Here is a 57,531-nt window from a genome sequence, read left to right as displayed (position 1 = left end):
CGGTGGCCATGTAGCCAAGGCTGCCGACCAGGTCGACGTTGGGATAGAAGCCTGCATGAGCCACATCGATACCCCGTGCCTGGGCTGCTACCTGCCAGCGGCTTGCAACCACATCCGGGCGTTGGCCGAGCAATTGCGCCGGCAGGCTGGAGGGCAATTTCAACGGCGCGGCGAGGGCCAGGGTCGGGCGCTGCAATTGCGCGCCCTCCCCCGGGCCTTTGCCGGCCAACGCCGCCAGTTGGTTACGGCTCAGGGCGATTTCCTCGTCCAGGGCATCCAGTTGGCGATGGGTTTCCGGCAGCGGCGTTTCAGCCTGGCTGACGTCAAAGTGAGTGCCGATCCCGGCGGCCAGGCGTTTATTGGCCAGGTCCAGGATCTGCTGTTGCTGGGCCAGAGTGGCGGCCGCGATGTCACGGTTGGCGTACTGCAACGACAGCTGGATATAGGCGCGCACCACGTTGTTTTGCAGTTCGAGTTGGGCCAGGCGCGCTTCGGCGGCGCTCATGTGCGCCAGGTCGACCGCACGTTCGGTCGTGTTGCTTTCCCGGCCCCACAGGTCGAGGGCGTAGCTCAGTCCCAGGGAAGAATTGTTGTCCCAGGTGTTGGCGCCGCTCAATTCGCCAGGACCGTAGAACTGATCCTTCGGCCAGTTGTGGCGCTTGAGGGTGGTGTCGCTGTTGATCTGCAGCGACTCGGCCGACTCGGCCACCCCGGCCAGCGCTCGGGCTTGCCGTACACGGGCGGCGGCCACGGCCAGGCTGGGGCTGTTGCGGGTGGCGAGTTCGACCCAACGGTTGAGCTGCGGGTCGCCGTAGGCCTGCCACCATTGGGCGGTGGGCCAGTGGGCGTCGCGGTCGGCGCTCTGGATCGCGGCGTCGGTGGCCAGGCTATTGGCGTTGATCGCCTGGCCCTGCGGGGCGATTCCTCCGGTTCCGATGCAACCGCTGATGACTGACGTTAAGGCCCAAACACTGAGAGTCTTCAGCTCTCTGCTGATGCGACGCGGCACGGCAAGCGAATTCCTGAGAGGGTGTTGCGGGAGAGGTGGCGCAATTCTAGGCGGCGCCAGGGAGGACGATAAGCTGGCATTCCTGTGAATCTTTGTTACCGTTCAGGCGATAATCCGTTGGTAGGGATCACTGAAAGCGTAACTTTCTGTCACAATTTGCTATCTCCCTTGAGAACACTCCATGGACACTTTGCAAAACATGCGCGCCTTCAGTTGCGTGGCCGAAGCCGGCAGCTTCACCGCCGCCGCCGTGCAACTGGACACCACCACGGCCAACGTCTCGCGCGCGGTCTCCAACCTTGAGGCCCACCTGCAAACCCGCTTGCTCAACCGCACCACCCGGCGCATCGCGCTGACCGAAGCCGGCAAACGCTATTTGCTGCGCTGCGAGCAGATCCTCGCCTATGTCGAGGAGGCCGAGGCCGAAGCCAGTGACGCCCATGCGCGCCCGGCCGGGCAGTTGAAAGTGCACACCATGACCGGCATCGGCCAGCATTTCGTTATTGACGCCATTGCCCGCTATCGCCGCACCCATCCCGACGTGACCTTCGACCTGACCCTGGCCAACCGCGTGCCGGATTTGCTCGACGAGGGCTACGACGTGTCCATCGTGCTGGCCAGCGAACTGCCGGACTCAGGTTTCGTTTCCCAGCGCCTGGGCATCACCTACAGCATCGCCTGCGCCTCGCCGGACTACGTCAAGGCCAAGGGCTGCGCACAGCGGCCCCAGGACTTGCTCAACCATGCGTGCCTGCGCCTGGTCAGCCCGGTGGTCCAGCTGGACAAATGGACCTTCAACGGCCCTGAAGGCCAGGAAAGCGTGGCGATCAACAGCTCGCCCTTCCTGGTTAACTCGGCCGATGCGATGAAAACCGCGATCACCAGCGGCATGGGCGTCGGCCTGCTGCCGGTGTACGCCGCCATCGAAGGGCTGCGCAACGGCACACTGGTGCGGGTGATGCCGACCTACCGTTCCCAGGAGCTGAACCTGTACGCCATCTACCCCTCGCGCCAATACCTGGATGCAAAGATCAAAACCTGGGTGGAATACCTGCGCGGTTCGTTGCCGGAAATTCTGGCGGCGCACCAGGCGGAGTTGGTGGCGTATGAGTTGAGCGGTGGTGTGCGGATGGCGAACTGATTTTGAAATGCTGCTTCCCACCCCCTAAAAATTTATTGTGGGAGCTGGCTTGCCTGCGATGACGGTGGATCAGCCAACACAATAGTGGCTGACACACCGTCATCGCAGGCAAGCCAGCTCCCACATGTTGAGTGGAGTTCTGCCATGAAAAAGACTGTCCTGGCCTTCAGCCGTATCACCCCGCCGATGATCGAACGCCTGCAACAGGATTTCGAGGTGATCGCGCCCAACCCCAAGCTGGGTGACATCAATGCACAGTTCAACGAAGCCCTGCCCCACGTCCATGGTTTGATCGGTGTGGGTCGCAAGCTGGGCCGCGAGCAGCTTGAAAGCGCGAGCAAGCTGGAAGTGGTGTCCAGTGTGTCGGTGGGCTACGACAACTACGACGTGCCGTACTTCAATGAGCGCGGGATCCTGCTCACCAACACCCCCGATGTGCTCACCGAGAGCACTGCCGACCTGGCCTTTGCGTTGCTGATGAGCAGCGCCCGCCGCGTGGCCGAATTGGATGCCTGGACCAAGGCCGGCCAATGGAAAGCCAGCGTGGGCGCGCCTTTGTTTGGTTGCGATGTGCACGGCAAGACCCTGGGCATCGTCGGTATGGGCAATATCGGCGCGGCCGTGGCCCGGCGTGGGCGCCTGGGCTTCAATATGCCGATCCTTTACAGCGGCAATAGCCGCAAGACCGCGCTGGAGCAGGAACTGGGCGCGCAGTTTCGCAGCCTGGAGCAGTTGCTGGCCGAGGCGGATTTCGTCTGCCTGGTGGTGCCGTTGAGCGACAAGACCCATCACCTGATCAGCACCCGGGAGCTGGGGTTGATGAAGTCCAGCGCGATCCTGATCAATATCTCCCGTGGGCCAGTGGTGGATGAGCCTGCGCTGGTCGAAGCCCTGCAAACCCAGCGTATTCGTGGTGCCGGGCTGGATGTGTACGAAAAGGAACCGCTGGCTGAATCGCCGTTGTTCCAACTGAGCAATGCGGTGACCCTGCCGCATATTGGTTCGGCGACCGGTGAAACCCGCGAAGCCATGGCCAACCGCGCCGTGGACAACCTGCGCAGCGCCCTGCTGGGCCAACGCCCGCAGGATCTGGTGAACCCACAGGCCTGGAAGGGCTGACACCCCACCCCACTGTAGGAGCGAGCTTGCTCGCGAAAAACGTCAACGATAACGCGCAAAATCTGTTTTAACGCGGCGCTTTGAAGTTCTTCGCGAGCAAGCTCGCTCCTACAGTTTTCGAGGACAAGGTCGATAACGGTGTATAGATCGTCATCCCTGATCCACAGAAGGTTTTTATGTCCACCACCAAAGCCCGCGCAGACTCACTCTCGCTTCTGCTCTTTACCTTGCGCAGCGGCAAGCTGATGGCCATCAACCTGTTGAAAGTCAGCGAGATCATCCCCTGCCCGCCGTTGACCAAGCTGCCGGAGTCCCACCCGCACGTCAAAGGCATCGCCACCTTGCGCGGCGCTTCGTTGTCGGTGATCGACTTGAGCCGCGCCCTGGGTGAAATGCCCTTGCAAGACCCGGATGGCGGCTGCCTGATCGTCACCGATGTCAGCCGTTCCAAACAGGGCCTGCACGTGCAGGCGGTGAGCAAGATCGTGCATTGCCTGACCACCGATATCCGCCCGCCTCCCTACGGCTCCGGCGGCAATCGGGCGTTTATCACCGGGGTGACCCAGGTGGAAGGTGGGCTGGTGCAGGTGCTGGATATCGAGAAAGTCATCCATGGCATCGCCCCGGCACCGATTGAAGCGGCGCCGACCGACCTGACCATGGAAGAAGCCGAAGTGCTGGGCAACGCCCGCATCCTGGTGGTGGACGACAGCCAGGTGGCTTTGCAGCAATCGGTCCACACCCTGCGCAACCTCGGCCTGACCTGCCACACCGCCCGCAGCGCCAAGGAAGCCATCGACGTGTTGCTGGAGCTTCAAGGCACGGTTGAACAGATCAACGTGGTGGTGTCGGACATCGAGATGTCTGAGATGGACGGCTACGCCCTCACCCGCACCCTGCGCGAAACCCCGGATTTCAAGGACCTCTACGTGCTGTTGCACACCTCCCTGGACAGCGCGATGAACAGCGAAAAAGCACGCCTGGCCGGTGCCGACTCAGTACTTACCAAATTCTCATCCCCAGAATTGACCAAATGCCTGGTCGTCGCCGCACAAACCGTGGCGCAAAAGGGCCTGTAAGCCTTGGGCGAGTATTACCAGCTGCTGCGTCGCGACCTCACCGGCAGCCTTCCCGCCCCGCAGTGGCCAGCGGATACCCGGCTGGATCATTATCGCGATGAACTGGCCCCGGCGATCCATGCCGTGCTGCGCATGACCCAGGACCAGGGCGGCGGCCGTGTCGGCCACCTGGATGAGTGGCGCCAGCAGTTCGTCACCGATGCCGAGTACGACCCGACGCTGTGCCTGGTGGCCAGTAACCACGACGGTGTTCTCGCAGTGGCCCAATGCTGGACCAGCGCCTTTATCAAGAACCTGGCCGTACACCCCTTTGCCCAAGGCCAAGGGCTGGGCCGCGCCTTGCTGCTGCACAGCTTCCAGGTATTCAAGCAGCGCGGTGAACCCTATGTGGACCTCAAGGTGCTGGAGAGCAACCTGCGCGCCCGGCAACTGTATGAAAGTGCGGGCATGCGATTTGTGCTGCGCGACATCGTATCCAAGGGCTGATCCTCACTGGCGCATAACTTGCTTCCAGAGCCCCTGAGCGGTAGATAGAGGTAAAAACCCGTCACCCCTCAAGCGTGCCCTCTGACCTTGCCTGGTGACAGATCCGCCATGAACACACACTTTTCCTGCGTCGGTTGCGGTAAATGCTGCAGCGACCATCATGTGCCCCTGACCCTCGAAGAAGCCCGCAGCTGGGCGGCGGACGGCGGTAACGTCATCGTTCTGGTGGAAGGCTTTCTGGGTAACGGCCTGGGCCTGCCCCTGCAACAACGGGAACATGCCGAGCGCCGTTCAGTGATCGTGCCCAGCGGCAATACCGAGGCGTTTGTGGCAATTACCTTTGCCGCCTACAACGCCGGACGCTGCCGGAATCTTGACGAAGACAACCGCTGCCGCATCTACGAACGGCGCCCGCTGGTGTGCCGCATCTACCCGATGGAGATCAACCCGCATATCCCACTGAACCCAAGCGCCAAGGACTGCCCGCCGGAATCCTGGGAGCAAGGCCCTGCGCTGATCGTCGGTGGTGAGTTGATGGATGCGCAACTGGCCGAACTGATTCGCCGTTCACGCCAGGCCGACCGTGATGACGTGCAGACCAAGGAAGCGGTGTGCGCGTTGCTTGGCATTCGCACGACCGCACTCAAGGGCGACGGGTTTACCGCGTACTTGCCGGACATGCAGGCGTTTGCCCAGGCCATTGAACAGGCGGTTGAACAGCCGGCAATGGCCAATGAATGGGTGTTTCATGTGTCGGGGATGGACATCGCTGAACAGGTGCTGGATGCCGGGGCGCGCATTGCCACCGAGGTGCCGGCCAATTATGCGTTTATCTCGTTGAGGGCGGCTTAGGCTACTACGGCCTTATTTTGGCGTAGGTATCTACTCAACTTCAGCGCGACGCTGGACCTGTGGCGAGGGAGCTTGCTCCCGCGACGGCCTACCATTCGACGAAAATTTCCCTGACGCCCCTCGATCCAACTGTGGGGTGTCAGCTAGATAGTCGCAGGCTGTCAGGCCGTCATCGCAGGCAAGCCAGCTCCCACATTTGGAGCTCGGAGTGTCAGGTAGATAGGCGCCTCTCGGGAACACAGTTGCACTCACACATTAGCGCTCATGGATGGGCAGGCAACACATCGAGGCGATAGGGCTGGAGGATGCGTTGGTATTCGCCATTGTGCATCAGTTGCTCAAACGCGTGATTAAGCTCATTACGCAACGCGGTATCGGTTTTTCGCACCGCAATCGCCACGCTATTACCCAGCAGGCCAGACGACACAGGCGGCCCCATGAAATTGAAGTCCAAGCCCTGGGGCGTGTCTAGCAGGGCCTCTCGGATCTCCACGGCGCCTTGAAGGGTCGCGTCAATATCGCCCGAAACCAGGCTCTGCACCAGTTGGTCGTTGAGCCAGAAACTCCTGATGATTACCCCTGCCGGCGCCCACTGCGACAGGGCAAAGGCTTCCCGATTACTGCGCACCAGCACCCCGACACGCTTGCCCCTGAGCGACCGTCGATTAGGGCGCAGGCCCGAGGTTTTACGCGCCACCAGCCGAGTGGTGATCGGGTAGAGATCACGGGTGAAACTCACCCGTCGCCGTCGACTGCAGGTGGGCGCCATGCCCATGATCGCGTCGAACTGCCTGGCCTCAAGAGCGGGGAAATTTTCCATGACGATCTGGTCAACCCAGGTACAGCGCACGTTGAGCTGCTCGCACAGGGCATTGCCCAGTTCGATGTTCAGCCCCACCAATTGCCCTTGGGAATTGCGGCTTTGAAAAGGTGGAAAATGTGCAGCGACGGCGAAACGGATTTCACGCCGAGGTTGAACGTCGGCGGCAACGACACTTGTCGAGAGCAAGAGGGCAAGCACCGCACAAAGGTGTATCAGGGCCACGGGAATGTCCTTTTCCGGAAAGCTGACTCACCACGCCCCGATGAGCGTCATCGGGACGAAGCAAACGCTGTGCAAGCTTTCAAGAATCGGTCGCGGACCTACAAGCAGAAATGTCCACGGGCGATGTAGGCAACTGCCTATAACGCACGCAACGCTTTAATCTTAGCGTTTACCCATGGAGCGGCGAGTGCCCGGAGGCGCCATGCCTGGCGTCTTGGTATGGCCGTTCTTGGCGCCGCCTTTGTACCAGGGCTGGCTGGCATTCTTGGCGCCAGCCAGCTCACCCGGTTTGAAGGGGAACTTGAACGCCGGGATCTCGGCTTTTTCAACGCCGTCGGCGGTGGCCGAATCGACGAGGTCCGCCGCGTCGACAGGGGGTTGGGTTGGGGAAGTCATAGGGGCTCCGGCGCAGCGATAGGCGTAAAAGCGCCAGTATACGGGGGCAAAGCGGCAAGCGGTAAGCTTCAAGCCACAAGTAAAAAGCGCTAGCTGTCGCGGCTGTCAGTTTGGCGTCACCGTGCTGACCGCATTACCGGGCTATAAAGCAGCTACCCAACCTTCAACTGGCAGCTTGCAGCTTAAAACGTGCAACTGCGCCCCGGCGCCTCCCATGCAGACAAAACGAAACACGGCCCTGATGGTGGGCATCCTCTTGGTATTGGCGGTGGCCGCCTGGGCAGTAACACGGCCTGCCAAGCCCCGCCTGGCAGCGGCCACGGCGATCCCGGTACGGGTAGTGAGCGTCGCGCAACAGGACGTTCCCAGGTTTGTCAGCGGCATAGGCTCAGTGCTGTCGTTGCACAGCGTGGTGATTCGCCCGCAGATCGACGGCATCCTCACCCAGTTGCTGGTCAAGGAAGGCCAATCGGTGAAAGCTGGCGATCTGTTGGCTACCATCGACGACCGCTCGATCCGCGCCAGCCTCGACCAGGCCAAGGCGCAATTGGGCGAAAGCCAGGCACAGTTGCAAGTGGCATTGGTCAATCTCAAGCGTTACAAGGCGCTAAGCATCGACGACGGTGTGTCGAAACAGACCTATGACCAGCAACAGGCACTGGTCAACCAGCTCAAGGCCACGGTGCAGGGCAATCAGGCGGCCATTGATGCGGCTCAAGTACAACTTTCCTATACCCAGATTCGCTCCCCGGTCAGTGGCCGCGTGGGCATCCGCAACGTGGACGAAGGCAACTTCCTGCGCATGAGCGACACCCAGGGGCTGTTTACCGTCACCCAACTCGACCCGATTGCCGTTGAGTTCTCGCTGCCACAGCAGATGCTGCCAACCTTGCAGGGCCTGATCGCCGCCCCCACCCGGGCCACCGTCGACGCCTACCTGGGCGCCGACACCGATGGCCAGACCGGCGACCTGCTCGGCGAAGGCCACCTGAGCCTGATCGACAACCAGATCAGTTCCACCACCGGCACCCTGCGGGCCAAGGCCGAGTTCAGCAACCCGGCGCATAAGCTATGGCCGGGACAACTGGTGACCATCAAAATCCAGACGGCCCTCGACAAGAACGCCCTGGTGGTACCGCCGACCGTGGTGCAGCGTGGGCTGGACTCACATTTCGTGTACCGCGTAAACGCTGACAAAGTCGAGGTGGTACCGGTGCAAGTCGCCTACCAGAACAGCGACATCAATATCATCAAAGGCGTGCGGGCCGGCGATGTGCTGGTCAGCGATGGGCAATCTCGACTCAAGGCCGGTGCGCAGGTGGAGGTGCTCAAGGAGCCGCCGCAAGTGATCCACACCGCCGACGCCCAGGTGCAGCCATGAGCGCAAACCGGTCGCCCTCAGCCTGGTGCGTTGATCACCCGGTCGCCACCCTGCTGTTGACCTTCGCGTTGGTGTTGCTGGGGATTATTGCCTTCCCGAACCTGGCCGTCGCGCCACTGCCGGAAGCGGAATTCCCGACCATCCAGGTTACCGCGCAACTTCCTGGCGCCAGCCCGGACACTATGGCCTCATCGGTGGCCACGCCTCTTGAGGTGCAGTTCAGTGCCATCCCCGGCATGACCCAGATGACCTCCAGTAGCGCCTTGGGCTCCAGCCTCTTGACCCTGCAGTTCACCCTGGAAAAAAGCATCGACACCGCCGCCCAGGAAGTCCAGGCCGCGATCAACACCGCGTCCGGCAAGCTGCCCAGCGACATGCCGAGCTTGCCTACCTGGAGGAAGGTCAACCCGGCAGACAGCCCGGTGTTGATCCTCAGCGTCAGCTCCAGCAGCATGCCCAGCACCGAGCTGAGCGACTACGTGGAAACCCTGCTGGCGCGCCAGATCAGCCAGATCGACGGCGTCGGCCAGATCAACATCACCGGCCAGCAACGCTTGGCGATTCGCGTGCAGGCCTCCCCTGACAAGCTCGCGGCCATTGGCCTGACGCTCGCCGATATACGCCTGGTCATCCAGCAGTCGAGCCTCAACTTGGCCAAGGGCGCGATCTATGGCGACAACAGCGTGTCCACCCTGTCGACCAACGACCAGCTGTTTCACCCTGAGGAATACGGCCAACTGATCGTTTCCTACAAGAACGGTGCGCCGGTTCAACTGCGTGATATCGCCAACGTCGTCAACGGCTCGGAAAACGCCTACGTACAAGCCTGGTCCGGCGATACGCCTGGGGTGAACCTGGTGATTTCGCGCCAGCCCGGCGCCAACATCGTCGACACCGTCGACCGCATTCAAGCCGAGCTGCCGCGCCTGCAAGGCATGTTGCCGGCCTCGGTGCAGGTCAGCGTGTTGACCGATCGCACCAAGACTATCCGCGCCTCACTGCACGAAGTGGAAATGACCCTGCTGATCGCCATCCTGCTGGTGGTGGCGGTGATGGCGTTGTTCCTGCGTCAACTGTCGGCGACGCTGATTGTGTCTGCGGTGCTGGGTGTCTCGCTGGTGGCCAGTTTCGCCCTGATGTATGTGATGGGGTTCAGCCTGAACAACCTGACCCTGGTGGCCATCGTGATCGCCGTGGGCTTTGTGGTGGACGATGCGATTGTGGTGGTGGAGAACATCCATCGGCACCTGGAGGCAGGCCTGGGCAAGCGCGAAGCAGCGATCAAGGGCTCGGGTGAAATTGGCTTTACCGTGGTATCCATCAGCTTCTCGCTGGTGGCGGCGTTTATTCCGCTGCTGTTCATGGGCGGGGTGGTCGGTCGGTTGTTCAAGGAGTTTGCGTTGACGGCCACCGCGACCATTCTGATTTCAGTGGTGGTTTCGCTGACATTGGCACCGACGCTGGCCGCCTTGTTCATGCGTGCCCCTACCCACCCTGCCCACGCCAAACCCAGCTTCAGCGAACGCCTGCTGGCCGGCTATGCGCGCAACCTGCGCCGTGCCCTGGCGCACCAACGCAGCATGGCCGCGATCTTCGTGGTAACCCTGGCCCTGGCGGTGGTCGGCTATGTGTTCATTCCCAAGGGATTCTTCCCGGTGCAGGACACCGGTTTCGTGCTCGGCACCAGCGAAGCGGCGGCCGATGTGTCGTACAAGGACATGGTCGCCAAGCACAAGGCCCTGGCCGAGATCGTCAAGGCCGACCCGGCGGTGCAGGCGTTTTCCCATTCGGTGGGCGTTACCGGCAGCAACCAGACCATCGCCAACGGCCGCTTCTGGATCGCCTTGAAAGACCGCAGTGAGCGCAATGTGTCCGCCAGCCAGTTCATCGACCGCATCCGCCCGCAACTGGCGAAGGTGCCGGGCATCGTGCTGTACCTGCGCGCCGGTCAGGACATCAACCTGAGCTCCGGCCCCAGCCGCGCCCAGTACCAATATGTGCTCAAGAGCAACGACGGCCCGACGCTGAACACCTGGACCCAACGCCTCACCGAAAAACTGCGCGCCAACCCGGCGTTTCGCGACCTGTCCAACGACCTGCAACTGGGCGGCAGCATCACCCATATCAGCATCGACCGCCAGGCCGCCGCGCGCTTCGGGCTGACCGCCACCGATGTCGACCAGGCGTTGTACGACGCCTTCGGCCAGCGCCAGATCAACGAGTTCCAGACCGAGATCAACCAGTACCAAGTGATACTTGAACTGGACAGCCAACAGCGCGGCAAGGCCGAAAGCCTCGACTATTTTTACCTGCGCTCGCCACTGACCAATGAAATGGTGCCGCTGTCGGCCTTGGCCAAAGTCGACCCGCCCACAGTCGGGCCGTTGTCCATCAGCCATGACGGCATGTTCCCCGCCGCCAACCTGTCATTCAACCTCGCGCCCGGCGTGGCCCTGGGCGACGCAGTGATCATGCTCGACCAGGCCAAGAACGAAATCGGGATGCCGAGCACAATCATCGGCAACTTCCAGGGTGCGGCCCAGGCGTTCCAGAGCTCGCTGGCCAACCAACCCTGGCTGATCCTCGCGGCGCTGGTAGCGGTCTACATTATCCTGGGTGTGCTGTATGAGAGTTTTGTGCACCCGCTGACGATCATTTCCACCCTGCCCTCGGCGGGCCTCGGTGCGCTGGTCATGTTGTGGCTGCTGGGCCAGGACTTTTCGATCATGGCCTTGATCGGCCTGGTGCTGCTGATCGGCATCGTGAAGAAAAACGGTATCTTGATGATCGACTTCGCCCTGGAGGCGCAGCGGGTACGCGGGCTGCCGCCCGAAGATGCGATTTATGAAGCCTGCGTCACGCGGTTCCGGCCGATCATCATGACCACCCTTGCTGCGTTGCTCGGCGCGGTGCCGTTGATGCTCGGCGCAGGCCCTGGGGCGGAACTGCGCCAGCCGCTGGGCATCGCGGTGGTCGGTGGCTTGCTGGTGAGCCAGGCGCTGACGCTGTTCACCACGCCGGTCATATACTTGTACCTTGAACGTTTTTTCCACAGGCCCAAACCAGCGCTGACGCTGGCGACCACACACTGAGGCGGTCATGCGCGTCCTGATTATTGAAGATGAAGAAAAAACCGCGGACTACCTGCACCGCGGCCTGACCGAGCAAGGCTACACCGTCGATGTGGCCCGGGAAGGTATCGAGGGCCTGCACCTGGCGCTGGAAAACGATTACGCCGTGATCGTGCTCGACGTGATGCTGCCCGGCCTGGATGGCTTCGGTGTGTTGCGTGCCTTACGCGCCCGCAAGCAGACGCCGGTGATCATGCTCACCGCTCGCGAGCGCGTTGAAGACCGCATCCGCGGCCTGCGCGAAGGCGCCGACGATTATCTGGGCAAGCCGTTTTCGTTCCTGGAACTGGTGGCCCGCCTGCAAGCCCTGACCCGCCGCAGCGGCGGCCATGAACCGGTGCAGGTCACCGTCGCCGACCTGTGGATCGACCTGATCAGTCGCAAGGCCAGCCGTAACGGCCTGCGCCTGGACCTGACCGCCAAGGAGTTCTCGCTGCTCAGCGTATTGGCGCGGCGCCAGGGCGAGATCCTGTCCAAGACTGCGATTGCCGAGATGGTCTGGGACATCAATTTCGACAGCGATGCCAACGTGGTGGAAGTGGCGATCAAGCGCCTGCGCGCCAAGCTCGACGGGCCGTTCGAACACAAGCTGCTGCACACCATTCGTGGCATGGGCTATGTGCTGGAGAACCGCATGCAGGAAAACCACAGTGGTCGCTAATTCCATCGCCCTGCGCCTGAGTGGCATGTTCACCCTGGTGGCGCTGCTGATCTTTCTGTTGATCGGCGGCGCGCTGTACCAGCAGGTCGACCGTGGCCTGGGGTTGTTGCCAGGTGCCGAGCTGGATGCGCGCTACAGCGTGCTGGAGTCGTCGATCAATCGCTTCGGCACGCCGGAGCATTGGGCCAAGATCAGGTCCAAGCTCAAGCTGTTGGGGGAAGAAGACAAGCGCATCCGTTTCTGGGTGGTCAGCAGCGACCCGAGCTACGAATACGGTGAGCCGGATGCGCAGATTCGTGCCTTTGCCGAGGGCGCCACGGGTAAGCGCGACCTGCGCCTGCCGGGTCACGATTATCCCTTCAAGGTGCTGGTCAGCCAGTTTGCAGCCAAGGACCAGCGCCCGGCGCTGCGCTTCATGATTGCCATCGACACGGAGAACTTCCGCGCCACCCAGCATCACTTGCTGGTGGCATTGGTCAGCCTGGCGCTGGTCGGTGTGGTACTGGCGGCACTGTTGGGGTTCTGGGTCGCGCGTATCGGCCTCAAGCCCCTGGGCAAACTCTCGGATGAGGCGCAAAAGCTTGCACCGCCGAAACTCTCCGGGCGCCTGCACCTGTCGCCGCTGCCGCCGGAATTGAGCCAGTTCGTCAATTCGTTCAACGCCACCCTCGACCGTGTCGAGCAGGCGTATTCGCGCCTGGAATCGTTCAACGCCGACGTCGCCCATGAACTGCGTTCGCCGCTCACCAACCTGATCGGCCAGACCCAGGTGGCCCTCACTCGCGGTCGGTCGGCGGAGCAGTATTTCGAGGTGCTGCAATCGAACCTGGAAGAACTGGAACGGCTGCGCTCGATCATCAATGACATGCTGTTCCTCGCCAGCGCCGACCAGGGCAGCAAGGCCACCAAGCTGATCGAAAGCGCCCTGGCCGATGAAGTGGCCACCACCCTCGACTACCTGGACTTCATCCTCGAAGACGCCCAGGTCGAAGTGCGCGTGCACGGCGATGCCGTGGTGCAGATCGAAAAGGCCCACCTGCGTCGCGCACTGATCAACCTGCTGAGCAATGCCGTGCAACACACGGCGCCGGGGCACGTCATCGACGTGCACATTGAAGTGCAGGCACACCAGGTGACGATTGGCGTGACCAACCCCGGCGAGGTCATTGCCAGCGAACACTTGCCACGCCTGTTCGAACGCTTCTATCGGGTGGATGCATCGCGCAGCAACAGCGGGGCCAATCATGGGCTGGGGCTGGCCATCGTCAAGGCGATTGCGTTGATGCATGGGGGGGATGTGTTTGTGCGTAGTGAAGGCGGTGGCAATACGTTTGGTATCACCCTGCCGATCTAAACAACTCGGTCAAAATGTGGGAGCTGGCTTGCCTGCGATAGCATCACCACGGTAGGCCTGGCATACCGAGGTGTCTGCATCGCAGGCAAGCCAGCTCCCACAGAAGATCCCATGGCCCTCACTGTTGCGGTTTGGGCAATAGTTATTATCTTGTTACACTCTGTATCGCACCGCTCGCCTGCGTTACTTTGACGCATCGATGAGCGCGACGGCAAAGGCAGCTGACCACTCACCCGAATTTCCCTCGACTTATTTCCAGGGCTCTACACTGGGAATCTGTCTTAAAGCCGCTGACTTCAGCGGCTTTTTTTTGCCGTGAAAAAAGGCCGGGCACACCCCCACGACACTGGCCGTTCATGATTGACCAAAGGAGCTCCACCGGTGAAGAACTCGCTGACGTTCACCCCGTTATTCCTCGCAATCGCAGCAACGATCATCCCCCTTGCCCACGCGGCAGACGCCCCGCCCGTCGAAGGTTTCGTCGAGGGTTCACACCTCACGATCAACACCCGCAACTACTACATGAACCGCGACCGGCGCGATATTCATACCGATGACAGCAAGGAATGGGGCCAGGGCTTTATCGGCACCTTCGAATCCGGCTACACCCAGGGCACCGTCGGCTTCGGCCTGGACGTCAATGCCATGCTCGGCCTCAAGCTCGACGGCGGTGGTGGTACGGATGGTTCCAGCATCCTTCCGTATGGCAGCGGCAACGGCAAAGCGCCGGGTTCGTTCTCGACGGCTGGCGGCACCTTGAAGCTGCGCGCCTTCGACACCGAACTGAAAGCCGGCGACCTGTTCCTCAACAACCCGGTGATCGCCGGCGGCATGACGCGCATGTTGCCGCAGACTTTCCGTGGCGTGAGCCTGACCAACCACAGCTTTGACGGCTGGATGATCGAAGGTGGCCAGGCCAGTTTTACCAAGCTCTACAACCAGAGCGGCCATCGGCGCATCGGCACCAGCTACGGCACACTGCCCGCCAACACCGACAGCCAGCATCTGGACTGGGCTGGCGTGTCGTTCAGCGGGATCGAGGGGCTGACCAGCAACCTGTACGCCTCCGAACTCAAGGACGTCTGGCACCAGTATTACTACGACGTGGAATACACCTATGCCCTGAACAACCTGGTCAGCCTGACGCCCGGCCTGCACTACTACCATACCCAGGACACCGGCCAATCGCTGCTGGGGGATATCGACAACAACACCTACAGCCTGCATTTCACCGTGGGCGTGGGCAACCACAGCGTCACGGCGACTTATCAGCGGGTCAATGGCAACACGCCGTTCGACTACATCACCCAGGGCGACAGCGTGTACCTGGACAACTCCCAGCAGTACTCGGATTTCAACGGGCCCAACGAGCGCTCCTGGAAGCTCAAGTACGCCTACGACTTCGCCGGCCTCGGCGTGCCCGGCCTGACGTCCGCCGTGTCCTACATCAGCGGCAAGACCGACCTGACCAAGGTCGACCCCAACAGTCGTGGCTACAGCAACTGGTACAGCGCCGATGGCAAGGACGCCAAGCACTGGGAGCGCGATATCGACCTGAAATATGTGGTGCAGGGCGGCAAGGCCAAGGACTTGGCCGTGCGCCTGCAATGGGCGACCAATCGCGGCAGCAATGGCTACTCTGCAGTGGACCGCGATGTGGATGAATACCGTGTGATCGTGGATTACCCGATCAACGTGTTCTGAGTACAGGTAGGAGCGAGCTTGCTCGCGAAAAACGTTAACGATAACGCGTGCTTCCTGAATAAACGCGGCGTCTGTGAGTTTTCGCGAGCAAGCTCGCTCCTACAGCCATATTTAAGAGTTGCTACTACGCTAAGGGCATTCTCAACGCAGAAGTGTGCCCGATGAGTTCAAGCCTTACCCGCCCCAACCGCCGCCCGGAGCGCCTGCTGATCCTGGGCAGTACGCTCACGGTGTTGCTGATCGTGGGGGTCGTCACTGCGCTGCTGATTCGTGAACATGCCAATACCCTGCAGACGGCCAAGCGCACCGCCAATACCATCACTCAATTGATCGACGCGGACGTGCTGCGCAATGTCGAACTTTACGACATGGCCCTCAAAGGCTTGATCAGCGCCACCGAGCGCACCGACCTGCAAGACGTTTCAGAGAGCATCAGGCACTTGGTGCTGTTTGATCGTTCCGCAGCGGCGCCCTACAAGGGCGATATCCTGCTGTTGGACCCGGCCGGCGAGGTGATTGCCGATTCGTCCCTGCTCACGCCAAAGCTGGGTAACTTTGCCGATCGGGACTATTTTCAGGCGCACCGCACCAACCCCGACCTGGGCTTGTATATCAGCCGCCCGTTCATGGCGCGCTGCCAGTGTGCCGACCCCTGGCGCATCGCGTTCAGCCGTCGCGTTTCGTCACCGGATGGGCGTTTCCTGGGAGTGGCGGTCGCGTCCATGCGCCTGTCGTACTTTCATCAGTTGTTCAGCAGCTTGAACATCGGCAGCAACAGCACCATCAACCTGCTCAACCACCAAGGCATCCTGCTGGCGCAAGAGCCTCTGCTGGAAGCAGATATCGTCGACAAGGACCTGAGCCAGCGCCCGAATGTGGCGCGCATGCTGCGCGAACGGGACGGCAGCTTCCAAAGTATCTCCAGTGTCGATCGCCAGGCACGGCTCTACAGTTTTTCGAATGTGGGCAACTTGCCGCTGATCGTGGCGGTGGCCTTGTCCAGCGATGAAATGTTCGCACCCTGGCGGCGTGCGGCGTGGCTGGTCAGCATCGCGACCGGAGTGTTGTGCGTGGGCCTGTTGTGGCTGACTTGGGCACTGTGCATGGAGTTGCGCCGCCGCCATCGGGCTGAACAGGTGCTGTCAGAACTGGCAGCCACCGACGCCCTTACCGGCCTGGCCAACCGTCGCACGCTGGACGAACGCTTGCGGCTGGAATGGGACCGGGCACAACGCTCCACCGAGTCGTTGAGCGTACTGATGATCGATGTGGACCACTTCAAGGCCTTCAACGACCGCCATGGTCACCAGGGCGGCGATGAGGCGTTGCGTGCAGTCGCGCATGTGATCGCCAGCCATATCCGCCGCCCTGCCGACCTGGCGGCGCGTTATGGCGGTGAAGAGTTCGCGGTGGTGCTGCCCAATACCGACGCCAAGGGCGCGTGGGTAATCGCCGAGCATATCCGCAAGGGGGTCCAGCACTTGCCGAGAGTGGCCGGGGATGAGCAACCGATCACTGTGAGCATCGGACTGAGTACCTGGCAGAAGCACAGCCGTATCTCCCTTGAAGACCTGCTGCTCAAGGCTGACCAGGCGTTGTATCAGGCCAAGCACAGCGGCCGTAACCGGATAGTGGATGTTTCAAAAACCTCAAACTGATGAGGTCAGGTGTGGGAGCTGGCTTGCCTGCGATGGCGGTGGGTCAGCTACCTATAAGCTAACTGGCAGGCCGCTATCGCAGGCAAGCCAGCTCCCACATTTGGATATTCGTCGGGCATAAAAAAAGGCCACCCGAAGGCAGCCTTTCAAAACTAAAGAAAGAGAGTTGTTACTTACACCGCCGCAACGGGACGCATGTAAGAGATCGGTGCGGTGCTGGCATCTTCGAAGGTCACGACTTCCCAAGCGTCTGTCTGCTCAATCAACTTGCGCAGCAGCTGGTTGTTAAGGGCGTGGCCCGACTTGAAGCCTTTGAACTCGCCTATCAGGCTATTGCCCAGCAGGTAGAGGTCACCGATTGCATCGAGGATCTTGTGCTTCACGAATTCGTCTTCATAGCGAAGGCCGTCTTCGTTCAGTACACCATCCGCGTCGACCACAATGGCGTTTTCCACGCTGCCGCCGAGTGCGAGGTTGTGCTTGCGCAGGTACTCGATGTCACTCATGAAACCAAAGGTGCGGGCGCGGCTGACTTCTTTTACGAACGAAGTGCTGGAAAAATCCACGCTTGCACTTTGGGTGCGGTCACGGAATACCGGGTGATCGAAATCGATCTCAAAGCTCACTTTAAAGCCTTCGAACGGGACGAAGGTGGCGCGCTTGTCGCCGTCTTCTACTGTCACTTCCCGCAGAATGCGAATGAACTTCTTGGCTGCGTCCTGTTCTTCCAGGCCGGCAGATTGAATCAAGAATACGAAGGGGCCAGCGCTGCCATCCATGATCGGGACTTCGGACGCGGAGAGCTCGACGTAGGCGTTATCGATGCCCAGGCCAGCCATGGCCGAGAGCAAGTGCTCCACCGTGTCCACTTTGACGTCACCGTTGACCAATGTGGTCGACATAGTGGTTTCGCCAACGTTTTCCGCGCGAGCAGGAATCTGCACCACAGGGTCCAGGTCGGCACGCACAAACACGATGCCGGTGTCGACAGGTGCAGGCTTGAGGGTCAGGTATACCTTCTCCCCGGAGTGCAGACCTACACCTGTGGCACGAATAATATTCTTCAGGGTGCGTTGTTTAATCATGGCTTGGACCGCTTCAGCGCAAATTGCGAACTGGTATCAACAAAGGCTGGCGATAATAGCAGACCAGACCTTTGCTGAACACCAATCACCTTCATAGCCCTGATACATTCCATTAATCGGCCTGACGACGCAGGAATGCCGGGATGTCCAGATAGTCCAGGTCATCTTGCGGATTCGGGCTACGGGACGCCGCAGCACCGGCCTGAGCCTGGTTGCGCATCACGGTCGGACGGTCCAGGTCACGGTAGTTGACCGACGGCAGTTCCTGGCGAGCAGGGGCTGGAGCGGCAGCTGCCTGGCTGGCCTGGCTGGTGTGCAGGGTGTTGTCGATGACCTTCACAGGCTTCTCGATTTTTGCACCCAGGCCGGTAGCAACCACGGTTACATGCAGCTCATCGCGCATGTCCGGATCAATAACGGTACCGACTTTGACCATGGCGTGCTCGGACGCGAAGGCTTCGATGATGCTACCCACGTCGGAGTACTCACCCAGGGACAGGTCAGGACCGGCGGTGATGTTCACCAGGATGCCGCGTGCACCTTGCAGGTTCACGTCTTCGAGCAACGGGTTGCGGATGGCCGCTTCGGTGGCTTCGCGTGCACGGTTCGGACCGCTGGCGCAGCCAGTGCCCATCATCGCCATGCCCATTTCGCTCATGACAGTACGTACGTCGGCAAAGTCGACGTTGATCATGCCTGGGCGCTTGATGATGTCGGAGATACCGCGAACGGCACCGGCCAGTACATCGTCAGCCTTGGCGAAGGCGGACAGCAGGCTGGCATCCTTGCCCAGGATGGTCAGCAATTTCTCGTTGGGGATGGTGATCAACGAGTCGACGCTTTCAGACAGCAGACGGATACCTTCGTCGGCGATCTGCATGCGCTTGCGGCCTTCGAACGGGAACGGACGCGTCACGACAGCAACGGTCAGAATGCCCATTTCCTTGGCCACTTCGGCAATGATCGGGGCCGCACCGGTACCGGTACCGCCGCCCATGCCAGTGGTGATGAACACCATGTTGGTGCCTTGCAGCACTTCGGCAATACGCTCGCGGTCTTCCAGGGCGGCTTGACGGCCGACTTCCGGATTGGCGCCAGCGCCGAGGCCTTTGGTCACCGCGGTGCCCAATTGCAGGATGGTCCGGGCGCCGATGCTTTTGAGCGCCTGGGCATCAGTGTTGGCGCAGATGAACTCAACGCCTTCAATGTTGCTCTTGACCATGTGGTTGACAGCGTTGCCGCCGCCACCGCCGACACCGATTACTTTGATAACCGGGCTAGCGGGGATGTTGTCTACGAGTTCGAACATGTTCCCTCTCCTTTCATTTTCTCTAGTTTTTTCGCCTACTGCTTATTGCGGGTGTTGCGGTGTCGCGGTAAATCTTTAGAAATTGCCTTTTACCCAAGCCTGCAGCCGCTCGAACAACGGCGCTTTCGCCTCGTCGTCGCTGCGGTAGCTGTCACGGATGCTCGGGCCCGACAGGGAAATGCCGTCGGTCTGCTTTTGCAGCCCGTACAACAGCAAGCCCACACCGGTGGAATAAATCGGGTTACGCACCACGTCGCCCAGGCCCTTCACGCCATGGGGCACGCCCAGGCGCACCGGCATGTGGAAGATTTCCTCGGCCAACTCGACCGCGCCTTCCATCTTCGAGGTGCCACCGGTCAGCACGATGCCGGCCGGGATCAAATCTTCGTAGCCGCTGCGGCGCAGCTCAGCCTGGATCAGGGTGAACAGTTCGTCGTAGCGTGGCTCGACCACTTCGGCCAGGGCCTGGCGCGACAGCTCGCGAGGTGGACGATCACCGACGCTTGGCACCTTGATGGTCTCGCCGGCACCGGCCAGCTTGGCCAGGGCGCAGGCGTAGCGGATTTTGATTTCTTCGGCGTACTGGGTCGGTGTGCGCAGCGCCATGGCGATGTCGTTGGTGACCTGGTCGCCGGCAATCGGGATCACGGCGGTGTGACGGATCGCACCCTCGGTGAAGATCGCGATGTCGGTGGTGCCGCCGCCAATGTCCACCAGGCACACGCCCAGTTCTTTTTCGTCGTCGGTCAGGACCGAGTAGGCCGAGGCCAACTGCTCGAGAATGATGTCGTCGATTTCCAGGCCGCAGCGGCGCACGCATTTTTCAATGTTCTGTGCGGCGTTGACGGCGCAGGTCACCACGTGGACCTTGGCTTCCAGGCGAACGCCCGACATGCCCAGGGGCTCGCGCACGCCCTCCTGGTTATCGATCACGTAGTCCTGCGGCAGGGTGTGCAGCACGCGCTGGTCCGCCGGGATCGCCACGGCCTGGGCAGCGTCGAGGACGCGCTCAAGGTCGGCCGAGCTGACTTCACGGTCGCGGATCGCCACGATGCCGTGGGAGTTCAGGCTGCGGATGTGGTTGCCAGCCACGCCGACGAACGCCGAGTGAATCCGGCAACCGGCCATCAGCTGCGCTTCTTCGATGGCGCGCTGGATCGATTGCACGGTGGACTCGATGTTCACCACCACGCCCTTCTTCAGGCCCCGGGACGGATGCGTGCCAATACCGACGATTTCGATCGCGCCGTCTTCCCCGACCTCGCCCACCAGCGCCACCACCTTGGAGGTGCCGATATCGAGACCGACGATCATTTTGCCGCTTTGCACGTTTGCCATGGGTCCTGCCTCTTCTTAATTCTTCGCGACAGCGGGTTGTGCTGCCGTGGGCGCAGCCGGTGTACGCCAGCCGACGGCCAGGCCGTTGGCGTAACGCAGGTCGACGCTCGCAATGTTCGTAATCTGTTCTTTCAAGGTTTTTTCATAGATGGCAATAAAGCGGCGCATCTTTTCCACCAAGCGGTCGCGTCCCAGCAACAACTCGATGCCCGGGCCGGAACTGCCTGCCCCGGTCGTCAAAAACCAGCTGCCCCGCTCACGCAATTCCAGGCGTGCAATGGAGAAGCCCAGTGGCCGCAGCATCTGGCTCAAGGCCTGGTACTGCTGCATCACTTGCTGCTGCGCCCGCTGCGGCCCGAACAGCTGCGGCAGGTGTTCATAGTTGGCCAGCTCACGCGGAGTGAACGCCTGGCCCTGGTTGTTCAACAGCGCTTCATCGCCCCAACGGGCCACGGGCAGTTGTTCTTCCAGGCGGATCGTGACCTGGTCCGGCCATACTCGGCGAACTTCGGCGTGGGCGATCCACGGCATCTGTTCCAGCTCCGAGCGCATGCCGGCCAGGTCGATGGTAAAGAAGCTCGCCGCCAGGTATGGGCCGATGCGCTGCTGTACCGCTTGCTGGCTGATGTAGCTCAAGTCGCCCTGCACGCTGATCTTGGTGATCGGCCGGTCGGCATACGGCAACAGACGCTGCGCGCCTTCGTACGTGCCAAAGCCCAGCACCACCAGCAGCACCGGCCAGAACAGCGCCTTGATAAAACCAAAGTTGGCTTTTGGCAGGCGCGCCGACATCGGCTCTTTAGCCACCATTCGGCTTGCACCCCGTGGCACCGGCTTGCGGCTCGGTGCTTGTGGGGGCTGATGACGAAGCGATGCGCCGTTCATGTGTTTAGCCTCTTGGCTCAATGCTGTCGGCCAGGATCGCCAGCACTAACTGCTGGAAATCCAGACCGGCGGCACGGGCTGCCATGGGAACCAGGCTGTGGTCGGTCATGCCCGGTGCGGTGTTGACTTCAAGGAACCAGAAATTCCCTTGGTCATCCTGCATCACGTCTGCCCGCGCCCAACCGGCGATACCCAGCGCCTCACAGGCTTTCGCCGTGAGGTCCATCAATTCCTGTTCCTTGGTTGCTTCGAGCCCACACGGGATCCGGTACTGAGTATCGGAAGCCAGGTACTTGGCGTCGTAGTCATAAAAGGTGTGGGGCGTGCCCAAAGCGATGGGCGGCAATACCTGGCCACGCAGGGTGGCGATGGTGTACTCGGGACCGGAAATCCACTGTTCCACCAACACTTGCGAATCGTAGGTACTTGCCGCTTTCCATGCGTCGATCAATTCGGCGGCCGAGTTCACTTTGGCCATGCCGATACTGGAGCCTTCATGGGCTGGTTTGACGATCAAAGGCAGGCCCAGTTCCTTGGCCGCAGAAATACAATCGTCTTCACTGCACAGTACGGCGTGACGTGGGGTCGGAATGCCCAGGCTGTGCCACACCTGCTTGGTGCGCAACTTGTCCATCGCCAAGGCCGACGCGAGGATGCCGCTGCCGGTGTAAGGGATGCCGGCGCATTCAAGCAGGCCCTGCATGCTGCCGTCTTCACCGCCGCGGCCGTGAAGAATGAGAAAGGCACGGTCGATCTTCTCGGCCTGCAGGCGGGCAAGGAAGTCATCGCCCACATCGATACCGAACGCGTTCACGCCAGCACTTTGCAGCGCCTCAAGCACCGCATTGCCGGACTTGAGCGACACTTCGCGCTCGGCGCTCTTGCCACCGAACAACACGGCCACGCGACCGAAGTCGGCAGGCGCAAGGGTGGAAAACAGGGAGCCGTAATCAGTGGTCATTTCGACTTCCCCTTGGCGGCGGCTGCAAACAGCGGGCTCGCCAGCAACTTGGGCGCAAGGCCACCGATATCACCGGCGCCCTGGCACAGCAGGATGTCACCAGCACGCAGCAGCGGCTTGACGATAGGCGCCAGGTCCACGCCACGCTCGATGTAGATCGGGTCCAACTGGCCGCGCTGGCGGATGCTGTTGCACAGCTTGCGGCTGTCAGCGCCCGGGATCGGTTCTTCACCGGCCGGGTAGACTTCCATCAGCAGCAGCACGTTGGCATCGGCCAGTACATTGACGAAATCGTCGTACAGGTCGCGGGTGCGGCTGTAGCGGTGCGGCTGGTACACCATCACCAGCCGGCGCTCCGGCCAACCACCGCGCACGGCCTTGATAACGGCCGCAACTTCGGTCGGGTGGTGCCCGTAGTCGTCCACCAGCATCACGTCACCGCCTTCGACCGGCAGTTGGCCGTAGACCTGGAAGCGACGGCCCACACCGGCAAAGCGCGACAGGCCCTCGACGATGGCTTCATCGCTGACGCCTTCATCGGTGGCAATGCAGATGGTCGCCAAAGAGTTCAGCACGTTGTGATTGCCCGGCATGTTCACCGACACGTCCAGAGGCTCGCGATCGGGGCGCAGCACGGTGAAGAAGGTTTGCATGCCTTCCTGGCGCACATTGATTGCGCGCACGTCGGCGTCTTCGCTGAAGCCGTAGGTCACGGTAGGGCGTTTGACCTGGGGCAGGATTTCACGCACCACCGGGTCGTCCAGGCACACCACCGCCAACCCGTAGAACGGCAGGTTGTGCAGGAAGTCGACGAAGGTTTTCTTCAACTTGTTGAAGTCGCCGTCGTAGGTCGCCATGTGGTCTTCGTCGATGTTGGTGACGACGGCAACCAGCGGTTGCAGGTGCAGGAAGCTCGCGTCACTTTCATCGGCTTCGGCGATCAGGTAGCGACTGGTGCCCAGCTGGGCATTGGTGCCAGCTGCATTCAAGCGGCCACCGATGACGAAGGTCGGGTCCAGGCCACCGGCGGCGAACACCGAGGCGATCAGGCTGGTGGTGGTGGTCTTGCCATGGGTACCGGCCACGGCGATGCCGTGGCGATAGCGCATCAGCTCGGCAAGCATCTCGGCACGCGGTACCACAGGGATACGGCGCTCAAGGGCGGTCGCCACTTCCGGGTTGGACGTGTTCACGGCGCTGGACACCACCAGCACGTCAGCCTCGGCGGCGTTCTCGGCACGGTGGCCGATGAAGATCTGTGCGCCAAAGGACTTCAGGCGCTCGGTGACCGGCGACTCTTTCAAGTCCGAGCCGGACACCTGGTAGCCCAGGTTCAGCAACACTTCGGCAATCCCGCACATGCCCACGCCACCGATACCGACGAAGTGAATACGACGGATGCGGCGCATCTCGGGTTGCGGCATGGCTTTCTGATTCTCAACCATGGGCCACCTCCAGGCAGATATCGACCACGGTGCGGGTTGCGTCAGGTTTGGCCAGGCGGCTTGCGGTGCTCGCCATGCTGTTGAGTCGTTCCGGTTGCATCAAAACCTCGGTCAGGCGTGCGGCCAAATCGGCGGCGCCAGTCGTTCTTTGCGGCAGCAGGAAGGCAGCGCCCTCCCCGGCCAAATATTCGGCGTTGCGGGTCTGGTGATCGTCGATGGCGTGGGGCAAAGGCACCAGCAAGGACGGCAGACCGGCGGCCGCCAGTTCACTGACGGTCAGCGCACCAGCGCGGCAGACCACCAGGTCGGCCCAGCCATAGGCTTGGGCCATGTCTTTGATGAAGGGCTGTACATTGGCCTCTACACCGGCCTCGCGATAACGCGCGGCGGTGACTTCATCGTGGTTCTTGCCGGCCTGGTGGAAGATCTCCGGGCGCACATCCTCAGGAAGTTGCGCAACGGCTTCAGGCAGCAATTTATTCAGTGGCTCGGCACCCAGGCTTCCGCCCAGGATCAGCAGGTGAGCCTTGCGCCCGGCCAGCGCGTCACGCGCAATGGCCATGAACAGTTCGGTACGCACCGGGTTACCGGTGGTGCGAAGCTTGTCGGAGGCGGCGAAGGTTTTCGGAAAGGCTTCACACACCCGCGCGGCCAATGGCACCAGCAGGCGGTTGGCGGTACCGGCGACGGCGTTCTGTTCATGGACGATCACCGGCACGCCCGCGAGTTTCGCCGCAACGCCACCAGGGCCGGTCACATAACCACCAAAGCCAAGCACACACACCGGCTTCAACTCGCGAATGATCTTGCGCGCCTGCATGACCGCCTTGAGCAACACGAACGGCGCCTTGAGCAATGACAACTTGCTCTTGCCGCGCAACCCGGTGACGTTGATCAAATGCAGCGGCAAACCGGCATTGGGCACCAATTCGTTTTCGATGCCACGGGGCGTACCCAGCCAGTGCACGGTATAGCCACGGTTCTGGAATTCACGGGCGCAGGCCAGGGCCGGGAACACATGCCCCCCGGTACCGCCCGCCATGATCAGCACGTTAGCGCCCATGAGTCGGCTCCTCGGCGAAGTCGCTCTCGCTGAACTCCATCTCTTCGCTGCCCAGGTGGGTGCGACTCTCCCACTCGATACGCAGCAACAACCCGAGACAGGCGCAGCAAATCACCAACGAGCTGCCGCCGTAACTGAGGAACGGCAAGGTCAGGCCCTTGGTCGGCAGCAGGCCGACGTTCACGCCGATGTTGATCAGGAACTGGCCGATCCACAGGAAGGCCAACCCATAGGCAACGTAGGCGGCGAAGAACTGCTTGGCCTTCTCGGCCCACAAGCCGATGTACATGGCGCGCACACAGACGAATACAAACAGAGCCACGGTGCACAGCGAGCCCACCACACCCAACTCTTCGGCCAATACCGAGAACACGAAGTCGGTGTGGGCTTCCGGCAGGTAGAACTGCTTCTGCACACTGTTGCCCAGGCCCACACCCAGCCACTCGCCGCGACCGAACGCGATCAGCGCCTGGGTCAACTGGTAGCCGGAGCCGAACTGGTCGGACCAGGGGTCGGTAAAGGTGATCAAACGCGCCATCCGATAGGGTTGCGCCTGTACCAGAATGGTCACGGCCGCCACCGCCAGCACCACCATCAAGGTGAAGCGGAACAGCCCTACCCCACCCAGGAACAGCATCGCGGCGGCGGCGCCCATCATCACGACCGTGGCCCCGAAGTCGGGCTCCATCAGCAGCAGGCCAGCCATGGGCAGCAGCACGATGAACGGCTTGAAGAAGCCCATCCAGCTTTCGCGTACTTCTTTCTGACGGCGCACCAGGTAACCGGCGAGGTAGATCACCACGAACACCTTGGCGATTTCCGAAGGCTGCACGTTGAACGCGCCGAAGCCGATCCAGCGCATCGAACCGTTCACCTCGCGGCCAATGCCCGGGACGATCACCATGACCAGCAAGCCGAACGCACCGATCAGCATCAGCCAACCCAGACGCTGCCAGGTGGCAATCGGAATCATCATGGTGACGATGCAGGCGCCCAGGCCGATCACTAGGTACACCAGGTGGCGGATCATCATGTACAGCGTGTTGCCCGACTGCACGGCAGCCACTTCGGAGGACGCCGAAGTGATCATCACCAGGCCCAGGCCGAGCAGCGCCAGGCAACCGGCGAGCATAGGGAAATCAAGGTCAATGCCGCGCCCGGTAATGATCGGCGACGGGTATGGCTTGATGATGTTTCTCAGGTTGAGGCTCATGCCAAAGCCTCCACGGCGCGGGCGAACAGTTGGCCGCGCTCTTCATAGTTCTTGAACATGTCGAAGCTGGCGCACGCGGGCGACAGCAACACCGCATCGCCAGGCTGGGCCAGGGCTTTGCTCTGGGCAATGGCATCATCCAGGGAAGCTGCGCGTACTTGCGGTACAGCGTCACCGAGGGCGGCGGCGATCAGGTCCGAATCGCGGCCCATCAGCACCACGGCGCGGCAATGGGCGGCGACTGGCGCTTTAAGGTCCTTGAAGTCGGCGCCCTTGCCATCACCACCGGCGATCAGCACCAGCTTGCCGTCGATATCGGCACCCAGGCCTTCGATGGCCGCCAGGGCTGCACCGACGTTGGTGGCTTTGGAGTCGTTGTAATAGCTGACGTCATTGAGGTCGCGCACCCACTGGCAGCGATGCTCAAGCCCGGCAAACGTGCGCAGGCTGGCGAGCATGGCGTCGAATGGCAGGCCAACCGCGTGACCGAGTGCCAAGGCCGCCAGGGCATTGGACTGGTTGTGTGCGCCACGGATTTTCAGTTCGCGTACCGGCATCAGGTTCTGGAATTCGAACGCCAGGTACTTCTCGCCGTTCTCTTCACGAATGCCGAAGCCTTTGAAGTCCGGTTTGCCCAAACCGAAGGTCCAGCAGGGCATGCCCTCGCCCATCAGCGGACGGCTCAGGGCATCCTGGCGGTTGACGACAAATTGCCTGGCGCCCCGGAAGATTCGGTGCTTGGCCAGGTGATAAGCCGGCAGGCCGCTGTAGCGGTCCATATGGTCTTCGCTGACGTTCAATACCGTCGCCACTTCAGCGCCCAGGTCGTGGGTGGTTTCCAGCTGGAAGCTCGACAATTCCATCACATACAGCTCGACGTCGTCGCTGAGCAGGTCCAGAGCCGGCACGCCAAGATTGCCGCCGACGGCCACACGCTTGCCCGCCGCCGCTGCCATCTCGCCGACCAGAGTGGTAACGGTGCTTTTGGCGTTGGAACCGCTGATGGCCACGATCGGCGCCTTCGCGTTGCGTGCGAACAGGTCGATATCGCCAGACAGCTTCACGCCACGGGCCGCAGCTGCTTGCAGGGCCGGTGTCGCCAGGGCCAGGCCCGGGCTCACGTAGAGCTCGTCGGCACGACACAGAAACTCGACATCCAGCTCGCCACAACGCACTTCCACGTGCGGGTAGTCACGGCGCAGCGTGACCAGCTCCGGTGGATTTTCCCGCGTATCGGCCACGGCAAACGACGTGCCCCGGTTCGCCAGGAAGCGAACCAGGGACATGCCGCTCTTGCCGAGGCCGACAACGATGCGGAAGTGGTCTGAAGCGATCAAGGACACTCGTTTCTACCTCAGTTTCAGGGTGGCAAGGCCGACCAGTACCAGAATCACGGTGATGATCCAGAAGCGGACAATCACGCGCGGCTCAGGCCAGCCCTTGAGTTCAAAGTGGTGGTGAATCGGCGCCATGCGGAACACACGACGCCCGGTCAACTTGAAGGACGCCACCTGGATGACCACCGACAGGGTTTCCATCACGAACACACCGCCCATGATGAACAGCACGATTTCCTGGCGAACGATCACCGCGATGGTGCCCAAGGCTGCGCCCAGCGCCAGTGCGCCGACGTCGCCCATGAAGACTTGTGCCGGGTAGGTGTTGAACCACAGGAACCCCAGGCCGGCACCGATCAAAGCGCCGCAGAACACGATCAACTCACCGGCGCCCGGCACATAAGGAATCAGCAAGTATTCAGCGAATTTCACGTTACCCGAGAGGTAGCAGAAGATGCCGAGCGCACCGCCCACCATCACCGTCGGCATGATCGCCAGGCCGTCGAGGCCGTCGGTCAGGTTCACCGCGTTGCTGGAGCCGACGATCACGAAGTAGGTCAGCACCACAAAGCCCACACCCAGCGGGATGCTCACATCCTTGAGCATCGGGATGATCAAGGTGGTTTCCACGGCACTCGGCGCGGTGGTGTACAGGAAGATCGCCGCAGCGAGGCCGAACACCGACTGCCAGAAATACTTCCAGCGGCTTGGCAGCCCCTTGGAGTTTTTCTCGATCACTTTGCGATAGTCATCCACCCAGCCGATGGCACCGAACAGCAGGGTCACCAGCAACACAACCCACACGTAGCGGTTATGCAGGTCGGCCCAGAGCAAGGTGCTGACGCCGATGGACGACAGGATCAGCGCACCGCCCATGGTCGGCGTGCCGGACTTGGACAGGTGCGACTGCGGGCCGTCGTTACGAACCGATTGACCAATTTGCAGGTTCTGCAGGGTGCGGATCATCCACGGCCCCAGGAACAGTGACAAAGACAGCGCGGTCAGCACACCCAGGATCCCGCGCAGGGTCAGGTACTGGAAGACCGCGAAGCCTTTGTGGAACTGTTGCAGATACTCAGCCAGCAGCAGCAGCATTAATGTTTCTCCGTACTTGAGCCACACAAGGCTGCGACGACGTTTTCCATCACCGCGCTGCGCGATCCCTTGATCAAAATGGTTGTGTGTTTGTCATGTTCAGCCGCCGTCAACGCCTGGATCAGCTCGGCCTGGCTCGGGAAATGCCGCGCGCCAGGGCCGAAAGCGTTGACCGCATGGGCCATGTTTGTGCCAACGGCGTAGAGCGCGTCCACTTTGCCGGCGGCATAGGCGCCGACTTCACGGTGGCCCTGTTCAGCCCAATCGCCCAATTCGCCGATATCGCCCAGCACCAGCACCTTGCGCCCATCAAAGCCTTTGAGCAGGTCCACAGCGGCATTGATGGAGGACGGGTTGGCGTTGTAAGTGTCATCAATCACGCGCATGCCGTTGCCAGCCAGTTGCGCCACGGTGCGGCCCTTGACCGGCTGCACCGCGCCCAGGCCGGTGGCAATACCGAACAGCGACACGCCCAGGGCATGGGCGGCAGCGGCGGCGGCCAAGGCGTTGGCGACGTTGTGGTTACCCAGCAGGTTCAACTGCACGTGCTCATCACCTTGCGGGGTGTGCAAAGTGAAGGACGGGCAGCCACGGGCATCGACATTGATGTTGGAGGCGTGGAAATCGGCTGCGGCATTCAGCACTGCAAACGTCAGGACCTTGCGACCGGCGGCGCGTACACGCCAAGTCTCGAAGGCCTTGTCATCCAGGTTCAGTACCGCAGTGCCCGAGGCGTCGAGGCCCTCAAGGATTTCGCCCTTGGCTTCGACGATTTTTTCCGGGCCGCCGAACTCACCGACATGGGCGGTACCGGCGTTGTTGATGATCGCCACGTGAGGCTGGGTCAGCGCCACGGTATAGGCGATTTCGCCGATGCGCGAAGCCCCCAGTTCAATCACTGCCGCCGTGTGTTCCGGGGCCAGTTCGAGCAGGGTCAGCGGTGCGCCGAAATCATTGTTCAGGTTGCCACGGGTCGCGAGTACCGGCCCGCGCGTACGCAAGACGCCAGCAAGCAGTTCCTTGACCGTGGTCTTGCCGCTGGAACCGGTAATGGCCGCCACCGGCTTATCAAAAGCAGCACGGTTAAGCGCACCCAATTGGCCCAGGGCCAGGCGGGTGTCGGCTACCAGCAATTGCGGCAAGGCAGAATCGGCCACTTCACGCTGTACCAGGGCACCGACGGCACCTTTGGCGGCAACGTCGTTGAGGTAGTCGTGACCATCGAAACGCGGGCCGGCCAGGGCGACAAACAGCTGCCCCGGCTGGATGTTACGACTGTCGATACTGACGCCGGTGAATGTGCAGTCGCTCGACAGCACACGGGCCGACAGGGCCTGGGCCAGTTCGCTGAACGTCATCGCCTTAAGCATGGGCGACCTCCCAGGCGGTCAGGGCGTGATCCGCCTCGACCAGATCAGAGAAGGCATGGCGCTCACCGTTGATTTCCTGATAGTCCTCGTGGCCTTTACCCGCGAGCACCACTACGTCGTCCGCGCCGGCACTGGCGATCAACTGGGCAATGGCGGCGCCGCGACCAGCCACAAAAGTGACGTTGGAGGCGTCTTTGAAACCGACACGGATGTCGTCGAAAATCTGGCTCGGGTCTTCGCTGCGCGGGTTATCGTCGGTGACGAGTACGCCATCGGCCAAGCGCTCGACAATTTCGGCCATCAACGGGCGCTTGCCGCGATCGCGATCACCGCCGCAACCGAACAGGCAAAGCAGTTTGCCTTTGGCATGTGGGCGCAGCGCTTCGAGGACTTTTTCCAGGGCATCCGGTGTGTGGGCGTAATCGACCACCACCAACGGTTGCGTGCCGCCACCCAGGCGCTGCATGCGACCGGCCGGGCCTTCCAGCTTCGGCAGTACCCGCAGGATTTCATCCAGGGCGTAGTCCAGGCCCAGCAGTGCACCGATAGCGGCGAGCACGTTGCTCAGGTTGAACCGCCCGAGCAAGGTGCTGCGCAAGTGGTGCTCGCCCTGCGGCGTCACCAATGTGGCGCGCACGCCTTCATCATTGAATTGGGCTTCGCGGCAATACAGGTAGGCACTGGCATCTTGCAGGCTATAGCTGATCAGGCGCGCGTCGCTCCCTTCGCCCGCCAGTTGGCGGCCGAATGCGTCGTCGAGGTTGACCACCCGGCACTTCAGGTCATTCCAGGCAAACAGCTTGGCCTTGGCGGCGGCGTACGCCTCCATGGTGCCGTGGTAGTCGAGGTGGTCGCGGGACAGGTTGGTCATCACGGCCACGTCAAAGGCCAGTGCGGTGACACGCCCTTGGTCCAGGCCATGGGAAGACACTTCCATGGCTACCGCCTTGGCGCCGGCCTTTTTCAGATCGGCCAGGGTCGCTTGTACGGCAATCGGGTTTGGCGTGGTGTGCAGGCCGCTTTGCAGCGCGCCATAGAAACCGGTGCCCAGAGTGCCGACGATGCCGCAGTGCTGACCCAGCAGGTCCAAAGCCTGGGCAACCAATTGGGTCACGCTGGTCTTGCCGTTGGTGCCAGTCACGCCCACCAGGTTAAGTTGGCGGCTCGGGTCACCGTAGAAACGCCCGGCAATGTCGGACAACTGCGCTGCCAGGCCCTTGACCGGAATCAACGGCACATCGGTGATCGGCAGCACGGTGGCGCCTTCCACTTCATAGGCGACCGCAGCCGCACCGCGTTGCAGGGCATCGGCGATATGCGCACGGCCATCGAGCTTGCCGCCAGGTACCGCCAGGAACAGGTCACCGGCGCGTACATTACGGCTATCCAGCGTCAGCTCACGAATAAGCAGATCGTGGCCGGCATGGGCAAAAATCTTGTTCAGGCTAAGAGACATCAGCCGCGCCCTCCATTGGCTTTGACAGCGGCAGCCGGTGGACCAGCGTTGGCTTGTTGCGTTGGCGGCAGGTTGTCCGGCGTGATATTCATCAAGCGCAGGGTGCCGGACATCACTTTGCTGAACACCGGCGCCGAAACCAGGCCACCGAAGTAGCCGGCTTTACTAGGCTCGTCGATGACCACGACGATGGCATAGCGTGGGTCGCTCATCGGGCCGAAGCCGGCGAACAACGAACGGTAGGAGTTTTCGGCATAGCCCTTGGTGCCCACCGAGGTCTTACGCGCCGTACCGGACTTGCCAGCAACGTGGTACGCCGGCACCTGGGCGCGGAATACGCCACGCGGTGCCTCGATCACTTGTTGCAGCATGCCTTGCATAGTCTTGGCGACGTTTTCCGGGATCACTTGGGTGGCTTTTGGCGCTTCGTCGACGTGGATCAGGCTCAGCGGAACCATACGGCCGTTATTGGCCAATACCGAGAACGCGTGGGCCAACTGGATGGCGGTCACCGACAGGCCGTAGCCATAGGAAAGCGTGGCAGTCTCGGCTTTTCTCCACTCGCGGTAGTTCGGCAGGTTACCGACCCGCTCGCCCGGGAAGTCGAGGCCGGTGGGTTGCCCCAGGCCGATCTTTTGCGCCAGGTGATAGATGGTCTCGCCGCCGATATCGAAAGCAACCTTGCTCATGCCGACGTTACTGGAGTTGATCAGGATGCCGGTCAGGTCCAGCACTGGCCCCTCGGTGCGGGACACGTCACGAATGGTGTACTTGCCCAACTGCAAGGTGCCTGGGTAAACCTCGACCTTGTCGCTGGGTTTCCAGCGGCCGGTTTCCAGGGCAGCGCTCATGGAGATGGCTTTCATGGTGGAACCAGGTTCGAACACGTCGATCATCGCGCGGTTACGCATCATCGCCGGCTGCAGGTTGCGGCGGTTGTTCGGGTTGTAGGTGGGCTGGTTGACCATGGCGAGGATCTCGCCGGTTTTCACATCCATGATCACCAGGCTGCCGGCCTTGGCGCCGTTCTCGATGATCGCGTTACGCAGTTCGCGGTTGGCCAGGTATTGCAGACGCAAATCGATCGACAACGCCAGAGGCTTGCCGGCCTTGGCGTTCTTGGTGACCTGGACGTCCTTGATCAGCCTGCCGCGCCGATCCTTGATGACCTGACGCTTGCCCGGAACCCCGGCCAGCCATTCGTCATAGGCCAGTTCGACCCCTTCGCGGCCGTGGTCATCGATGTCGGTGAAACCCACCATGTGCGCGGTGGTTTCACCGGCCGGGTAGAAACGCCGAAATTCCTCGATGCCGTAGACGCCGGGAATTTTGAGATCGAGCACTTGCTGGCCTTGCTCAGGGGTAAGCCCACGAACCAGGTAGATGAATTCTTTATTGGCCTGGGCTTCCAGGCGTTCGGTCAGGGCCTTGCGGTCCTGCCCGAGGGCAGCGGCCAGTTCAGGCCACTTGTCCTTGGCAACTTGCAGCTCTTTGGCGTTGGCCCACAGGGTGGTCACCGGGGTACTGACGGCCAGAGGCTCGCCGTTACGGTCGGTGATCAGGCCACGGTGTGCAGGAATCGGGATGTGCCGCAGGCTGCGAGCGTCACCCTGGCCGATCAGGAAGTCGCGGTCGACGACCTGAAGGTCGAAGATGCGCCAGACGATCGCGCCCACCATCAATGCCAGCAAGCCAAGCATCAAGCGAAAGCGCCATGGGTAGAGTGCCCCTTCGAGTTTCATCATGGCGCCACCATGCGAACTTCAGCCGCGCCTGGGATGTGCATCTTCAACTGTTCGGTAGCCAGCACTTCGATACGGCTGTGGGCCGTCCAGGTGCTTTGCTCAAGAATCAACCGGCCCCATTCTGCCTGGGCTTTGTCGCGCACGCTCAATTCCCCGTAAAGGGTATTGAGCAACTGACGGTTCCAGTGGGCGCTGTAGGACACCGCTATCGCGGACACCAGCACGCCGACAAACAGCAGCAACATAAAGAAGCTGCCGCCCGGGAGGGGCTTGGCGAAAAGCTTGCTCACCGCAATTTCTCCGCAACACGCATGACGGCGCTACGGGAACGTGGGTTGGCCTTGAGTTCGGCTTCGGAAGCGAACTGCGCTTTGCCATGGATTTTGATTTTCGGCACGAAGGCTTCGAAACGCACCGGCAGGTTACGCGGCAGGTTATCGGACTCGCCCTTTACCAGACGACGCATGAAGAGTTTGACGATGCGGTCTTCCAGGGAGTGGAAGCTGATCACCACCAGGCGACCGCCCACTTCCAAAGCATCCAGAGCGGCTTCGAGGCCGGCTTCCAGATCGCCCAATTCGTTATTGACGTGAATGCGCAACCCTTGGAATGCGCGGGTGGCCGGGTTCTTGCCCTTTTCCCAGGCAGGGTTGGCGACCTTCAGCACTTCGGCCAGGTCAGCGGTGCGTTCGAACGGCTGGATTTCGCGGCGCTCGACCACGGCACGCGCCATTCGACCGGCGAAGCGCTCTTCACCGTATTCCTTGAACACACGGGCGATTTCTTCTACCGGCGCGGTGGCGATGAATTGTGCGGCACTGACCCCACGAGTGGGGTCCATACGCATATCGAGGGGGCCGTCGTTCATGAAGCTGAAGCCGCGCTCCGGGTCGTCGAGCTGTGGCGAAGACACGCCCAGGTCGAGCAGAACCCCGGCCACCTTGCCCGCCATACCGCGCTCGCCGACTTCGGCGCCCAGCTCGGCAAAGCTGCGCTGCACAACGACAAAGCGGCCGTCTTCGGCCGCTAGCGCTTGCCCGGTGGCAATCGCTTGAGGGTCTTTGTCGAACCCGAGGAGTTTGCCGTCGGACCCGAGCTGGCTGAGTATCAACCGGCTATGCCCGCCCCTGCCGAATGTGCCATCGACATAGCAGCCATCGGCACGTACGGCGAGAGCCTCAACGGCTTCGTCAAGCAGTACGGTGATGTGGTTAAAGCCGCTATCAATAGTCACAGGATCAAATCACGCAGTTCATCAGGCATGGCGCCCGGTTGTTGAATAGCAGCCAGGTCCGCTGCAGACACAGCATCCCAGGCATCTTCGTCCCACAATTGGAACTTGTTCAGCTGGCCTACCAGCATTGCGCGCTTGTCGAGCCTGGCGTACTCGCGCAGTCGCGGCGGCACCAGGAAACGACCACTGCCATCGAGCTCAAGGTCGACGGCATTACCGATCAGCAAACGCTGGAGGCGGCGGTTTTCTTCACGCAATGAAGGCAGCGCGCGCAACTTGGTTTCAATCAACTCCCACTCATCGAGAGGGTAAACACATAAACAGGGGTCAACGGCGTCAATCGTGATGATTAACTGCCCTGAACTTCGCGAAATGAGCTCGTCACGATACCGGCTCGGCATGGCGAGACGGCCTTTTGCATCGAGACTGATAGCGTTAGCTCCGCGAAACACAGATGCGTTTCTCCAAATTTTAGCGTTTTACGTTCAAAAAACCCACTTTGTGCCACTTTCCGCCACTTGCGCACACTATAGGAATGCGCCCACCACACCGTCAAGGCGCGTATTCAAGGAAAAGCCTTACAGAACGGAGATTTAGGAGTGCAAAAGGAGGAGAAACGAGAGTTTGGCGATGTTTTTGACTCAACAACGGCAAATGGCTCAGAGAGCTAGAGGCTAAAGTTAAAGTAATTTATTAAGAGTAAGATTTTTTTGGTATTACGAAGATGCATCTGCCAATGATTTGGCAGGGAGGGATTCTTGCGTTACTACCGGGTTTGCGCACGAGATTCGAACGCAAGGAAAAAAGGTGGAGAGTCGATCTGTAAGCCGGGTTCTGTCTTGAACAGTCATTCGTCTACGATGGCCATCACTGGACATCTTTAGCAACCTACCCGGTCCCAGCGCGGGCCACGCCTTGGGACCCTATTTGGTCTTGCTCCAAGTGGGGTTTACCTAGCCACGAACTGTTGCCAGTCGTGCGGTGCGCTCTTACCGCACCTTTTCACCCTTACCGGCACCGAAGTGCTTAGGCGGTTATTTTCTGTGGCACTTTCCGTAGGCTCACGCCTCCCAGGCATTACCTGGCACTTCGCCCTATGGAGCCCGGACTTTCCTCCCCCCCCTAATTTTCATAGAGGGCAGCGACTGTCCAATCGACTCTCCGCCGCGCAGGTTAACGGCACGGCGGCTTGAGGACAAGTATTAAAAGTGCGGCATTGCCATCACGTTCAGACGAAATACAGATTTGCCCCTGGAACTATTCGGCCTTCTGCTTATCGAGCGCGACCTGATACAACACATTCTTGCGCACACCGGTAATTTCCGCTGCCAGGGCGGCGGCGCGCTTGAGTGGCATTTCCTTGAGCAACAAATCGAGGACGCGCATCGCCTCGCTGCCCACCGCATCTTCATTCTCCGGCGCGGTCCAGCCTGCTACCAACACCACGCATTCGCCACGTTGCTGATTGCTGTCGCCCTCGACAAACGCTCGCAGCTCCTCCAGCGGCAACCCCTTGAGGGTTTCGAAGGTCTTGGTCAACTCTCGGGCCAGCAAGGCCAGGCGCTCACCGCCGAACACCAGCTCCATGTCTTGCAGGCATTCAAGGATACGATGCGGAGCCTCATAGAAGATCAAGGTGCGCGGTTCTTCTTTAAGTGCCTGCAGACGCGCCCGACGCCCTACAGCCTTGGCGGGCAGGAAGCCTTCGAAGATAAAGCGGTCCGAGGGCAACCCGGCGGCCGATAATGCAGCAATCAGCGCGCAGGCTCCCGGAACAGGCACTACATTGATACCTGCGGCACGGGCCTGGCGGACCAAGTGGTAACCAGGATCGGAAATCAGGGGCGTGCCCGCGTCGGAAATCAGCGCGACGTCATCACCCGCCAAAAGACGTGTGATAAAGCGGCTACCCTCTTCACGTTCGTTGTGTTCGTGGCAGGCCGCTAATGGCGTGCTGATACCAAAATGCTGCATCAACCGTTGGGAGTGCCGCGTGTCTTCTGCCGCGATCAATTTCACCTCGCGCAACACTTTCAGCGCCCGGGCACTGATGTCGTCCAGGTTGCCAATGGGCGTCGCCACCACAAAAAGCGAGCCAGCAGTGGAATTCAAAAGACCTGGAGCAGTCAAAGCGCACACCTCGATGGTTGGCAAAAGCCACATTGTAGCGCGTAGACGCCTTGAAAATATGCCATCACGGCCGATGCCGTTTCAGCCACCATTAGCTAAACACAACATTTGCACGACCTAAATCCACGGTTTAACGCCATGAACATCGCGCCTGGGCCAGTGCTTGGGTACACTTCCACGCTAATTTGATCGGTATCAGGAACACTTACATGATCGCTTGCCTGCGGCTGCTCTCCGCCCTCTGCCTCGCTGCATTGCTGGCTGCTTGCGCCAGTTCGCCCTCCTCCAGTCTTGGCGAACTGCCACGCACGCCCGATGCCAGTATCGAGCAACTGCTCGAACAGGCGACGAACGCCAAGACGCCAGAAAAAGCCGCGTTGCTGCGCCTGAGCGCGGCGGACCTGGCTTACCAGCAGAACAACCCCGGCCGCTCCTCGCAGATCCTTGCGCAAGTGCCCCTGGACGCCCTGAAGCCAGCCGCGCAAGTATTTGCCAGCACCCTGGCCGCAGAACTGGCCATGGGGCGCAACCAGCCCAAGGCGGCTTTGGCAGCGCTGAACCACCCCAGCCTGCAAAGCCTGAAGGAACTGCCGACCGACCAGCAGATCCGCACCGGTACCGTACATGCACGTGCCTATGAAGCCGATGGGCAGACCCTCGCCGCCGCTCGCGAGCGGGTGTCCATGGCGCCCCTGCTGACGGGTGAGGCTGCCAACAGCAACCACGAGGCCATCTGGGTATTGATTGCCGCGTTGCCAGCCGAACAGCTGCAAGCCACTGGCAACCCGACACTCGATGGCTGGATCACCCTGGCCCAGGCGGTCAAGGGCGCCGGTACGCTGGAGCAACAACAAGCCGCCATCGACACCTGGCGCGCACAGAACCCGGGCCACCCGGCTGCAGTGCAACTGCCAGCGCCGCTGACCAAGCTCAAGGAACTGGCCAGCCAGCCCCTGAACAAGATCGCCCTGCTGCTGCCGCAGGAAGGGCCGCTGGCGGCTGTGGGCAAAGCGCTGCGCGAAGGCTTCATGGCGGCTCACTACCAGGCTGAACAAGCCGGGCAGAAGCCACCGGTCATCGAGTTCTATGACAGCTCGCGCCTGGGCTCCCTCGACGACTTCTACGCCAAGGCCCAGGCCGCCGGCGTGCAACTGGTGGTCGGCCCGCTGGAAAAACCGCTGGTCAAGCAACTCAGCGCACGCCCGCAGCTGCCGATCACCACCCTCGCCCTGAACTACAGCGAGACCGATCAAGGCCCGGCGCAGTTGTTCCAGTTCGGCCTGGCCGCTGAAGACGAAGCCCGCGAAGTGTCGCGCCGTGCACGTGCCGACGGCCTGCACCGTGCCGCCGCCATGGTGCCCCGTGGCGAATGGGGCGAGCGCGTCTACAAAGCGTTCCGCCAGGATTGGGAAGCCAATGGCGGCACCGTCATGGGCGTTGAATATGTCGATCAGCCTGTTGCCTTGGCCCAGCAGATCGCCGATCTGTTCCAACTGCGCAAGAGCGAAGGCCGCGCCAAGAGCCTGCAAAGCACAGTAGGCACCGACGTAGCCGCCCAGCCTTCGCGTCGCCAGGACATCGAGTTCATCTTCCTGGCCGTAACGCCGCAACTGGCCCAGCAGATCAAGCCGACCCTGAACTTCCAATACGCCGGCGATGTGCCGGTGTACGCAACCTCCCACGTGTTCAGTGCCAGCGGTGACCGTAACCAGTACCTGGACATGACCAACGTGATGTTCTGCGAAACCCCCTGGTTGCTCAACACCACCGACCCACTGCGCAACCAGGTTGCGGCGCAATGGCCGCAAGCCAATGGCAGCCTGGGCCGCCTCTACGCAATGGGCGTCGATGCCTACCGCCTGGCACCACGCCTGGGCCAGCTCAAGGCACTGCCTGACACCCGTGTCGACGGCCTCTCGGGCAACCTGGGCATCAGCGCCAACCAGCGCGTGGACCGCCAGATGCCGTGGGCGAAGTTCGTCGGCGGCGAAATACAGCGCCTGCCCGATACCCCACGCTGATGCCCCAGCGGTCCAGCGCACAAAGCGGCAAGGATGCCGAACTGCATGCGCTCGATTACCTGCAACAACAGGGTCTGCGCCTTCTGGCGCAGAACTGGTTATGTAAACGCGGCGAGCTTGATCTGGTCATGCTTGACGGCGATACAGTAGTATTCGTCGAAGTCCGCTACAGAAAACACGCACAATGGGGTGGCGCGCTCGCCAGTATCGACGAGCGCAAGCGTCAAAAGCTGATACTCGCTGCGCAGTTTTTCCTGCAAAAAGAGCATCACTGGGCTGACCGCCCCTGCCGTTTCGATGTGGTTGCCATGGAAAGCACCCCGTCAGGCACAGCTGATCTGACCTGGCTTAAAAATGCCTTCGACAGCTGATTCGCCGGGCACCCTCACCACTCACTTTTGCTCTTTGCATTGCGGGCTGCACATTACCTGTGCCAAACAGCCGCGCTACTTAAGGTCACACAGATGGACATGCAATCCCGAATTCGCCAGCTTTTCCAGGCCAGCATCGACACCAAGCAACAGGCGATGGACGTACTTGCACCGCACATCGAGCAAGCCAGTCAGGTCATGGTCAATGCCTTGCTCAACGAAGGCAAAATGCTTTCGTGCGGCAACGGTGGTTCGGCCGGCGATGCCCAGCATTTTTCCTCCGAGCTGCTCAACCGTTTCGAACGCGAGCGCCCGAGCCTGCCGGCCATTGCATTGACCACCGACTCGTCGACGATCACTTCGATCGCCAACGACTACAGCTACAACGAAATCTTCTCCAAGCAGATCCGCGCCCTAGGCCAGCCGGGCGATGTATTGCTGGCGATTTCCACCAGCGGCAACTCGGCGAATATTATTCAAGCGATCCAGGCCGCACATGATCGCGAAATGATTGTCGTAGCCTTGACCGGTCGCGACGGCGGCGGCATGGCTTCGCTGCTGCTGCCCGAGGACGTGGAGATTCGCGTCCCGGCCAATGTCACTGCACGTATCCAAGAAGTTCATCTGCTGGCGATCCACTGCCTGTGCGATCTGATCGACAGCCAACTGTTCGGGAGTGAAGAATGACCGTTAATCGCCTCAGTCTTTTGGCCATTACGCTGTGCGTCGCCATCAGCGGCTGCAGCTCGGCTATCACCGCTACACGGGACACCCCTATTCAGGACGACCGGGGCACACGCACCTTCGGCAGCACCATTGATGATTCGCTGATCGAAACCAAGGTCAAGGTCAACGTCGCCAAGGCTGCTACCGACCTGGGCAACGGTGCCTCGCGCATCGTGGTGACCAGCTTCAACGGCGTGGTCCTGCTGGCAGGCCAAACACCCCGCGCCGATCTCAAGGCCCAGGCCGAGCAAGCCGCTGCCGGCGTGCAACGCGTCAAGAAGGTCCACAACGAACTGCAGGTCATGGACCCGATCACTCTGCTGGCCATCAGCAACGATGCCTTGCTGACCACCAAGATCAAGGCCCAGATGCTGACCGACAGTGCAGTGCCAGGCTCGCGAATCAAGATCGTCACCGATAACGGCATCGTCTACATGATGGGCCTGCTGACCCAGGCAGAAGCCACCCGCGCCGCCAACCTGGTGCAAGGTGTGTCGGGCGTACAGAAGATCGTCAAGGTATTCGAATACATCGACTGATGTAGATCGAAGCTGCCTGATCGTTCCCACGCTCTGCGTGAGAACGCATCCCGTGACGCTCCGCGTCACCGCACAAGCTTCAGCTTTTGCGCCAAGAGTGGGACGCGGAGCGTCCGAGCGGGCATTCCCACGCAGAGCGTGGGAACGATCAAAAAAGGGCGCCGTGCATTGACTGCACGGCGCCCTTTTTAGTGCCCAGGGTTTACTGGTATTGCTGGTACGGATTGCCCTGGAACTGGTTGTTCTGCTGTGGTGCCTGCTGCTGACCAGGCTGGCCGTATTGCTGGCCAGGGATCGGGCCGAGGTTGACTTCGACGCGACGGTTCTGCGCACGGCCATTCACGTCAGCGTTGCTGGCAATGATCGTTCCCACGCTCTGCGTGGGAACGCATCCCGTGACGCTCCGCGTCACCGCACAAGCCTCGACTTTTGCGCCATCAGTGGGACGCGGAGCGTCCGAGCGGGCATTCCCACGCAGAGCGTGGGAACGATCAAAAAAGGGCGCCGTGCATTGACTGCGCGGCGCCCTTTTTAGTGCCCAGGGTTTACTGGTATTGCTGGTACGGATTGCCCTGGAACTGGTTGTTCTGCTGTGGTGCCTGCTGCTGACCAGGCTGGCCGTATTGCTGGCCAGGGATCGGGCCGAGGTTGACTTCGACGCGACGGTTCTGCGCACGGCCATTCACGTCGGCGTTGCTGGCAATGATCGTTCCCACGCTCTGCGTGGGAACGCATCCCGTGACGCTCCGCGTCACCGCACAAGCCTCGACTTTTGCGCCATCAGTGGGACGCGGAGCGTCCGAGCGGGCATTCCCACGCAGAGCGTGAGAACGATCAAAAAAGGGCGCCGTGCATTGACTGACGGCGCCCTTTTTAGTGCCCAGGGTTTACTGGTATTGCTGGTACGGATTGCCCTGGAACTGGTTGTTCTGCTGTGGCGCCTGCTGCTGACCAGGCTGGCCGTATTGCTGGCCAGGGATCGGGCCGAGGTTGACTTCGACGCGACGGTTCTGCGCACGGCCATTCACGTCGGCGTTGCTGGCAATCGGGTTATCCGGGCCGGCACCGCGTGCGCTCAGGTTGGCACCATTAACGCCTTGGGAGGTCAGGTAGTTGGCCACGCTCTGCGCACGGCGCTGGGACAGGTCCATATTCAGTTGGCGGCTACCGGTGCTGTCGGTGTAGCCAACGATCTGGATGGTGTTCTGGTTGAACTGCTTGAGAGAGTTGGCCAGGTTGTTCAGCGGCTGGTAGAAGCTGCTGGAGATCGCGTCCGAGTTGGTGGCGAAGGTAATGTTGCCCGGCATGATCAGCTTGATCTGGTCACCCTGGCGCTGCACCTCGACCCCGGTGTTCGCCATGCTTTCACGCAGTTTTTTCTCTTGCTGGTCGGCGTAGTAGCCATAGCCCGCCGCACCGGCACCCGCAACGACTGCGCCAATCAGCGCGCCCTTGCCACGGTTGTTATGGTCGATGGCCGCACCGGCCAATGCACCAGCCAGCGCACCGAGGCCGCCGTACTTGGCGGTTTTGCTCATGCCGCTTTCGGAACCATTGCTGGCCTGTCCCTGGCTGCCGTCATAAGGGTTAGGTGAGGCGCAGCCAGACAACAGGGCTACGGCGATAGCGACAACAAGCAGACGACGCGGAGTGAACATGAAGGAAGCTCCTACTTTTGCATTCTGTGATGCAGAGGACATTGGCAATGGACCTGTGCCGAGTTTGGAACGCGACAAACGGCAAAAATTCCGTGGAGGGGAGCGTAAAGCATAGCTGTCTTTGGCTCGGGCCTGTGTCTGTGTGTCTGTACCGGTTTGTATCAGAGCCGACAACCCATCACGCACGCACGAAAGGATTCTCCCGCATCTCATCGCCCAGCAACGTATCCGGCCCATGCCCAGTGACCACCGTCGCGCCCTCGTCCAGCGTATACAAGCGCTGCTTGATCGACCGCACGATCGTCGCTTGGTCGCCACCCCATAAGTCCGTGCGCCCTACGCCGCGACGAAACAAGGTATCGCCGGCGATCAACAGCTTGGCGTCGGCGAACCAGAAACTCATCGAGCCCGGCGTATGCCCTGGGGTGTGCAAGGCTACGCCACAGCCGCAGGCCAGTTCTTCGTCATGCTCCAGCCAGCGATCCGGCGACGGTACCGGGACGTAGGGCACGCGAAACATCTGGCATTGCATTTCCAGGTTGTCCCATAGAAATTGATCATCTTTGTGCAGATGCAGCGTGGCGCCGGTCTTTTCTTTCAATTGACCGGAGGCGAGGAAATGATCGAGGTGAGCATGGGTGTGGATAATGCTCACCACCTTCAGGCCCAGCGCATCAAGGCGCGCCAGGATCAACTCGTGATTGCCACCGGGGTCGACTACGATGGCTTTTTTAGTGATCGGGTCGCCAATGATGGTGCAGTTGCACTGCAACGGGCCGACGGGAAAGGTTTCGCGAATCAACGGTTGTTTTTCAATAGTCATGGGTGTCCTGCAAGCTCTCTGGCGCGTTCCAAGTGCAGTATGGTGTAGCTTGCACCTGCTCTGGAAGGAGTCGATTGCGCGGTATATCCGCTGCTAAGCTACACAAGCGCCATTAAGTCCACCGCTGCAGTCAGTCGCATTTGGAGCAACACCCATGGCGAATCAACAGATCATCTGCGAACACTGCGACTGCGTGTACGAGAAAGTCACGCTCGCCAAACATCAAAAAGCCCTGTGTGTGCGTTGTTTTGGCGTGCTGCAGCGCTATAACGGCCTGTCGGTGCAGCAACGCCTCGCCCTGACGGTGACCGCCGCAGTGCTGTGGACCTTTGCGAACTTTTATCCGGTGATGAGCATCAGCCTGCAGGGCTTGAAAAACAGCGCGACGCTCTGGGATTCAGTCGTTGCATTGAGCCTGGGGCCGATTACGTTCATTGCTTTGGTCGCGGCGATTTCCATCATTATCGCGCCGGTGTTTCAGCTGCTGTTGCTGATCTGGGTGCTGAGTTTCGCGTTGGCCGGTAAGCGCTCGCCGGCATTCAAGCTGTGCATGCGCTGGCTCGAAGCACTCCGGCCCTGGAGCATGCTGGAGGTGTGCCTGCTGGGCGCGATGGTCGCGGTCTTCAAGCTGGCCGGCATGCTGGATGTGATCCCTGGCACCGGCCTGTTCGCCTTGGCCGCCCTGAGCCTGTTGCTGATCCGCATTGCCGGGCGCGATGTACGCGACCTGTGGGACACCGTATGAATTCACCGCCCACCGCCCGCGAGCTGAATCTGTGCCTGTGCCATACCTGCGGCCAGCCCTGCGACATGCGCCTTGAGCCCACCGAGTGCGATCGCTGTGGCGCCGCACTGCATCGGCGCAAGGTGCAGTCCCTGACCCGAACCTGGGCCTACATGCTCACCGCCCTCGCCTTTTATGTCCCGGCCAACTTACTGCCGGTGATGAACACCACCATGCTCGGCTCGGGCGCAGACAGCACCATCATGAGTGGCGTGCTGGAGTTCTGGCAGCATGGCGCCTGGGACATTGCGCTGATCATTTTCATCGCCAGCATTGCCGTGCCGGGTATCAAGTTCCTGTCGCTGGGGCTGCTGCTGGTCACCGTGCAGCGTAATAGCCAGTGGGCGCGCAAGGAGCGTTCAAAGCTGTTTCGGTTTATCGAACTGATCGGCTACTGGTCGATGCTCGATGTCATCGTGGTTGCCCTGGTGGCCGCGCTGGTGAAGTTTCAAGCCCTAGGCACGATCGAACCGCGCCTGGGCATTCTGTTTTTTGGCCTGGTGGTCGTGTTTACGATGCTGGCGGCCATGAGTTTTGATCCCCGGCTAATCTGGGAAAATCCACATAACGAGGAGACCTCGGATGAGCTCATCCAAGGCTGACACCCCTGCGGGGCAACCCGTGATCAAGACGCGTCGTTTCAGTGTCTCGCTGGTCTGGATCGTGCCGATTGTCGCCGTACTGGTGGGGATCTCGCTGGTGATTCACAGCGTCATGCAACAAGGGCCGACCATCGTCCTCAACTTCAAGACCGGCAGCGGGCTGGTTGCCAACAAAACCGAGGTCAAATACCGCAACGTGGTGATCGGCCAGGTAACCGCCGTGGCCCTGAGTGATGACCAGAAAAGCGTCAATGCCACCGTCGAGCTGGTCAAACAGGCCGAAAGTTTCACCCGCGAAGATTCAAAATTCTGGGTGGTGCGCCCGCGCATCGGCGCAGGCGGCGTGTCGGGCATCGACACGTTGTTGTCCGGCGACTACATCGGCGCAGACATTGGCCAGTCCGAGACTCGCGCCAAACACTTCACCGGCTTGGAAAACCCGCCGCCCATCACCTACGGCGAGCCGGGCAAGCGCTTCACCCTGCACACCCAGGCCTTGGGCTCCCTGGATATCGGCTCCCCCGTCTATTACCGCAAGATCCCGGTGGGCCAGGTAGTGGCCTATGAGCTGGACAACGAGGGCAAGGGCGTGAATGTCGAAATCTTTGTGCATGCGCCCAATGATGTGTACATCACTGAGAACACGCGTTTCTGGAATGCCAGCGGCGTCGACTTGAGCGTCGGTGCCAATGGCTTCGCGCTGAAAACCGAATCCTTGTCCTCCATGTTGATGGGCGGGATCGCCTTCCAGGCGCCGCCCTACAACCCCAATGACAAACCGGCCGAAGAAAGTCGCAGCTTTGAATTGTTCGAAGACCAGCAAAGCGCCCTCGCCCCGCCCAACGGCAAGGGGCAATACATGGTCCTGCGCTTCGATCAGGCCCTGCGCGGGCTGAAAGTCGACGCACCGGTGGAGTTCCTCGGCGTCGAGTTCGGCAGGGTTGTATCGATCAACCTGGATTTCGATGCGAAGAAACGCACTTTCCCGGTCAATGTCGGCATCGTGATCTACCCGCAACTGCTCGGCGAGGCCCACACCAAGTTGCTCAAGGCCATGAACAATAACCCTGACGATGAGGCAGCCGGCGTACGCCTGATCGGCACCTTCATCGAAAACGGCCTGCGCGCCCAGGCCCGCAGCGGTAACTTGCTGACCGGCCAGCTGTACATCGCCCTGGACTTCTACCCCAAGGCCGAGAAAGTCGCGTTCGACCCGAACCAGCGCCCCGTGGGCATCCCCACGATCCCGGGCAACCTGGAACAACTGCAAGAGAAGTTCGAAGGCATCGTCAACAAGATCAGCCAACTGCCTGTCGAGCGCATTGCCGGCAACCTCGACGCCAGCCTGGTCGAACTGCGCAAGGGCCTGGCGCAATTCAACGCCAAGACGCTGCCGGGTGTGCAGACGACCTTGGCCGACGTGAGCAAGACCCTGCAATCGGCCAGTTCAACCCTGGCCGAAGACTCGCCGCAGCGTGAACAACTGACCCAGACCCTCGACGAGTTGGGGCGCATGTCGCGCTCCCTGCGCGAGCTTTCGGATTACCTGGGCCGGCATCCGGAGTCGCTGATTCGCGGCCGCCCCGATAACGCCGCACCGACGGACCTGCAAGGGCCACCCCGCAAATGACCATTGGAGCCGCCATGACATTGCCGTTGAAGATCACGTTGCTGAGCACCCTGCTGCTGCTCGGTGCCTGCCGCAGTGAACCCATCGCTTTTCATACCCTGACCCCGGCGCACTTGAGCCCGAGTACGCGAGCAGAGGCCGGCGGTGTGCGCATTGAGAGCATCAGCGTGCCGCCTCAGGTCGACCGCGCGCAGATCGTGATCCGCCAGGGCGACAGCGGCCTGGCGATTCTTGAAACCCAGTGGTGGGCCGCCACCCTCGCCGATGAACTGAGGAGCGCCTTGGTGGATCAATTAGCCAACAGCAATGCCCGGCAAGCCGTGGCTTTGCGCGTAGACGTGCAGCGGTTTGACTCGGTACCGGGGCAGTACGCATTGCTCGATGTGCGCTGGCGCGTGAGGCAAGTCAATGGCGATCGCCCGGCCTTGACCTGCCGCACCACCTTGCAATCACCCGCCGGGCCGAGCATCGACGATTTGGTGGTGGCGCATCAGAACAACCTCAAGCGTTTCGCGGCGCTGATCAATCAGACCGTCGACACCTCACTCAAAGGCTGCCCGACCACGCCATAAACCCAGGGCTCAGGCCAACAACCCCATGGCCTTGGCCCGCGCCACCGCCTGGGTACGACGCTCCACGCCGAGCTTGCTGTTGATATGGCTGGCGTGGGTCTTCACCGTGTGCAGGGAGATGAACAGCTGGTTGCTGATTTCCTGGTTTGAACAGCCTTGGGCAATCAGTTGCAGCACCGCCAGCTCTCGGGTGCTGAGGGTTTCCTGTTGAGGTGTGGCTTCAACTGCGCTGGCTTGGGGCAGCAACGCCAGCAAGCTCTGATTGAGCAGTCCATGGGAATCCTTGCCCAACTGATCGCGCATCCACTGCGGATAACCCTCCAACAACCGTTGAAACGGCTGCAACGCACCGCCCGAACCGGCTTCCAGGGCACGGGCGAATACCGGCCGGGCCTTGGCTTCCAGGCCATTATCCAGAAGTAACTGCACCTGCTGGACCAGCGCCATCAGGGCAATCATTTGGCGCCCACTGTCATGGGCCTGTTGGGCCAACGCTTCCAGGCGTTGCAGCGCGCTGTCGGGCTGATGGCGCGTGGCATCGAGCGCAGCTTGTTGCAGCTCGATATGTTGCGGCAGGTGCGGATGAAACTCGGGGGCGGCCGCGGCGTGCTCGCCGTTGTAGGTCTGCCCCAGGCGGGCCAGCCAGGCGTCGGCCAGGTCAGTGCGCCCCTGGGCCAGCCACAACTCGCATTTGATCAGGGTGATCATCGCCAGGTAATAGATCGGCGGCACATCCCAGATGTGCATCAAGCGCTCGGCCTCGGCCAGTTCGGCAAAAGCATGGGCAAACTCCCTACGCCGCCCTTCGAAGCTGGCGATGACGCAGTGCCCGATCAGCACGCTGATATCGCGGCAGGCACGGGCCTCGGCCAGGCCGGCGCGCAAACGCGCCAGGCCGGCCTCGGGCTGGTAACGCACCAGCAGCAGGTAGCCTTCGTACAGCGACAGGCGTGCGCGCACGGCATACAGGCGCTGGGGCGCCAGCCCATGCAGGCGCTCAAGGCCCTGGCGGACTTCATCCAGGGAACGCAGGATCTCCCCCCGCGCCTGCAGCACCCGGGCCCGGTCGTAATGGGCCAAGGCTTCAAACAAGGGGTTACCGACGCGCTGCGCCAGTTCCAACGATTCGCGGTTCAGGCCACGGGCGCGCCACAGGTCGGCATCGACGATCGCCAGGTTGGACAGGGTCGAAAGGCACATCAGGCGCTGGCCGTAACGCTTTTGCGGCAGGCTTTCCAACGCCTCTTGGCAATAGCGCTGGGTCAGCTCACGGTCCCCACGCCCACGGGCAATAATCCCGCTCAGCGCCAACCACTGGGCCAACATGGATTTTTGCGCGGTGGCCGACGGGGCCGGCAGGAAGCGGCTGAGGTAACTGGACAGCTCCTGTGCCGCATCCAATTGGCACGCCAGCCCCAACGCCCAGCTATACAGCACGATCAAACGTGGCGTGCTGATCAGCAGGCTGTCGGGCAAATCCATCTTCCAACGCAACAGCATGCCCACATTCTGCTCTGCCAGCAGCTGCTCTTCGGACAGGTTCTGCACCAGGTTCGCTGCCACATCCAGATGCCCGGCCCGCAGCGCCTGCTCCACCGCCTCGTCGATCAAGCCCTGGGCGTTAAACCAGCGACAGGCGCGCAAGTGCAAACTGGCCGGCGGCAAGGTGGCGCTTTTCTCGCGGCGGGTGCGCAGCAGGTCGGAGAACAAGTGGTGGTAGCGGTACCAATGGCCTTGCTCGTCCAACGGCACCAGGAACACTTGATGAGCCTGCAAATAGCGCAGGATTTCTGCGCTGTCGTGGGCCTCGCGGACGGCGTCGCATAGTTCGCTGCAAAAGCGCTCCTGAGGTGCGGTGTCGTACAGGAACGCTTGTACCTCCGCAGGCAGGCAGTCGATGACTTCTTCGAGCAGGTAATCGCGAATCAGCCCCTCGCCACCGTGCAGGCTTTGCGGCAAGGCGCTCTCACTGCCGGCTTCGGAGGCCGCCAACAGCCAAAAGCGCAGGCCGGCGACCCAGCCCTCGCTACGGCGGATCAGGTTTTCCAACGCCTCGCCGCGCAATGCATTGCCGTGTCCATCCAGCACCGCCAGGGACTCGTCATGGGTCAGGCGCAGGTCTTGCTCATGCAGTTCCAACAGGTGCCGCGACAGGCGCAGGCGTGCCAGGTGCCAGTCCGGACGCTGCCGGCTGGTGACCAGCACCACCAGGCCATCAGGCAAATGATTGAGAAAAAACTGCAGGCAGCGATCCAGCACCGGGCCTTGGGCCAGGTGATAGTCATCCAGCACCAGCAATAACGGCGAACGTGCAGACAGGTGCACTGCCAGTTCGTCGAGCAGGCCATCGAGCCATTCTTCGAAAGCAAAGGGTTGGTGACGCTGGCGCATTTTCAGCAACCCCAGGGATTGGGCGCCGAGTTGCGGGAAATACTGTTGCAAGCCGTCGAGCAGCCGCTCCAGGAAACGGCCGGGGTCGCTATCCCGAGGGCTCAGGCCCAACCACAGGCTTTGCCACTGGGCAGGCAAGCCCTGGCAGAACTCCACCGCCAACGAACTCTTGCCAAACCCCGCAGGCGCGCTGACCAGCAACAGTCGCCCATCAAGGCCCGCATTCAGCCGTTCGCACAGACGCGGGCGCAGCACGTAGCCGTCAGGCAGCGGGGGCCGGTAGAAGCGGCCTTCCAGGGTCGGCATCACCACACTGGCAGGCCCATGGGTTCGGGACAGATCAGTCATCGCCGGGCTCTTGTAGAAGGCTGTTGTCGGCATTGCAGATGTCCGCAGACTAGCGGTAAAAGCGGCGGGATTGTAGATCTTTGCAACAAATGGCTGAAAAAGAACTGCGACAAGAAATATCCCGTCCAGCCTCCTGGAAAGAAGTAGGAGCGAGCTTGCTCGCGAAGCGCTCAAAAACAACGCGCCCATCCAGGAATGATCGTTCCCACGCTCTGCGTAGGAATACAGACTTCGACGCTGCGCGTCGACTTTTGAGGCGTGACGCAGAGCGTCACGGGAAGCGCTCCCACGCAGAGCGTGGGAGCGATCAGTTAGCGAACGCCGTCCTGGCGCAGGGCCGCTGGGGTGAAGTCGCTGGTGCTGGCGGTGAAGCCGAAGTCATAGGCCTGCTTCTCTTCGTTCTTCATGCCCAGGGCCAGGTAGCGGCCGGACTGCAGGTCGTAGAGGGTTTCCAAGGCGTACCACGGCACTTGCTTGTCGTAGTAGTTCTCGGCATGGGCTTCGGCAACGCGCCACAGTTGGCCGCGACCGTCGTAGTGGTCGATCACCGCTGCTTGCCAGGTGTCTTCGTCGATGTAGAAGTCACGCTTGGCGTAGATGTGGCGCTGGCCTTCCTTCAAGGTGGCGACCACGTGCCAGACCCGGCGCAGCTCGTAGCGAGCCAGGTCCTGGTTGATGTGGCCAGCCTTGATGATGTCGGCGTACTTGAGCTTGGGATCGTCGACCTTGTAGCTGTTGGAGGCGATGTACATCTCTTTCTTGCCTTCCAGCTTCCAGTCGTAGCGGTCCGGCGCACCGTTGTACATGTCGAGGTTATCGGAGGTGCGCAGGCCATCGGCGGCAGTACCCGGCCCGTCATAGGACACTTGCGGCGCCCGACGCACACGGCGCTGCCCGGCGTTGTAGACCCAGGCCGAACGCGGCTCTTTGACCTGGTCCAGGGTTTCGTGCACCAGCAGTACACCACCGGCCAGGCGCGCTGGCGCAGTCACTTGCTGCTTGAAGTAGAACAGCACGTTGCCTGGGTTTTTCGGATCGAAGTCCTTCATCTTGTCGCGGAACACGAACTGGTCGCGAAAGTACACCAGGCTATAGGAACCGTTGGTTTGCGGGGTGGCCTGGGTAACCAGGCGGGTCACGCTGCCGCCGCGATAACGGGTGATGTGGTTCCAGATCACTTCAACGCCGCTCTTGGGAATCGGGAACGGGACGGCGGTTTCGAAGTTTTCCAGGCCGTTGCCGCCGGACACCAGGTTGGTGGTGGTGGCGTTTTTCTTGATCGAGGCAAACACCTCGGCCGGCACGGTGGCGCCGCGATGGGTCGGGTACACCGGCATCTTGAAGCTGTCCGGGTAACGCTTGAACATCGCGTATTGCCCGGGGGCCAGCTTGTCTTTGTACTGCTCGACGTTCTGCGCAGTGATGGTGAACTGCGGTTGCTCGCTGGCATACGGGTTGGCGAGGAAACCACGGGCGTCCACCGCGCCGGCATTGGTCGGCAATGGCGACCATTTAGGAATGGTGCCGGCCGCGTTACCGGCCATCTCGGCGCCCATCGGGGTCAGGGTCGTGCCGAGCTTGGCGGCTTCATCTGCCGAGACTGCCGCCATGACGTTACTCGCCAGGATCGACAGCCCAAGCACACCCACGTGCAACAGACTTTTTGTTATTTTCATGCTCTGGTCTTCCTGAATACATGCCACTTGAAAAGAGTGTGCTTAGAAGTTGGCGCCGAAGCTCAAGGCGACAAAGTCGCGGTCATCCACGGTGCTGAACTTGCCACCAAAGAAGTTGGTATACGCCAGGCTCGCGGTGTAGGTGTTCTGGTATTCGGCATCCAGGCCCAGGCTGACCGCCTTGCGACCTTCTTCAAAGTTGCCGCCAGGGCCTGGCGAGTAACCTTTGACGTCGTGGGACCAGGCCACGTTGGGCTTGAGGTTCACGCCTGCGAACACGTCCGGGTATTCCCAGATGGCACGGGCGCGGTAGCCCCATGACGTTGCGGTGGTATAGCCGTCGTTATTGCAATTGGTGTTCAGGCCAGCAGCGTTGGGCAAGCCGGCGCCGTTGGCGGTGGAGTTGTTGAGGGCGTTGCAGAACCCACCTGGCAGCGTGCCTGGGCCGAACACCGGATCGCGGCCGTAACGAGCCTGGGATTTGCTTTCCAGGCCACCCACGTGGGTCACGCCGATTTCACCGACGGTGGTGAGGCGGCTGGCGCCCATGACCTGGTCGAAGAAGTGCGTGAAAGTAGTCTGGAACTGGGTGACTTCCTTGCGGTTGTAGCCGTGCAGGTCCTGGCCTGGCGTGCCCTTGAGCACGGACGCATTGCCAAAGCCGGGGATCGGCGTGACGCCGGCGAACAGAATGTCAGTGGTGCTCAACTGCACCGGCGCATTCGGACGGTAGCTCAACTCACCGCTCCAGGCGGTGCCGGTAGGCAAGGTGGTGGAGAAGCTCAGGCCGTAGAGGCGAATATCTTCCGGGTACTCGACGAAGTAGTTCGAGCTACCCGCCACGATCAACGGCCGCAAGGCCCCCAGTGGCCCCAGCGGACGCGTGTAGGCCGCCGATGGCGCGCCCTGCGCGCTGAAGATCGGCGCGCGGCTGTGGTAGTTCATGAAGTACGCGCCGAATTCGGTATCCAGCGGTTCGAAGTTGTAGCGCATAGCGACGCCGAACTGGCCGCTGTCGCGTGCATCACGGTCCGGACCACGACGCACCAGTACGCCTTCGCTGTTCACGTCCACACCCAAGGCACCCAGAGTTGGCAGGGCGGCAGCAGGAATGGTGGAACGCTTGTTCAGTACCCGCAGGTTGTTGCTGCAACCATCGGAGATCACGTCCGGCTGCGAGAAGAACGTGCCGCAGTTATCGGTCACGGTCTGGTCCCACTCCAGTTGGTAAAACGCCTCGGCCGACAGGTTGTCGGTGAGCGACTGGGACACGTAGAACATGTTCACCGGGATCAAGCCTTCCTTGATCTCGGCCCCCGGACGACGAAACGCCGACACGTCGATCGGGTTGATGGAGTTGATGCCGCCGCCGATGAAGGTACTTTCGCCCCAGCTCACGACCTGCTTACCAAAACGCACGGAACCCGGCGCATCGGCAATCGAGTAGTTGTGGTAGACGAATGCATCGAGAATCTGCCCGCCCGAAGACTTGGCGCCTTCCTTGCGGTTGTTGTCGCTGATGTCCTTGAACGGACGGCTTTCGTCCTTGAGTTCGAAGTCGTACCAGTACTTGCCCCGCACAAATACACCGGTGTCGCCGTACTTCAGTTCCAGGTCGTGGATGCCCTTGAAGATCTTCGAGAACGTTTCGCCGCGCTTGAAGTTCAAGTGCCCGTCATCGGAGGTCTGGGACAGGCCCTTGCCGCCGTTGTTGGCACCGATCAGGTCACGATTGGGCTTGGCCGTGGACCAGCTCGCCCCCACGGAAAGCGACGAGTCAAAGCTCCCTTCGATTTCACCAATGTTGAAACTGACGCCGAATGCCGGCCCGGCGAGCGTAGAAGCGAGGCTGACGGCCAGGGGCAGTCTTGCCCGGCGCCAGAACTGGTTTACTGAGGTCATCGACGCTACTCCATGTGCATATTTTATTGTTATGGCAGTGAGCCCTTTCTTCAGATGTAACGGCCGGGATACAACGATTCCAATGCCGCATCGCCACCGAGCCTCCATGGCTCGAAGCGCAACATCCGCGAAAAACTCTGAAAGGGACTATAGCCAGAGGGGGGTAGTGCTTGATCCCTCTAAAGTGTGATTTGCATCACCAACCTGTCTGCCACAACCCTTTCGCCACGCCGACGAAGGTCGACGCGGGAAGGATGGCTGAAATTCGGCAAATCACAAGTAAAGGCTTGATATAGAGCATTGCCGCGCCCGAGCGGGCGCGGCGAGAGGGTTTAGAGCGTGGACAGGAACGTGCTGTTGTTGGCCTGCCATTCGATGATGTCGACACGGATACGTTTCTTGTCGAGCTTGCCGACACTGGTCTTGGGAATTTCAGTAACAACGGCGATCTGGCTCGGGATCGCCCACTTGCTCAAATGGCCCAGTTCGACAAAAGGCTTGAGGTGTTCCTTGAGCTCTCGCGCATCGATCACATGCCCTTCGCGCACTACCAACAAGGCGAAGGGGCGCTCGCCCCATTGCGGATCGGCGATGCCTACCACCGCCACTTCCCGTACGGCGGGGTGACGGCTGACCAGATCTTCGAGGGCCAGGGAGGAGATCCATTCGCCGCCGGTCTTGATCACATCCTTGATGCGATCACGGATATCAATCACGCCGAAGGCATCCAGCGTAGCCACATCACCGGTGTGCAACCAGCCACCGGCCCATAGCTCGGCGCCCTTGTGCGGCTCGTTGTAGTAACCCTCGGTCAGCCACGGCGCGCGCAGCACCAGTTCGCCCTGGGTTTCGCCATCGGCGGGCAGAAAACGACCGTCGGTGTCCATGATTGCCGCTTCGACCAACGGCCCCGGGACACCGGCCTTGATGCGGTAGGTGGTGCGCTCATCTTCGCTGCCAGCCATCAACTCATCATTGAGGTGAGCGCAGGATACCAGCGGCCCGGTCTCGGACATGCCATATGCAGCGGTCAGTTGAATGCCTCGGGCCTTGGCGGCTTCGTACAGCGAACGGTTCAGGGCGCTGCCGCCGATGACGATTTTCCAACCGCCGAAATCCACGTTCTGCGCAGCCTTGGCGTTGAGCACCATTTGCAGAATGGTCGGCACACAGTGGGAGAACGTCACCTTCTCCTTGCGCCACAGTTCCACCAGGTATTCCGGGTCGTAGCGGCCGGGGTACACCTGTTTCAGCCCGAGCATGGTCGCCACATACGGCAAGCCCCAGGCGTGTACGTGGAACATCGGCGTGATCGGCATGTACACGTCGTTGGTGCCCAGCAGCCGCACGCTGTCGACGCTGCCCATGATGGTCGCTACGCCAATGGTGTGCAGCACCAGTTGCCGATGGGTGAAGTACACGCCCTTGGGGTTGCCGGTGGTGCCGGTGGTGTAGAAGGTGGTGGCGACCGAGTTTTCGTCGAAGTCCTTGAAGTCATAGGTGGGGCTGGCGGCGGCCAGCAGGGTTTCGTACTCACCTACCAGGTTGGGCAGCTCGGCGGTGTGGGTGTCACCATCGGTAATCAATAAGGTCTTGTCGACGGTAGTGAGCTGCCCGGCAATCGCCTGGTAGAGCCCCACGAACTCACTGTTGACCAGCACAAAGCGGTCTTCGGCGTGGTTCATGGTGTACAGAATCTGTTCTGGCGACAGACGCACGTTGATAGTGTGAGTCACCGCGCCGATCATCGGGATGGCGAACATACACTCCAGGTAACGGTGGCTGTCCCAGTCCATCACCGCCACCGTGTCACCGGCCTTGACCCCGGCTTCGGTCAGCACATTGGCCAGGCGAGCGACGCGCTCGATCAGCGTCGGGTAGCTGTAGCGCAGCTTGTCGCGATAGATAATTTCCCGGGTTTTCTCGTAGCGAGTCCCGGACATCAACAGGCGCTTGATCAACAGCGGGTATTGGTACGCACCTTCGGCGGGCGGGATAACACGGGTCTGCAACATAAGAATCCCTTTAATGACTGCACGGTCTTGGCTTGAAGACCTGCACTGTAGAGCGCTTATGTTTCAGCCAAATCAGCCAAAGGAATGATTTGCAGGGGCCAGTAAATGCTAGCGTTACGCCATTACCGAGGACCTAATGAGACCCAATGTGGGAGCGGGCTTGCTCGCGAATGCGGAGTGTCAGCCGGTATATCTTTGACTGAAGCACCGCATTCGCGAGCAAGCCCGCTCCCACATCTGGATTGTGCTCACTTGAGAAAAATGATTATTTCATGCTGGTAAAGGCCAGTTTCACCCCGATGGCAATCAACACCGCGCCCATGGTCCGATCAAACCAATGACCCATCTTTGCAAACCCGGCGCGCACGCGCTGCTGGCTGAACAACATGGCCACTAGGCAAAACCACAACGCAGTCGCCACCGCCAGGTACACCCCATAACCGGCCTGCACTGCCAGCGGCGTGTGCGGGTTGATCACTACGGTGAACAGCGACAGAAAGAACAGCGTGGCCTTGGGGTTCAAGCCATTGGTCACAAAACCTGCGGTAAACGCGCCGCGTGGGGTGCGCTCGCCCGCTTCACGGTGCAACTCGCCCTCGGCCGCAGGCTTGGCCGGCTGGGCGCGCAGGGCCTTGAAGCCAATGTAAAGCAGGTACGCGGCTGCGGCCCACTTCAACGCATTGAACAACACAATGGACTGGGACACGATCAAGCCGATACCCAGCAACGAGTAACCCACATGCAGGAAAATCGCCGAACCGACGCCCAAGGCCGTCCAGGTTCCAGCACGGCGGCCATGGGTCACGCTTTCACGCACCACCACGGCGAAATCCGGGCCGGGGCTCGCCACTGCCAACAAGTGAATCAAGGCTACGGTCAAAAACTCGGCGACGTACATGCTCACTCCATTAAGTAACTGATTATTTCATCTGATAGGCTCGGCAGATTACGCCTTCGAACCTCGTCGCAAAAGGTACAGTTGATCATGAACAATCGCCGCGCCGTCTTCCTCGACCACCCTTCCCTGGACTTGGGCGACCTCGACCTCAGCGGTTTGCATGAGTGCTTCAGCCAGTTGCAGTTGTTTGAACAGACCACGCCCGAGAATGTGCTGGAGCGCTTGCAGGGCGCCCAAGTCGCCATTAGCAACAAAATCCCGCTCACGGCGCAAACCCCTGGCGGCCTGCCCCGAGCTCAAGCTGATCCTGGTGTCGGCCACCGGCACCAACAATATCGACCTTGAAGCGGCCCGCGCCCAGGGCATTACCGTGAGCAACTGCCAGGGTTACGGCACGCCATCGGTGGCGCAACATACGATCATGCTGTTGCTCAACCTCGCCACGCGCTTGAAGGATTACCAACAGGATGTGGCCGCTGGCAAATGGCAGCATGCCAAACAGTTTTGCCTGCTGGACCATCCGATCGTCGAACTGGAAGGCAAAACCCTCGGCCTGCTCGGCCATGGTGAATTGGGCAGTGCCGTGGCACGCCTGGCCGAAGCGTTCGGCATGCGCGTGATGCTCGGCGCGATACCTGGGCGCCCTGCCCGCGCCGACCGTGTGCCGCTGGACGAATTGCTGACCCAGGTCGATGCGCTGACCCTGCATTGCCCACTCAATGAACATACCCGCGACTTTATCGGCGCCCGTGAACTGGCCTTGCTCAAGCCCGGCGCATTTGTGGTCAATACTGCGCGCGGTGGTTTGATCAATGAACAGGCCCTGGCCGACGCGCTGCGAAGTGGTCACCTTGGCGGCGCAGCGACTGACGTGCTGAGTGTCGAACCGCCAGTCAATGACAACCCGCTGCTGGCTGGAGACATTCCACGCTTGATCGTCACGCCCCACAACGCCTGGGGCAGTCGCGAAGCACGGCAGCGCATCGTCGGCCAGCTCACGGAAAACGCCCAGGGCTTTTTCAACGGCGCCCCACTGCGCGTCGTCAGTTGATAAACTGCGCTCCTTTTCAAGGAGCAGACTATGGATCCGCGCAGTGAAGTACTGCTTCGACAGGCCGAACTTTTTCAAGGCAACCTGCTGCTCGTAGGTTTGCCTGCCGACGATTTGCTTGGGCGCCTGCCCAATGCCCACGGCTGGTGCTGGCATGCCGGTGACCAGGCGGCGCTCGATGCGCGCTTCGCCGAACGCAGCCAGTTTGGCGTGACAGTGCCCGAGCGCGCCTTTGATGCGGCGGTGATTTTCCTGCCCAAGTCCAAAGACCTCACCGACTACCTGCTCAACGCCGTGGCCGCGCGCCTGCCTGGCGCTGAGCTGTTTCTGGTGGGCGAGAAAAAGGGGGGTATCGAAAGTGCCGCCAAGCAGATGGTTCCGTTCGGCAAACCGCGCAAGCTCGATAGCGCACGGCATTGCCAACTATGGCAGGTCACTGTCGCTAACGCGCCGCAAGCCGTGGAGCTTGAGAGCCTGGCGCAGGTCTTCGACGTCCCCCTGGCCGAAGGTCCGCTGAAGGTGGTGAGCTTGCCAGGGGTGTTCAGCCATGGTCGCCTGGACCGCGGCACCGAGTTGTTGCTGGAGCACTTGGACAAGCTGCCCAGCGGCAACCTGCTCGATTTCGGTTGCGGCGCTGGCGTGCTGGGGGCTGCGGTCAAACGCCGCTACCCGCACAACACCGTGACGATGCTGGATGTGGATGCCTTCGCCGCTGCCAGCAGTCGCCTGACGCTGGCAGCGAACGGCCTGGAAGCCGACGTGTTGACCGGCGACGGAATCGACGCGGCGCCCATGGGTTTGAACGCGATTTTGAGCAACCCGCCATTCCATGTCGGCGTGCA

The 57,531-nt window shown here is 61.2% G+C and carries 47 protein-coding genes, 1 other RNA gene and 3 pseudogenes (2 of these 51 only partly in view); 21 read left to right on the top strand and 30 right to left on the bottom strand.

The features are described 5' to 3' along the window. A protein-coding gene (locus tag ACP7CZ_RS19050; protein ID WP_294163724.1) for an efflux transporter outer membrane subunit crosses the window boundary here: on the bottom strand, positions 1-1,009 show its 5' portion. It extends 503 nt beyond the left edge of the window; only the first 1,009 of its 1,512 coding nucleotides appear in the window; the start codon lies at positions 1,007-1,009; the stop codon falls past the left edge of the window. 181 nt (positions 1,010-1,190) lie between these two features. Here ACP7CZ_RS19050 and ACP7CZ_RS19045 point away from each other — a divergent pair, with 181 nt between their 5' ends. The 5 genes from ACP7CZ_RS19045 (at position 1,191) to ACP7CZ_RS19025 (ending at position 5,686) form a co-directional block, all read left to right on the top strand. Then, positions 1,191-2,150 carry a LysR family transcriptional regulator gene (locus tag ACP7CZ_RS19045; protein WP_034126355.1) on the top strand — a complete coding sequence of 320 codons (960 nt, stop codon included), beginning with the start codon at positions 1,191-1,193 and terminating at the stop codon, positions 2,148-2,150. 144 nt (positions 2,151-2,294) lie between these two features. Then, positions 2,295-3,269: a 2-hydroxyacid dehydrogenase gene (locus ACP7CZ_RS19040; protein WP_054898821.1), complete on the top strand. Its 975-nt coding sequence runs from the start codon at positions 2,295-2,297 to the stop codon at positions 3,267-3,269. A gap of 176 nt (positions 3,270-3,445) precedes the next feature. Next, complete coding sequence (locus ACP7CZ_RS19035; protein ID WP_014716988.1) at positions 3,446-4,348, top strand: chemotaxis protein CheV; 903 nt, start codon at positions 3,446-3,448, stop codon at positions 4,346-4,348. A gap of 3 nt (positions 4,349-4,351) precedes the next feature. After that, positions 4,352-4,834: a GNAT family N-acetyltransferase gene (locus tag ACP7CZ_RS19030; protein WP_054898820.1), complete on the top strand. Its 483-nt coding sequence runs from the start codon at positions 4,352-4,354 to the stop codon at positions 4,832-4,834. 108 nt (positions 4,835-4,942) lie between these two features. After that, positions 4,943-5,686 carry a YkgJ family cysteine cluster protein gene (locus tag ACP7CZ_RS19025; protein ID WP_054898819.1) on the top strand — a complete coding sequence of 248 codons (744 nt, stop codon included), beginning with the start codon at positions 4,943-4,945 and terminating at the stop codon, positions 5,684-5,686. A gap of 262 nt (positions 5,687-5,948) precedes the next feature. Here the strand turns inward: ACP7CZ_RS19025 and ACP7CZ_RS19020 are convergent, their stop codons facing one another. Both ACP7CZ_RS19020 and ACP7CZ_RS19015 read right to left on the bottom strand, forming a co-directional pair. After that, the gene (locus tag ACP7CZ_RS19020; RefSeq protein WP_034126351.1) at positions 5,949-6,731 is read right to left on the bottom strand and encodes a transporter substrate-binding domain-containing protein; all 783 of its coding nucleotides are present in this window, start codon (positions 6,729-6,731) and stop codon (positions 5,949-5,951) included. Between the two features lie 162 nt (positions 6,732-6,893). Continuing rightward, positions 6,894-7,127, bottom strand: coding sequence for a hypothetical protein (locus tag ACP7CZ_RS19015; protein WP_034126350.1), 234 nt, complete (start codon positions 7,125-7,127; stop codon positions 6,894-6,896). A 214-nt stretch (positions 7,128-7,341) separates the two neighbouring features. On the opposite strand from ACP7CZ_RS19015, the gene ACP7CZ_RS19010 reads away from it, so the two are divergent. The 6 genes from ACP7CZ_RS19010 (at position 7,342) to ACP7CZ_RS18985 (ending at position 17,016) form a co-directional block, all read left to right on the top strand. Continuing rightward, entirely contained in the window at positions 7,342-8,508 is a 1,167-nt protein-coding gene (locus tag ACP7CZ_RS19010; protein ID WP_060763539.1) for an efflux RND transporter periplasmic adaptor subunit, read from the top strand. After that, on the top strand, positions 8,505-11,600 hold the full coding sequence (locus ACP7CZ_RS19005; RefSeq protein WP_294163708.1) for a multidrug efflux RND transporter permease subunit: 3,096 nt from the start codon (positions 8,505-8,507) through the stop codon (positions 11,598-11,600). Before ACP7CZ_RS19010 ends, ACP7CZ_RS19005 begins: the two co-directional genes overlap by 4 nt. A 7-nt stretch (positions 11,601-11,607) precedes the next feature. Next, on the top strand, positions 11,608-12,300 hold the full coding sequence (locus tag ACP7CZ_RS19000) for a heavy metal response regulator transcription factor (RefSeq protein WP_003188690.1): 693 nt from the start codon (positions 11,608-11,610) through the stop codon (positions 12,298-12,300). Continuing rightward, positions 12,290-13,654, top strand: a complete 1,365-nt coding sequence (locus ACP7CZ_RS18995; RefSeq protein WP_054898816.1) for a heavy metal sensor histidine kinase — start codon at positions 12,290-12,292, stop codon at positions 13,652-13,654. Before ACP7CZ_RS19000 ends, ACP7CZ_RS18995 begins: the two co-directional genes overlap by 11 nt. A gap of 381 nt (positions 13,655-14,035) precedes the next feature. Then, positions 14,036-15,358 (top strand): OprD family porin, encoded by a 1,323-nt coding sequence (locus ACP7CZ_RS18990; protein ID WP_034126341.1) that lies wholly within the window; start codon positions 14,036-14,038, stop codon positions 15,356-15,358. Between the two features lie 161 nt (positions 15,359-15,519). After that, a complete protein-coding gene (locus tag ACP7CZ_RS18985) occupies positions 15,520-17,016 on the top strand; it encodes a GGDEF domain-containing protein (protein ID WP_054898815.1) in 1,497 nt (498 codons plus the stop codon). A gap of 173 nt (positions 17,017-17,189) precedes the next feature. Here the strand turns inward: ACP7CZ_RS18985 and lpxC are convergent, their stop codons facing one another. The 18 genes from lpxC to rsmI form a co-directional block, all read right to left on the bottom strand. Then, positions 17,190-18,101, bottom strand: coding sequence for a UDP-3-O-acyl-N-acetylglucosamine deacetylase (gene lpxC, locus ACP7CZ_RS18980; RefSeq protein WP_003171886.1), 912 nt, complete (start codon positions 18,099-18,101; stop codon positions 17,190-17,192). Between the two features lie 112 nt (positions 18,102-18,213). Continuing rightward, a complete protein-coding gene (ftsZ, locus tag ACP7CZ_RS18975) occupies positions 18,214-19,410 on the bottom strand; it encodes a cell division protein FtsZ (protein ID WP_003188685.1) in 1,197 nt (398 codons plus the stop codon). A 75-nt stretch (positions 19,411-19,485) separates the two neighbouring features. Continuing rightward, positions 19,486-20,748, bottom strand: coding sequence for a cell division protein FtsA (ftsA, locus tag ACP7CZ_RS18970; RefSeq protein ID WP_003188682.1), 1,263 nt, complete (start codon positions 20,746-20,748; stop codon positions 19,486-19,488). Between the two features lie 15 nt (positions 20,749-20,763). Continuing rightward, positions 20,764-21,633: a cell division protein FtsQ/DivIB gene (locus tag ACP7CZ_RS18965; RefSeq protein ID WP_019816943.1), complete on the bottom strand. Its 870-nt coding sequence runs from the start codon at positions 21,631-21,633 to the stop codon at positions 20,764-20,766. 4 nt (positions 21,634-21,637) lie between these two features. Next, positions 21,638-22,594, bottom strand: coding sequence for a D-alanine--D-alanine ligase (locus ACP7CZ_RS18960; RefSeq protein ID WP_014716974.1), 957 nt, complete (start codon positions 22,592-22,594; stop codon positions 21,638-21,640). Next, entirely contained in the window at positions 22,591-24,039 is a 1,449-nt protein-coding gene (gene murC, locus ACP7CZ_RS18955) for a UDP-N-acetylmuramate--L-alanine ligase (protein WP_003188677.1), read from the bottom strand. The genes ACP7CZ_RS18960 and murC overlap by 4 nt, the downstream gene beginning before the upstream one ends. Beyond that, complete coding sequence (gene murG, locus ACP7CZ_RS18950; protein ID WP_003188675.1) at positions 24,032-25,102, bottom strand: undecaprenyldiphospho-muramoylpentapeptide beta-N-acetylglucosaminyltransferase; 1,071 nt, start codon at positions 25,100-25,102, stop codon at positions 24,032-24,034. The genes murC and murG overlap by 8 nt, the downstream gene beginning before the upstream one ends. Further along, positions 25,092-26,315: a putative lipid II flippase FtsW gene (ftsW, locus tag ACP7CZ_RS18945; RefSeq protein WP_003188673.1), complete on the bottom strand. Its 1,224-nt coding sequence runs from the start codon at positions 26,313-26,315 to the stop codon at positions 25,092-25,094. Before ftsW ends, murG begins: the two co-directional genes overlap by 11 nt. Further along, positions 26,312-27,658 (bottom strand): UDP-N-acetylmuramoyl-L-alanine--D-glutamate ligase, encoded by a 1,347-nt coding sequence (gene murD / locus ACP7CZ_RS18940; RefSeq protein ID WP_034126339.1) that lies wholly within the window; start codon positions 27,656-27,658, stop codon positions 26,312-26,314. Before murD ends, ftsW begins: the two co-directional genes overlap by 4 nt. A 6-nt stretch (positions 27,659-27,664) precedes the next feature. Continuing rightward, a complete protein-coding gene (mraY, locus tag ACP7CZ_RS18935) occupies positions 27,665-28,747 on the bottom strand; it encodes a phospho-N-acetylmuramoyl-pentapeptide-transferase (RefSeq protein ID WP_003188670.1) in 1,083 nt (360 codons plus the stop codon). After that, a complete protein-coding gene (locus tag ACP7CZ_RS18930; protein WP_057976881.1) occupies positions 28,747-30,117 on the bottom strand; it encodes a UDP-N-acetylmuramoyl-tripeptide--D-alanyl-D-alanine ligase in 1,371 nt (456 codons plus the stop codon). Before ACP7CZ_RS18930 ends, mraY begins: the two co-directional genes overlap by 1 nt. Further along, positions 30,110-31,573 (bottom strand): UDP-N-acetylmuramoyl-L-alanyl-D-glutamate--2,6-diaminopimelate ligase, encoded by a 1,464-nt coding sequence (locus ACP7CZ_RS18925; protein WP_054919287.1) that lies wholly within the window; start codon positions 31,571-31,573, stop codon positions 30,110-30,112. Before ACP7CZ_RS18925 ends, ACP7CZ_RS18930 begins: the two co-directional genes overlap by 8 nt. Then, positions 31,573-33,315, bottom strand: coding sequence for a peptidoglycan D,D-transpeptidase FtsI family protein (locus ACP7CZ_RS18920; protein WP_019816949.1), 1,743 nt, complete (start codon positions 33,313-33,315; stop codon positions 31,573-31,575). The genes ACP7CZ_RS18925 and ACP7CZ_RS18920 overlap by 1 nt, the downstream gene beginning before the upstream one ends. Beyond that, on the bottom strand, positions 33,315-33,608 hold the full coding sequence (ftsL, locus tag ACP7CZ_RS18915; RefSeq protein WP_003188663.1) for a cell division protein FtsL: 294 nt from the start codon (positions 33,606-33,608) through the stop codon (positions 33,315-33,317). Before ftsL ends, ACP7CZ_RS18920 begins: the two co-directional genes overlap by 1 nt. Further along, positions 33,605-34,552: a 16S rRNA (cytosine(1402)-N(4))-methyltransferase RsmH gene (rsmH, locus tag ACP7CZ_RS18910; protein ID WP_054898900.1), complete on the bottom strand. Its 948-nt coding sequence runs from the start codon at positions 34,550-34,552 to the stop codon at positions 33,605-33,607. Before rsmH ends, ftsL begins: the two co-directional genes overlap by 4 nt. Continuing rightward, a complete protein-coding gene (mraZ, locus tag ACP7CZ_RS18905) occupies positions 34,549-35,004 on the bottom strand; it encodes a division/cell wall cluster transcriptional repressor MraZ (protein WP_004371993.1) in 456 nt (151 codons plus the stop codon). Before mraZ ends, rsmH begins: the two co-directional genes overlap by 4 nt. A gap of 355 nt (positions 35,005-35,359) precedes the next feature. Beyond that, an RNA gene (gene rnpB, locus ACP7CZ_RS18900) (RNase P RNA component class A) lies at positions 35,360-35,713 on the bottom strand. 96 nt (positions 35,714-35,809) lie between these two features. Further along, positions 35,810-36,715, bottom strand: coding sequence for a 16S rRNA (cytidine(1402)-2'-O)-methyltransferase (gene rsmI, locus ACP7CZ_RS18895; protein ID WP_087149550.1), 906 nt, complete (start codon positions 36,713-36,715; stop codon positions 35,810-35,812). A gap of 176 nt (positions 36,716-36,891) precedes the next feature. On the opposite strand from rsmI, the gene ACP7CZ_RS18890 reads away from it, so the two are divergent. The 4 genes from ACP7CZ_RS18890 to ACP7CZ_RS18875 all read left to right on the top strand — a co-directional run bounded on the left by ACP7CZ_RS18890 (position 36,892) and on the right by ACP7CZ_RS18875 (position 40,339). Then, positions 36,892-38,703 (top strand): penicillin-binding protein activator, encoded by a 1,812-nt coding sequence (locus ACP7CZ_RS18890; protein WP_054919296.1) that lies wholly within the window; start codon positions 36,892-36,894, stop codon positions 38,701-38,703. After that, on the top strand, positions 38,703-39,074 hold the full coding sequence (locus tag ACP7CZ_RS18885; RefSeq protein ID WP_054898902.1) for a YraN family protein: 372 nt from the start codon (positions 38,703-38,705) through the stop codon (positions 39,072-39,074). The genes ACP7CZ_RS18890 and ACP7CZ_RS18885 overlap by 1 nt, the downstream gene beginning before the upstream one ends. Before the next feature lie 93 nt (positions 39,075-39,167). Then, positions 39,168-39,761: a phosphoheptose isomerase gene (locus ACP7CZ_RS18880; RefSeq protein ID WP_007904374.1), complete on the top strand. Its 594-nt coding sequence runs from the start codon at positions 39,168-39,170 to the stop codon at positions 39,759-39,761. Beyond that, positions 39,758-40,339 (top strand): BON domain-containing protein, encoded by a 582-nt coding sequence (locus tag ACP7CZ_RS18875; protein WP_003188655.1) that lies wholly within the window; start codon positions 39,758-39,760, stop codon positions 40,337-40,339. The genes ACP7CZ_RS18880 and ACP7CZ_RS18875 overlap by 4 nt, the downstream gene beginning before the upstream one ends. Before the next feature lie 202 nt (positions 40,340-40,541). Here the strand turns inward: ACP7CZ_RS18875 and ACP7CZ_RS18870 are convergent. The 4 genes and pseudogenes from ACP7CZ_RS18870 to ACP7CZ_RS18855 all read right to left on the bottom strand — a co-directional run. Further along, positions 40,542-40,700, bottom strand: a pseudogene (locus tag ACP7CZ_RS18870) (cell envelope biogenesis protein OmpA); the annotation flags it as partial. Between the two features lie 184 nt (positions 40,701-40,884). After that, a pseudogene (locus tag ACP7CZ_RS18865) lies at positions 40,885-41,043 on the bottom strand (cell envelope biogenesis protein OmpA); the annotation flags it as partial. 183 nt (positions 41,044-41,226) lie between these two features. Further along, entirely contained in the window at positions 41,227-41,997 is a 771-nt protein-coding gene (locus tag ACP7CZ_RS18860) for an OmpA family protein (protein WP_294163508.1), read from the bottom strand. A 178-nt stretch (positions 41,998-42,175) separates the two neighbouring features. Next, a complete protein-coding gene (locus ACP7CZ_RS18855; RefSeq protein WP_034126333.1) occupies positions 42,176-42,820 on the bottom strand; it encodes an MBL fold metallo-hydrolase in 645 nt (214 codons plus the stop codon). Between the two features lie 154 nt (positions 42,821-42,974). On the opposite strand from ACP7CZ_RS18855, the gene ACP7CZ_RS18850 reads away from it, so the two are divergent. Genes ACP7CZ_RS18850 through ACP7CZ_RS18835 form a run of 4 tightly spaced genes read left to right on the top strand, consistent with a single transcriptional unit; the run spans position 42,975 to position 46,408 of the window. After that, entirely contained in the window at positions 42,975-43,565 is a 591-nt protein-coding gene (locus ACP7CZ_RS18850; protein ID WP_034126332.1) for a paraquat-inducible protein A, read from the top strand. Beyond that, positions 43,562-44,206: a paraquat-inducible protein A gene (locus ACP7CZ_RS18845; protein ID WP_014716963.1), complete on the top strand. Its 645-nt coding sequence runs from the start codon at positions 43,562-43,564 to the stop codon at positions 44,204-44,206. Before ACP7CZ_RS18850 ends, ACP7CZ_RS18845 begins: the two co-directional genes overlap by 4 nt. Next, on the top strand, positions 44,187-45,836 hold the full coding sequence (locus ACP7CZ_RS18840; RefSeq protein ID WP_014716962.1) for an intermembrane transport protein PqiB: 1,650 nt from the start codon (positions 44,187-44,189) through the stop codon (positions 45,834-45,836). The genes ACP7CZ_RS18845 and ACP7CZ_RS18840 overlap by 20 nt, the downstream gene beginning before the upstream one ends. Before the next feature lie 14 nt (positions 45,837-45,850). Continuing rightward, positions 45,851-46,408, top strand: a complete 558-nt coding sequence (locus ACP7CZ_RS18835; RefSeq protein WP_054897007.1) for a PqiC family protein — start codon at positions 45,851-45,853, stop codon at positions 46,406-46,408. A gap of 9 nt (positions 46,409-46,417) precedes the next feature. Here ACP7CZ_RS18835 and ACP7CZ_RS18830 read toward each other — a convergent pair whose 3' ends face one another. The 5 genes from ACP7CZ_RS18830 to ACP7CZ_RS18810 form a co-directional block, all read right to left on the bottom strand. After that, positions 46,418-49,147 (bottom strand): LuxR C-terminal-related transcriptional regulator, encoded by a 2,730-nt coding sequence (locus ACP7CZ_RS18830; RefSeq protein WP_054897008.1) that lies wholly within the window; start codon positions 49,145-49,147, stop codon positions 46,418-46,420. A 311-nt stretch (positions 49,148-49,458) separates the two neighbouring features. Then, positions 49,459-50,823 (bottom strand): DUF1329 domain-containing protein, encoded by a 1,365-nt coding sequence (locus ACP7CZ_RS18825; RefSeq protein WP_034126328.1) that lies wholly within the window; start codon positions 50,821-50,823, stop codon positions 49,459-49,461. Between the two features lie 42 nt (positions 50,824-50,865). Next, entirely contained in the window at positions 50,866-52,725 is a 1,860-nt protein-coding gene (locus ACP7CZ_RS18820; protein ID WP_003188640.1) for a DUF1302 domain-containing protein, read from the bottom strand. A gap of 332 nt (positions 52,726-53,057) precedes the next feature. Continuing rightward, positions 53,058-54,740 carry a fatty acid--CoA ligase gene (locus ACP7CZ_RS18815; RefSeq protein ID WP_294163507.1) on the bottom strand — a complete coding sequence of 561 codons (1,683 nt, stop codon included), beginning with the start codon at positions 54,738-54,740 and terminating at the stop codon, positions 53,058-53,060. Between the two features lie 265 nt (positions 54,741-55,005). After that, complete coding sequence (locus ACP7CZ_RS18810) at positions 55,006-55,638, bottom strand: LysE family translocator (RefSeq protein WP_014716957.1); 633 nt, start codon at positions 55,636-55,638, stop codon at positions 55,006-55,008. 84 nt (positions 55,639-55,722) lie between these two features. Here ACP7CZ_RS18810 and ACP7CZ_RS18805 point away from each other — a divergent pair. Together ACP7CZ_RS18805 and ACP7CZ_RS18800 are read left to right on the top strand one after the other, a co-directional pair. Continuing rightward, a pseudogene (locus ACP7CZ_RS18805) lies at positions 55,723-56,689 on the top strand (2-hydroxyacid dehydrogenase). Positions 56,690-56,719: 30 nt separating this feature from the next. Continuing rightward, positions 56,720-57,531 carry the 5' portion of a class I SAM-dependent methyltransferase gene (locus ACP7CZ_RS18800; RefSeq protein ID WP_034126326.1) on the top strand. It continues 187 nt past the right edge of the window, so only the first 812 of its 999 coding nucleotides appear in the window; it begins with the start codon at positions 56,720-56,722; its stop codon lies beyond the right edge, outside the window.

This window comes from Pseudomonas sp. DWP2-2 (genome assembly GCF_049897065.1).
Taxonomy (GTDB): Bacteria; Pseudomonadota; Gammaproteobacteria; order Pseudomonadales; family Pseudomonadaceae; genus Aquipseudomonas; species Aquipseudomonas paracarnis.
The sequence above is the reverse complement of the archived record's forward strand: the minus strand, read 5'-3'. Positions and strand labels throughout refer to the sequence as shown.

Excerpts from the sequence above, each read along its gene's own strand:
- ftsW (WP_003188673.1), bottom strand. The coding sequence starts at position 26,315 with ATGAGCCTCAACCTGAGAAACATCATCAAGCCATACCCGTCGCCGATC.
- ACP7CZ_RS19010 (WP_060763539.1), top strand. The coding sequence starts at position 7,342 with ATGCAGACAAAACGAAACACGGCCCTGATGGTGGGCATCCTCTTGGTA.
- ACP7CZ_RS19015 (WP_034126350.1), bottom strand. The coding sequence starts at position 7,127 with ATGACTTCCCCAACCCAACCCCCTGTCGACGCGGCGGACCTCGTCGAT.
- mraY (WP_003188670.1), bottom strand. The coding sequence starts at position 28,747 with ATGCTGCTGCTGCTGGCTGAGTATCTGCAACAGTTCCACAAAGGCTTC.
- ACP7CZ_RS18875 (WP_003188655.1), top strand. The coding sequence starts at position 39,758 with ATGACCGTTAATCGCCTCAGTCTTTTGGCCATTACGCTGTGCGTCGCC.
- ACP7CZ_RS18885 (WP_054898902.1), top strand. The coding sequence starts at position 38,703 with ATGCCCCAGCGGTCCAGCGCACAAAGCGGCAAGGATGCCGAACTGCAT.
- ACP7CZ_RS19000 (WP_003188690.1), top strand. The coding sequence starts at position 11,608 with ATGCGCGTCCTGATTATTGAAGATGAAGAAAAAACCGCGGACTACCTG.
- ACP7CZ_RS18880 (WP_007904374.1), top strand. The coding sequence starts at position 39,168 with ATGGACATGCAATCCCGAATTCGCCAGCTTTTCCAGGCCAGCATCGAC.
- murG (WP_003188675.1), bottom strand. The coding sequence starts at position 25,102 with ATGGGCGCTAACGTGCTGATCATGGCGGGCGGTACCGGGGGGCATGTG.
- ACP7CZ_RS18825 (WP_034126328.1), bottom strand. The coding sequence starts at position 50,823 with ATGAAAATAACAAAAAGTCTGTTGCACGTGGGTGTGCTTGGGCTGTCG.
- murC (WP_003188677.1), bottom strand. The coding sequence starts at position 24,039 with ATGGTTGAGAATCAGAAAGCCATGCCGCAACCCGAGATGCGCCGCATC.
- ACP7CZ_RS18985 (WP_054898815.1), top strand. The coding sequence starts at position 15,520 with ATGAGTTCAAGCCTTACCCGCCCCAACCGCCGCCCGGAGCGCCTGCTG.
- ACP7CZ_RS19025 (WP_054898819.1), top strand. The coding sequence starts at position 4,943 with ATGAACACACACTTTTCCTGCGTCGGTTGCGGTAAATGCTGCAGCGAC.
- ACP7CZ_RS19005 (WP_294163708.1), top strand. The coding sequence starts at position 8,505 with ATGAGCGCAAACCGGTCGCCCTCAGCCTGGTGCGTTGATCACCCGGTC.
- ftsA (WP_003188682.1), bottom strand. The coding sequence starts at position 20,748 with ATGGCAAACGTGCAAAGCGGCAAAATGATCGTCGGTCTCGATATCGGC.
- lpxC (WP_003171886.1), bottom strand. The coding sequence starts at position 18,101 with ATGATTAAACAACGCACCCTGAAGAATATTATTCGTGCCACAGGTGTA.
- ACP7CZ_RS18815 (WP_294163507.1), bottom strand. The coding sequence starts at position 54,740 with ATGTTGCAGACCCGTGTTATCCCGCCCGCCGAAGGTGCGTACCAATAC.
- ACP7CZ_RS18830 (WP_054897008.1), bottom strand. The coding sequence starts at position 49,147 with ATGACTGATCTGTCCCGAACCCATGGGCCTGCCAGTGTGGTGATGCCG.
- ACP7CZ_RS18845 (WP_014716963.1), top strand. The coding sequence starts at position 43,562 with ATGAATTCACCGCCCACCGCCCGCGAGCTGAATCTGTGCCTGTGCCAT.
- ACP7CZ_RS18820 (WP_003188640.1), bottom strand. The coding sequence starts at position 52,725 with ATGACCTCAGTAAACCAGTTCTGGCGCCGGGCAAGACTGCCCCTGGCC.
- ACP7CZ_RS18810 (WP_014716957.1), bottom strand. The coding sequence starts at position 55,638 with ATGTACGTCGCCGAGTTTTTGACCGTAGCCTTGATTCACTTGTTGGCA.
- ACP7CZ_RS18920 (WP_019816949.1), bottom strand. The coding sequence starts at position 33,315 with ATGAAACTCGAAGGGGCACTCTACCCATGGCGCTTTCGCTTGATGCTT.
- ACP7CZ_RS19035 (WP_014716988.1), top strand. The coding sequence starts at position 3,446 with ATGTCCACCACCAAAGCCCGCGCAGACTCACTCTCGCTTCTGCTCTTT.
- ftsZ (WP_003188685.1), bottom strand. The coding sequence starts at position 19,410 with ATGTTCGAACTCGTAGACAACATCCCCGCTAGCCCGGTTATCAAAGTA.
- ACP7CZ_RS18960 (WP_014716974.1), bottom strand. The coding sequence starts at position 22,594 with ATGACCACTGATTACGGCTCCCTGTTTTCCACCCTTGCGCCTGCCGAC.
- ACP7CZ_RS18890 (WP_054919296.1), top strand. The coding sequence starts at position 36,892 with ATGATCGCTTGCCTGCGGCTGCTCTCCGCCCTCTGCCTCGCTGCATTG.
- ACP7CZ_RS18850 (WP_034126332.1), top strand. The coding sequence starts at position 42,975 with ATGGCGAATCAACAGATCATCTGCGAACACTGCGACTGCGTGTACGAG.
- ACP7CZ_RS19045 (WP_034126355.1), top strand. The coding sequence starts at position 1,191 with ATGGACACTTTGCAAAACATGCGCGCCTTCAGTTGCGTGGCCGAAGCC.
- ACP7CZ_RS18925 (WP_054919287.1), bottom strand. The coding sequence starts at position 31,573 with ATGTCTCTTAGCCTGAACAAGATTTTTGCCCATGCCGGCCACGATCTG.
- ACP7CZ_RS18835 (WP_054897007.1), top strand. The coding sequence starts at position 45,851 with ATGACATTGCCGTTGAAGATCACGTTGCTGAGCACCCTGCTGCTGCTC.
- ACP7CZ_RS18860 (WP_294163508.1), bottom strand. The coding sequence starts at position 41,997 with ATGTTCACTCCGCGTCGTCTGCTTGTTGTCGCTATCGCCGTAGCCCTG.
- ACP7CZ_RS18965 (WP_019816943.1), bottom strand. The coding sequence starts at position 21,633 with ATGAACGGCGCATCGCTTCGTCATCAGCCCCCACAAGCACCGAGCCGC.
- ACP7CZ_RS18855 (WP_034126333.1), bottom strand. The coding sequence starts at position 42,820 with ATGACTATTGAAAAACAACCGTTGATTCGCGAAACCTTTCCCGTCGGC.
- ACP7CZ_RS19040 (WP_054898821.1), top strand. The coding sequence starts at position 2,295 with ATGAAAAAGACTGTCCTGGCCTTCAGCCGTATCACCCCGCCGATGATC.
- rsmI (WP_087149550.1), bottom strand. The coding sequence starts at position 36,715 with ATGTGGCTTTTGCCAACCATCGAGGTGTGCGCTTTGACTGCTCCAGGT.
- ACP7CZ_RS18840 (WP_014716962.1), top strand. The coding sequence starts at position 44,187 with ATGAGCTCATCCAAGGCTGACACCCCTGCGGGGCAACCCGTGATCAAG.
- ACP7CZ_RS18930 (WP_057976881.1), bottom strand. The coding sequence starts at position 30,117 with ATGCTTAAGGCGATGACGTTCAGCGAACTGGCCCAGGCCCTGTCGGCC.